The following is a 54475-nucleotide window of genomic DNA, read 5'->3' on the forward strand; positions in this document are numbered from 1 at the left end:
GCAGCTGCATCATGCATGTTGCGGTGGCGGCGGTGCCAAACCCGGCGGCGCAGAGTGCGTAGCACGTGCCGGCGCCCAGACCGTACAGCACGCCACCCAGCGACGGACCGGCGATGGATGCCACCTGAAAGATCGAAGACGACAGTGCTGCGGCTTTTGGAAACAGTGTCGCCGGAACGAGAGAAGGCAGAAACGTCTGCTGTGCCGGCATTTCAAAGGCCCGGCAGGCCCCGAACAGCATGACCATGGCGTATATGCCCCACGGACCGAGAACATGTTCGAAAGAGGCGATGGCCATCACGACGGCCGAACATGTTTCGATCATCTGGCAGGTCATAACGACACGGCGACGGTTGAACTGGTCGGCCACGTGCCCGGCCGGAAAAATCAGTGCGACCATTGGCAGGAACTGCATCAGGCCGACGAAACCGAGTGCGGCAGCGCTGTGTGTCAGCGCATACATCTGCCAGCCGACCGCGACGGCCTGCACCTGCGACGAAAAGGCCGCCACGTTGCGTCCGATAAGGAACGCCAGCAGTCCTGGCTGACGAAGGAGCGCTGTTTCGGTGATGGTTTGCTGGCACATATTCGCGTCTCTAGCAGTCCGGAAGACGCCTGACACGGGGGAGATGAACTGCGACTCCGGTAATGATGCGCGTTGCAAATGAACGTCCGGGAGGGCAATACGACCCTTTATCGGCGCGGAACCGCCATAAGGCGGTGCAATTTCGGTTCAGAGACCAGCAGAAAGGCTACGGCACAGAATGGCGACCAATTACGCAACGGTGACATGGGATCAGCTTCACCGCGATGCCCGCCTGCTCGCCGAGAACCTCATGCCGCGCGCACCTTTCAGAGGAATCGTCGCTGTTACCCGTGGCGGGCTGATTCCCGCCGCCATTATCGCCCGTGAACTGGATTGCCGTCTGATCGAGAGCATTTCGGTCGTCACATATCAGAATGAGGAAGAGCGGGGCGAGCCGACGATCATCAAGGACCCGGAGGCGGCCGGAGATGGCGAGGGTTTTCTGGTTATCGATGATCTGGTGGATTCCGGAATCACCGCGCAGGTTGTTCGCAGGCGTCTTCCGAAAGCGGTTTTTGCGTGTCTGTATGCCAAGCCCAGCGGCAAGCCGCTGACAGATCTGTTTGTCGTTGAGGTGCCGCAGGACACCTGGGTGCTGTTTCCGTGGGACACGGCGCCGCTCTTCGTGCCGCCTCTGGCGCGCAAACCTGTTCCGACCGAGTAAAAGATCATGACGGATACGGCTCATTCCGGTCATGTTTTACCGGCTACCGAAGGTGCCGATCCGGCATTCGACGCTTTTGACACATGGCCTGTCGGCACGCAGCTGACGGCTCTGTGGCAGTCGCAGCTTGCGGCGGCGGCGGTTGTTTCAGCCGCATTGCCGGCACTGTCGGCGGCTGTTGAAGCCGCCCTGCCCCGGCTCCGCAGAGGTGGCCGGCTTGCCTATGCCGGCGCGGGCAGCTCGGGACGGCTGGCTGCGCAGGACGGCGCCGAGCTTGAGCCGACCTACAACTGGGCGCCGGAGCGTCTCCTGCTGTTTATTGCCGGCGGGCCGGAGGCGCTGCTCACCGCTGTCGAAAATGCCGAGGATGACGGGGAAGCGGCTCGTGTCGCTGTCCGGGATGCTGCTATCGGGCCGGACGATGTTCTTGTGGGTGTCGCGGCCAGCGGGCGGACGCCGTACACCGTGGCGGCCATCGAAGCCGCCAGAGCGGCCGGCGCTCTGACTGTCGGTGTTGCGAATGTATCTGGAACACCGCTGCTGGCGCAGTCCGAATATCCCGTCTTTGTCGGGACCGGTGCCGAGCCGATTGCGGGATCGACCCGGATGAAGGCCGGAACCGCGCAGAAAATTGTTCTGAATCTGCTGTCTACGACTCTGATGACCGGTCTGGGACGCGTTTATCGCGCGCAGATGGTCGATATGCGCAGCCGCAACGAGAAGCTGCGGCGTCGCGCCGTGCGCATGGTGATGGGGCTTGCGGGATGTGACGAGCCGGTGGCCCGAATCGCTCTTGAACAGACAGGAGGACATGTGAAGCCTGCTGTTCTGATTGCCTGCGGAACGGATGCGACGAAGGCGGAGGCTGCGCTTTCCGCAACGGGAGGCAATCTCCGGGCTGCGATCAACGAATTGGGACTTGCCAGAAACGGGTGAGGTACTTAAACAGCGCCCTGTGTCGGGGCGTAGCTCAGCCTGGTAGAGCGCCTGCTTTGGGAGCAGGATGTCGGAAGTTCGAATCCTCTCGCCCCGACCATTTTTGATACGATGACGTGACTGCACCGGAGATGGCGAGCATGACGGCACGGATCTACAGGCAGCCCAAGGCGGCCGGCCAGTCGGGTTTTCACGGCACTCATACCTGGATCCTGGATTACGGACAGTCCGCGCAGCGGCACCCTGATCCGCTGATGGGATGGACGGGCAGCAGCCGGGACACGCAGTCTCAGCTTCGCCTGCGCTTCGACAGCAGTGACGCTGCTGTGGCCTATGCGAAAAAACACGCTATTCCCTATGAGCTTGAACAGCCTCCTGCTGCACACATTCGGGCGCCGAAGGTTTATGCGGATAATTTCGCTGCGAACCGTATTCAGAACTGGACGCACTGAGAGCCGGACGGGTTGAATGGCCCCTGCCGGGATAAGGACTCTTGTTTTTCCGGGCGGAACCATTGATAAAACCGTTGCCGGGTTTACCCTCCCTGTCTGCGCGCCCTTAGCTCAGTTGGATAGAGCAACAGCCTTCTAAGCTGTGGGTCGCTGGTTCGAATCCAGCAGGGCGCGCCATTTTCTGCCGCTAATCTGCAAACAGTTTGCATGCCGGTTTGCAGTGACTGTGGGTCGTTTCTCGTTCTGTTCACATCAGACGTCCGCGAGAGGCAGCAATGGAAACTATCTTCGAGACTTCACGGGTCTGATGGCGTTCCCATGCTTCCATTCCGGAGACTGCAACCTCGGTTCGTCGCGGCAGATACGTGTCGATAATGCGCTGACAGTAATCGATGCTGTGTCCACTGATCGCTGCAATCTGAGGAGTCGTGGCCCCGGCTTCCGCCAGCCTGACAATACCAGTCCGGCGCAGATCGCGGCGCTGGCGATGCATCCCTTTCAGCTCGTCCAGAACCTCCCCCTTTGTCATGCCGGATCGAAACAGTGTGCGCGCATGAGAAAGCGCCAGCCTGTGCATCACGGCATCCCATGCCCGGCTAAAGTTTCTCAGGCTCCAGATTTTTCCGCGCGGGCTCGGAACGAGAAGATCTGCGGTCCGTCGGCCGATGCGTCCCGCGATCAGATATTCCTCGGCGGATCGCGCCGTGTCGATCTCCGCCAGTCTCGCCCGGATGTAAGGCGCCAGTCGCTGATGTACCGGAACGTCTATCAGCGCGCCGGTTTTGTCCTGTCGAAGGGCAATAAACATGCGTCCATCACGCTCGGATATGGCGCCCGCTTCCATCTGCAGCATGTCGCTGGGTCTCTGAATCGTATAGAGCAGAAGCAGGTAAGCGAGCTGCAGCGTCGGACGGGCACGCGCAACAAACTGATCCTCCATATCGAAGGTCCAGATCTCCGTTCTTTTGCGGGTGGGGTAACGACCAAAGTTTTCCGCAACGTTCTCGCTAACCAGACCTTTCTCCTTGGCTCTCGCCAGAAGAATCTGAAGGAGGGACAGAACCTGGTTGGCTTTTCTGGGGGTGGCGGCCAGTCTCTGACGGATCTGTTTCACTTCGTCCCGGGTGACAGCCTGTGGCGGGATGTCGCCCCAGTCTTCACGCATGCGGTCAAGGTATCCTCGATAGAGCCTGCGTGTCCTGAGTGCGAGGGTGCCAAATGCCTCTGCATCTCTGAGATAGTCGACAATCAGCCAGCCAATCGATCCGGGCACGATGCCCGCTTCGCAATCGGCGGCGTCTCCTCTCACGTATCGTTCGGCGCCTTCCCGGTCGTGACCGAGAAATCGACCTGTCGAGCGTTCGTAAAAGTATCTGAGCGTGGTTCCATCCGGTCGTTTCTTAGTAACGACGTTCAGACCGGTTCTGCGGGAGGGTGGCATTCATTCTCTCCGAAAGAGTTGGCATGACCAGCACTTCCGCAGGAACGGGGGAACCGGTGGCCGCCGGTTCCCCCACACCTATGCCGGAGTGCTGATCGGCGTAACGGTCGAGCAGAAGCCTGTCCCACGTCAACTTTCCCCCCTTCCCACCCCGTAATCGCGGCATCGGCCACCATCCCTGCCCTACTTCCTGTGAGAACACAGACGCGCTGACGCCGAGATAGCGAGCGGCCTCCTGGCGGCTCAGATACCGGGGCCAGAAAGGAGCGGATAAAGCTTCTTCTGTCATGACGGCCTATCTGGTTCTGGCGCAGCGGGGATTTCCATGAAGTGTGTGGGGTCGGCAGAACACCCGGAATAGTTCCACCAGCCTCCCGACACTCTGGTTCCGACAAATGGCTCCCCGTCATCCTCGACCAGCAGGGCATTGTGCATATCGTCGGGGGCTTCGCAGACGGGCCGCCACGGTGAGGGTGCGGCTGCGAGTGCTGCTTTGAGCGTATTGGTTATTGCGACATCTGCCAGATCCTCAAGTGAGGTTCGAGAATAGGCCCGAAGGCCAGCCTCGATCATCTCCGGTGTCGGTTCGCGCATTTTCACCATATCCACCATTCATCATCATTATTGTCTGAGACCGGGAATCTCGCTGCAAACCATCCTGCGATGCGGAGACATGCGATCACGGTCAAAGTGAGCCAGAATAGGTTGTTCATGCTGCGATGCCTTCCCGTGTCTCGATCGGCTCCGCGTCCTCGGCCCATCCTTCCAGAAGGCTCTCACCGTTTTCCTGCTGCAGCTCGCATTCCGGGAAAAAGATGCGCCACTCACGATCTTCCTCAGCGACAGCCTGAAAGAGACCGCTCCCGACTGGACTGACAGTGAGTCTCCAGTTCGGCAGACCGCCGGTACTATCGCCGGAGATCTCCGACTTTCCATCGATCCGCGCCTTTGAGCAGCGATCAAACCTGATTGGCCAGCCATAAAGCATGTCCATCAGAACGGCGGCGTATGATCCGGAATCCGTTGGCTTCAGAGAGAGATGATATCGCGGCATCTTCAATCCTCCACGATATAATCGTCAGATATTCTCACTGAGAAGATGGCCGCCGATGGCAACTCCGTCTGCATCTTCCGGTATCGCGCTGACCCAGCAGGGAGGGCATTTCAGCTCGACGCCGTTCTCGAGCCGGACCACATGCTCGACCGGGTGACCGTGCCACGTGTAGACACGTATTTCGTGCGCAATGACCGGATAGGAAAACAACTTACTGGCCTTTGCCGGGTCATAAACGCAGACCTCACGGTCTCTCTTTTCAACAAGAGTGAGGCCCGGCGTGAATTTGCTTCGTGTGTCGCTCATGATTTAAGAATCCTGATGCCGGTGGCATAGTGATTTACGAAGGTTTTCTGCCTGGTCGTGAAAGCCGGCAGCAATCGCTGCCCAGGCATCTGCAGGCGCAATAAACCCCTCGCTTCGATAGTGTGCGGCGGCTTCGTCAAAAGCGTCCGCCATACTGAGAAACTGCGAAATAAGCCCGAGAAGGTGCTCGTCCCGGTTCGGATAAAGCGGGACAGTTTCGGGGCGGACTGCAACGGCGGTTTTGCTCATACCGCCCCTCCCCGATCTCCCCGCTGAACGCATGGGAAGCCCTGACTTGTCATGGCATTCTCATCGAGCCTTATTCGCGATATTTCCTGTTTATTGACAAAAGAATTCCAGGAGATAGCGGTCAGAGCTGAAAGCTCCACCTGCTTAATCCGGACACGAGAAAGAGCGGCGTCACGTATATGGATATAAAGCCTGTGGGCCGGATTTGAGTCTGAGGGGCACGCGGCTCCTGCGCTGATGTCTGCGAATTTCTGAATGTCGCAGAGAGACGCATGTCGCGCTGCAACAGCAAGAATTCCGACGATCGCAGCAGATCGCCTCGGGTTAAAGCGCGTTGACTCGCAGATCCTTATGACCTCAGAGATATGCGGTTCTCCGCGGAGCAGCTCAAGAAGGATATCGGGATCCGGCTTAAAGCCATTATTGGCCATGATCCGCCGGTCATACATCAGCACCACACGGGCCACCGCTGCAGACTTGTTTGCATTCGTAATTCCGGCGATCGACAGGATCTGACCCCGGGTCCGCTCTGCTCCCGTCCCGGTCACCTGAAAGGCAGCCCGCGGGACGCCAAAGCGAACATCAAGCTCCGCTGCTATGTTGGTTCGCAGAATGGCCGTCAGCCTATGCTGTCCGTCATTCAGCATTCCTTCACGACTGACGATCACAGGTTCGCCAGTATTCTGCCATCGGCCCGATTTCAGGATTTCCGAAAATCTGGCGACAGCTTTTTCGTTCAGCGGCCGGTTTTCCTGATTTCTTTGAAGAAGCCAGGACGCGATCGTCTGGGTCACCGTGCCGGTAATCGTTCCGGAATGATGACTGATCAGGTGAGACAGTTCTGGGAGGTTCTTCGCAATCGGCATCGAATTCATGCCAGCCCCCTGCCCTGCTCCAGATATGGAACAGCTTCAGCACAGAGCCAGAGAGTGGCACAGACAAGCGTAATCATTGCGATCAGGACTGCAGAGCGCATTGCTGCCCCCTCGACTTTGACTGAGCCATGGAGAAGATCTCTGCCCGCTCGGCTTCTATGGCCTGATCAGCAGCGACGTAGGCCTTATTCAGCTCCAGCTGAGCTGCCGCTCCGTAGCGACCGTTGACCAGAATGTCAGCGATGACGCGCTGCAGGCGGGCGAGAGACTGGGCGCGGCGCAATGACGATTTTAAGACGCACGTCGTCTCTGCAATGACGCCAGAAGACAGAGGAGCTGATGCCTGGGGTCCGGTGTGCAGGTCGTCGGTCATCACGCGCATGGCGTGGTCCTCCGCTGCCGGAAAAGACTAGTATCAACCGCAGGAGGCTCAATAAATGTCCAGCAGTCACCATCAAGGTGACTAAGCCAGAGTGTGCCGTCACGACATAATGACACCAGACTTCCTCGTCCATTTTCCACAGGGACTGAACAAATCTGGATGACCTTACGGCCCATGAAGTTACTTTCGGAACCTGAAACAACTTCCCGTGGTTCCCTCACTCCATTACTTATTGCATCGGCATTTTTCAGAATATTGATCAAAATAAAAGAGATGGCTTCCTTCGTGCGATCCGTGACCTCCGGACTGGCCGCCAACACTTCACTGAATTCTCCGCATAGGTCGGAGATCTTCTGGGCTCTGGATCTGATCTCCCAGCCGCTAATCGTTTTCTCTGCCTGTGCGCTCATCCCATCTCCTCTGCCAGCGTGTGGCCAGGTGTTGATGGGACAAAATGTCGCTTAAAGCGACTGACGATGTCAATATAAAAGTCGCTTAAGGCGACATATAGCGATAAATTTTTCGCACTCTTTATGTCGCCCGAGCGCCGCATCTTGCTTTGATCACGCTTTCAAGATGAGAACGTCATGACCAAACAATCCCGCCACGGAACTAAGATTCGGCATGTGAGAGCATTGGCCAAGTGAAGGCCATTAGCCGGCGATCGGGATCTCTGGAACTCGACAGACCCGTCTGAGACAGTCACTCCAATTATGGTGACGCTGTTTGCCGTAGGTTGGTCGGCATGCAAACGGGAGATATCCCCGTGCTCCTGCTGAAGGCACTAATTGTTCGGAAGTCGGATGCCGAGTGAGCGTCCAGATGCTGTTAAAAGAGAGCCCCGCCTGAGCGGGGGTCTTAGTTGGGCGATTATCCGGTTAATATGAACTGAGCAATCCGGATGCTTATTCAAAAGTAGGGGGTTTTTTGGATGGAATTATGACAAAACTGTCTGAAGTTGGGTTAGGTGGATTGCTTCCAATATAGCGGCCAGTAATACCTTCAAATGGTTCGCTGGGATTCAAAATAAAAGATGTAATTCCAGATGATCGCATTAACTCGGTTATTTGAATATTCTTTTGGGTATCGGGTGTATGAATTATAACTCCTTGATCAGGATTTGGCTGCATTCCAAACATGAAGTTAGCATCGGCGCCGCCGGCCCTAAAGGCGCGCAAAAACCCGTCTCCGTAGTACTGGCACTCGGGGTCCGAGCCACCGCATACGATCCAAATGCGCCCGATGAACGATGACGACATTGATTTTATAGCCTCGAATTGCTCCTTCGTGAGGCTCCTCCAAGATACACTTGCTTTAATCTGTTCTGTTCTTAAATTGGCTTTTGCTGCCTCATTTTTGGAATTTTCAGCGCTGGCATTAGCTTGAGCAATCCGAGCATCCGAGTCGGCCGAAAGTATCGTGCCAGCCTGCCACATAGCTAGCACGCAAATTGCCGTTACAGCAGCCGACAAGAAAGTAGCTATCTGACCTATGGCATAGATTTTACTAGCCGTGGCAACAGACCACGATAGGATAGAAGGCAATGTTGGGGGTCCTTCTGATATCTGGAATTATTATATTCGGCATTCTAAGTGTGATTGCCATTTTTATTGCCATTAATGGACACAAACAGAGAATGCGTTACGTTTCCAGAAACAACAGGTAATTATTAAGTTCTAGTCGCGGTTCAGGTGCAACCAGAATCTGCACATAAGAGACATTACAACTCCCACGTGAGCCTAACGGTATGACCTTCTGTCCCGATATCGATGCAATCAAAATCCCCGCATAACCTCCATCCGGAGATTAAAGAAGAACGTTTGTTCTCATTTGTGGTATAGAATCTCCATATTGAGGTGGAGAGCGAGATGGGGGAGTTAATCAATTTCAGGAGTGCTGGGGATAGACTGCTCAAGAAGAGCGAGCCAGGCATCTCGCTTCGCGAGATCAAGGGAACGCCAGAGCCCGACGATTGCTTTCTCCTCGCGCGAATATGGCGGCTCACCATGCATTTCGATGCGTGCGAGAGGGAACGCCTCCGGAGAAGCCCCATTCTGAAGATAGTCCAAGGTAACACCATAGAATGACGCTAGATCAGCCAACGTCTTATGCGTCCCCTGTTTTTTTCCAATCTCAAGCTCATTAATAAATGACCGCGACTTATCAATCGCTGCCCCGACCTCAACCAGCGTGAGTTTACGGCCGCGTCGAAGCTTTCGCAGGCGCTGACCAAGAGTCTCTGTCATCGAACCAGCCTGGCAGAAAGATGATTTTAATGTGTCGCTTATGGCGATTTTTCTCGCTTGACTAATTGCGTCGCTTTAAGCGACATTAGCGACATGAACACGCGAGCAATAATCGACAGAGCTGGAGGTCCGACACGTGTTTCGCGCGTCCTCGGGCTTCGATCTCACACGACGGTGCTCAAGTGGGAGAAAATCCCAGACAAGCACATCATTAAGTTGGAGGCTGCAACGGGCATCCCTCGCGAAGAACTGCGTCCCGACCTGTTTGCGCGCCCCAACTCCCAGACAGTGCCGCAGCCATGATCGATGACTAAATGTTCATGGATATCGTTCGCCGAGGGATGGCGACTCTGGAGGATTGTCGGGACCCCCCGGCCATGACCGCCATCCGCAAAGCCATTGGTCTCATCTTGTGGAAGTTCCTTGATGCGGCGCGCTCGCCCAGATGCGACGACCTGTCTCCCGAACAGCGGGCAGCTACCGTCCGTTCCGAAATGAAAGAATGGGAGCATCGGGAATTCGCCCGGCGTGAAGCAGAGCGTGCCGCCAGCCGTGAGCGTACTGCGCGGGAACGTGCAGAAAACAGGGTCGTCGCCGTCTGGAATGCGGAGCGTGCCGGCCCGCTCTGCGAGGTTCTCGGAGACTCTCCATATATAATCACAACCGCGAACGCCGAGCAGGTGATCTTCGAAGGACGCGTCCGTCTGAATGGGGCCGTCACGCAAGAGAAGCGGATCATCGTCAGGCCGGGCGACCACATAGCCGTTCATGCTTTTCCTATCGCCGATGACGCGCAACTGCCGTGTCCAGATCATCATGAAGCGGTCCGAGAAGATGCTCATAGTCGACCTTCGCCAGAAGCGGGGTCATCTGTCGGTCAGTCTGAGTGGCTACCTCGCTCATGAACATTTCTGCCTGCATTCGCGCATCATGTGATCCGTCAGCGATCAGGGTTGCGACCATCTTTGACAGCAGTCTGATACGAAACTCGAGCACCTCGATGCGTGTTTCGAGCAGTTCACGATCTGTGGCTGTCACAGAATCCTCCATGGTTTGGTGTGGTAACCCCATGGTGGGCCGAAGCGGCCGGAGCAGCAATGCTCCGGCTGCCGGGCGGCGCCTCTCACGCAGCGCCCAGATATCGTCCAGTTCGTCGTTCTCAGACTTCCTCCTGCCAGTTGTTCCCGTCCACGCCGGTAACAATGACAGAGAGGGCATCCAGGATGTTGGGTATTTCGTCCAGGAACGTGGGTATTTTACCCAGGAGCGTGGGTGTTTCACCCAGAGCGGACGGCAGCATGTCCGGTAGCACCGCCAGCGATCAGTTCAGAGAGATGATCCGGGAAGAGGTCTCGGCGCGTCGCGCATCCGGCCTCAAACGGGCTTTTTCTGAGGTCGCGCGGTTCTTCGGACTGACAGAGCGGCGGGTCCGTGCCGCATGGCACGGCGAGCTGCGCCATGTCAGCGCGGATGAATTCAGTCAGGTTCGCGACCGTAGGCTGGCATCGCTGCGGGCGAGACAGGCGCAGATCGCGGCGGACATCGCGCAACTGGGCGAGGATCTGGGGCGGCGTGCCGGATGAAAGAAAGCTGCATTTTCTTCATCGCAAGCGCTGCCGCCGGCGTCCTGATTATAACCGTCGTGCGCTGCCGCGTGGTGATTGCTCAGGCATGGATGTCCCGCGAAGTCATTGTGATCCGGCGTCGGATTGCACGGCTGGAGCGGATTGAGCGCCGCGTCGACCGATGGCTGCACACATCAGACAATTCACCGGAAGGATAATCTGACGATGACAAAATCGCAGCGCATTGCCGCGACTGTTCAGTTTCTGTCCCGCTCAGGGGTGACCGTTTCAGGAATAGCGGGGCGCCTCGGGATCTCTGAACGCCGGGTCTATCAGCTACGATCGATGGCGCCGTCAGAGCAACGAACAGCTCCGCCCAGACAACGCGTGCGTGCCCTTCCTGTCGGCGCCGGCCTGGAGGTACGTTTTGGTTGAATCCCAGACGGAGCGCCAGTTTGGCGAGAAAGTGCGCAGGAAGCCTTACAGCATCCGGCGCCGGGAACTCGATGTTGGCGCGCTGATCGCCAGTTCGCGGATCAGGCCGGACATGACCGGGCAGGTCAGAACCTCAGGCGGTATGACGCTTATTTCGACGAGCGCCATGAAAGCGCCGGTGGGTTTCTGGTATGTCGGGTGATCTCATTCTGCCCACGGTCTTTTTCAGAAGGCTGAACACGGCCATTCGTGAAGCCGGTGGTGCAACAGGCTTCGCCAGAAAGCATGGACTGGATGTCAGGCGCGTTTATGACACGCAGGACGCGACTGTTGTCGACGAAGGTGTCGCGGCGGCGCTGGGCCTCAGGGAAGTGCTCCGTTATCCTGTCACCGCGGATCCGACAGTGCTCGCTCCGCTTACGGCGGTTTACGAAAAACTGAATACTTTTATTCGCGAGTGCGGAAGCCAGCGCGCGGCGGCGCCGCATTTCGGGATTGGCGATAAGCATCTGAGCAATATCGTGAATGCCCGTCGCGGCGTGACCCCTGTATTGGCAAGGCTCGGATTTCGGGCGCCGGTCAGCCGGTTCGTTTCGCTGACTGACAAAAAAGCCGGATCACGCGTGTCATGAGCCGGACTGCGAAAGTTTCTTCCTATGAGCGTGTGAAGCATGAATTTTATCGTGAGCCTGCGTTTTCGGTTCGTGCGCTGTTGGCTGTCGAGAGGCCATTCACAAACGTAGTCATGGATCCTTGCTGTGGTCTCGGGAACATTCCTGACACGCTCCAGCGGGAGGGCATTCGCGCTTTTGGTTCAGACCTGATCAATCGTGGTGAATCCCCAAACAGGCGGATGCTGGGTGATTTCCGTCGACTTATACCGTTCTGGCGTCCGGAAACGATTATTACGAATCCTCCCTATTCATGCTGGGAAGAGATTGTCGCGTTGGGAATGGAAGCAGGTGCGGAAAGAGTCTGCCTGATCCTCCCGATCCGGTTTCTGGAGGGGATAGTGCGGTCTGGCTGGTATCAGCGATATCCGATAGCCCGGCTATGGGCCGCGTCTCAGCGCATTGATATGCCGCCTGGCGGCGTCATCATGAAAGGCAAAGGCGGGAACAAGCAGTATGCGTGGTTTGTCTGGGAAAAGGGGCACATCGGGCCGCATTATCAAGGCGGCTGGCTGCCGATTATGGATAAAGCGGCATGACCGTAAAGCTGTCTGCGTCCGAAGTTTCGGTCATGCTCGCCCAGTCCATGGAAACGCTGGCGCGCGAGCTGCTGCCGGGAGGGAAGAAATCGGGCGCCGAATGGGCCGCCGGAAGCCTCGCCGGTGAGCCAGGCACGCGTGTCTCGGTCCATCTGTACGGACCAAAGGCGGGTGTGTGGAAAAACTTCGCAGGTGATGAGAGCGGAGACGCTCTGGATCTCGTGGCCGCGTGTGTCACGGCTGGCGACACGAAGGCAGCATACAAATGGGCCTGCAACTGGCTCGGGCTGACGAATGAGAAAGTCGAGGAGCGCCGGGTCGAAATCAGACAAAAAGCGGAAGAAGCGAAGCAGCAATCCGATGAGCTTGCCCGGAAACGACGTGGCCGTGCGCGTGAACAGTGGCTCGCAGCTCAGGAGAATATTCTCGACACTCCCGTCGATTTTTATCTGCGCGGCCGTGGCATTGATCTGAGACGGCTTGATCATCCTCCCCATGCCCTGCGGTTTGGTGCGGAACATTACTGCGCGGAGACCGGCACATCATTGCCCGCCATGCTGGCTGCCATCACGAATCTGGACGGGCGCATTGTCGCGCTGCACCAGACGTGGCTCGGCCAGCATGGTGGACAATGGTCAAAGGCGAAGCTGGAGCTGCCCAAAAAGGTTCTTGGTCCGTTCGCGGGCTCCTGCATCCGTCTGCGGAGAGGCGAAACCGGCCAGCCTCTGAAGAAAGTTTCTCCGGCCGAGACCGTTGCCATCGGGGAAGGAATTGAGACGTGTCTGTCCGTTGCTCTGGCATGCCCTGAGCTGCGGATCCTCGCCGCGATCTCGCTCGGCAACCTCGGAACAGTTCGTCTGCCGGATTCAGCGCGCAAGGTGCTGATCCTGGCGGACCGTGATGAACATCCGGCGGCCAGGAATGGTCTGCGCAAGGCCATAGACACGCATCTGGCCGCTGGCCGCGAGGTGCGTCTGGCCATGCCGCCGAAAGGTAAGGATTTCAACGATGCCATCCAGTGACAGCCTGACATCGATCAGAAACTCGATCGATACGGCTGACCGTTGTTTCCAGGTCATCGATGGCGGCAAAGGCGATGGCGGCGGGCCGCCTGAAGCGCCACAGGAAGAACAGCCCTGCCCTGTCGCTGTCGTCGGTCATCTCGATGGCAGCTTTTATTTTCTCGATCGCGTGGGCCAGCTGAGAGTGCTGCGCGCCTCTCAGATGACGCGCCGGCCTGATCTGCTGTCGTTATTCGGCGGGTCGGTTCACTGGCTCAAAGAGAAATTCCCGAAGACAGCCAAGGTCAAAGAAAAGGACGCCGGCGGTGATGAGATTACGAAAGAAGTTGTCGTTGACTTCAATATCAACCGCAGCGCTGAATTTCTGCAGCGTGAATGCTTCCATGCTGGTCTGTATGGCGATCACATTAAGATCCGCCGCCCTGGTATATGGCCCGCTCCCGACGGAATGCCTGTCGTCCATTGCGGTGATCGTGTGCTTATCGGGTCTCGCCTGGAGCGGCCGGGGACACGGATCGGCGATCAGATCTGGGCAGCTGCGCCGGCTCAGCCGCGACCGGGTAAGCCCTGTGATCGTGAAATTCCGCGCCTTTTGCAGAAACAGATTGATGAGCTGTTTAATTTCCGCATTCCGGGCAGCAGCATCATCATCATGGGGATGCTCGCCTGTGCCTATTACGGTGCGGCGATCCCCTGGCGTCCCGCCGGGTTTCTCACAGGTCCTGCCGGCAGCGGGAAGTCATCGCTGCTCAAGATTCTGGCGAATGCCATCCCGCTTAAATTCTCGACGAATGACGCCTCAAAGGCCGGCATCGAGCAGACCGTGGATGGTCGCGCAATCCCAATGCTTATCGACGAGGCCTCGGATCGTATCGATCAGCGGATGGCAAGGGCACTCCTCGATCTCGTCCTGTCCGCGACCAGCGGTGAGGGCACGAACGGTGCTCGCGGTGGCGTCGACGGGGTAGCGCGTAAGATCTCGGTCTCCGGCAGCATCATCATGGCGTCGATCCGGCCGCCGGATATGGAGGCGCAGCATTTCGGTCGCTTCACCATTGTCGAGATGAAGGCTGCCTCAACCGGTTCGGATCATACGACTGAACATCGGGATCTCGCGGAATGGGCATCTGAACATGGTCCAGCGCTGTGGGGACGCACACTGGCCGGATGGGAGCGTTATCGTGAGGCCCGTATTGTCCTCCGCGCCGCCGTTGGCAGGTCCGGTTGTCAGCCGCGCGAAATGGACCAGATGGGCTCACTGCTGGCGGGCTGGTGGACGCTGACCAGTGATCATGTGCCAACAGAGCAGGAGGCGGACAATGCCGTTCTCGGTGTTGCCGGATATATTCGCAATGAGGAGGAAACTCAGGCTGTCAGTGGAACCCAGCAGATGGTGGATCACTGGTTGTCGCAGACGGTCCAGATGCAGCGGTCAACTGACCGGCGTTCGATGTCGGCTCTGATCAGCCGGATGCTGAAGCCGGACGGCGACGTCGATTTTGACGACGAGGATGATACTCAGCGCGCCGATCTGAACTATTCACGAAAGAACGTCGAGAGCGTTCTGGCAATGTATGGTATCAGGGTAGTCAGGCGGGATGAGCCTTTGCCACGAAGCGGCATGGCGCCTCCGCGCGGGAGTGAAGGTGACGGGTTATGGATCTGGCCACGAAATGCGATGCTTTCCGACCTGTTCAAAGACACGCCCTATGCCGGACAGAAATTCGTCTATGAGCTGATGAGAATGGAAAGTTTCCGTCAGGCTGGCAAAGATCGGAATGGAAGACCGCTCGTCATCAAGATGGACGGGCGCAGTCATAAGGGCTGCATCCGGATACGGTGTTGTGAAATCGGGCTGTCAGATGACGGCTAAAGGTTACCAGAAGCTGTAACGGCACCCATAGGGCACCTGCGTGGTTACCTAAACTTGCTGATATATTCTAAAGGGCACCCAAATGCCTTTGGGCACCTGTTTTCTCGCTCGTATATATGTTTTCGCCATCTTCGTGCTTCTTGCCGATTAGCACGAAAATATAGGTGCCCTTGGTGCCCTTAGTAACCTTTCTTACTAACTAACTGATATATATAGAGAATAAAGGGCACCATAATGGGCACCAAAGGGCACCTTTCAGCCGGCAGCACATCAGCGGCGGCAAACGTCTCTTCCCCGCTGCTGCCCGACGACTACGTCGACGTTTCAGGTCTGACCTTCAGGAAGCGGAAGGCAACTGAGTTCAGCCCGGATCGTCCGGCTGTCGACCAGGTTGAGGAATGGCTCGAAGAGGCTGGCATGACGCTGGCGACGCTGCGGATGAAGGACCTTCGGCCGGCTGGCGTTCGGATCAACTGGCCCGACATCGTAAACGACCCCGATGATCTCGGCTGGCTTCGTGACAGCGATGAGTTTCTGCCGCCTCCGACTGCGGACGCGATCGCACGAATGGATATCGCGCTCGGCTGGGTCAGCCTGCTGAACGACAGACGTCAGCGCGACGTGGTGAACAGACGTCTGATCGTGAACCCGCTGTCGGGAAAACATCGCTGGGAATGGCGGAAGCTCGGGCGTCTGCTCGGAGTGCATCACCAGACGGCGCAGGCGTGGCACAGACGGGCCTGCGAGGTCATCGCGAAAAAAATCGGCCCGATGTAATTTTCCCCTATCCAGACTATCCAGATTGCAGTATCTGCAATGTCATGATGAGGCGGCGTGCATCCATGAGGGTGTCGCCGCTTTTTCATTGGACGATCGGGACCGTCTCCCTGACGGGTTCAGACTTTGCGGGAGGCGACAATGTGACGCGTCACGCCCCCTCCCCTGCCTCGTGAGCTATGCGTTCAGCGCATCGCCTCCGGGCAATCAATGCATCTTTGTGGGTCCTTCCTGGAGGGGTCGCCATCCGGGGGTAGTTCGCGCCCCGGTAAGACGAACTTTTTGAGCAAATAAAACAAGGGTTTCTGTTGTTGTTGTTGTCGTCCGACACTGCTGCGACTGCCCGCGGTCCTGACATCGCGCCGATGCTCAACAAGCGTGAGCTCGCCCGGCGCCTGAAGGTGTCGCTTCCCACGCTGACCGCCTGGATGGAGCGCTGGCCGGAATTCCCGGTCGCACAGCGCGGCACCAACGGATCCAGCTACCGGTTCGATGTCGAGGCGGTCTTCGCGTTCCTCTCCGAGCGACGGGATGAGGAAGCCCAGCAAAAGGCTGGCCGCGATGAGCAGCTGATGGCGCTTCAGCTCAGCTTCGCGGATCTGTTTCCGGCGCCGGCACCCCTGGCTGACAGCGGTCGCAGGATGTCGCCCAAGGAAGAGATCGATCTCTGGAAGCTTCGCGACCTGAAGCGGAAAGAAGCCGAGCGATCGGGACTGCTGGTGGTTGCGGAGCAGGTCGAGCAGATGTTCGGCGCGGCGTTCGCCCGGCTCAGCCGGGACAGCATGAGTTTCATCCGGCGTCTCGGCCAGCAGGAACGCTGGTCCGATGCCCAGCTGAGAGCTGTGGAGACGCGGTTCGCAGACATGCAGCGCCAGTCAGTGCGGGATGCGCTGGCCCTCCTCGATACGGACGCGGACGCCGATGAGCGACAGCTTAACCTCACATGACGATCTTATGCCTGGCGACGTCCAGTTCGCGGATCCTCGTCAGATCGTCCGGAACGCACTTCAGGCCTATCTGCCCGCCGAGAAAATGGACGTGGCCGAGTGGGCTGAGCGCTATCGGTTCCTGGACAACCGGGGCGGGGGTTATGTCGGCCGATGGTCGCATGAAGAGGCTCCCTATCTGACCGGGCCGATGGAGGCTCTCACCAGCCGGACGCACCTGACGACCGCCGTAGTCGGGCCTGCGCGGTCCGGCAAGACAGCGTGCGGGCAGAACTGGCTCGGGCAGGCGGTCGAGATCGACCCGGCGGACATGCTGGTTTACGCCCAAACCGAAGGCGCGCTCGAAAGCTACGTGAAGCGCGAAATCGAGCCGATGATCGACAGTCATCCGGCAATGAAAGAGCGGCTGGGCACGCTGCCAAAAGACAGGTCCATGAAGTTCAAACGCTTCAGGGGGATGTGGGTCGAGTTCCTGTCTGCCACCTATTCGAACATGATTTCAAAGTCGGCGCCGCGGATCATCGCGACCGAGCTCGACGCCTTCCCGAAGGATCTGGGTGACGCCTACAAGCTCTTCTCCATGCGGCGGGACAGCTTTGGCATGGAAAGCATGGTCTACGTGGAGAGCCACCCTGACCGCGCGCAGGGAGCGGACCCGTCGCTCTGGACCGATGGCATCATGAAAATCTACGCGGACAGCGACCGCCGGACATGGTGGTGGCCCTGCCCGCACTGCAATGGCTTCTCCAGCCCGACGCCTGGGACAGCGCGCCAGATGACGCTGCACTGGCCTGATAATGCGCCGCTGGATGAGATCAGGGACGCGGCCGCGCTGCTCTGCCCATGCTGCGGCTCTCTGATTGAGGACCGCTGGCGCCGGACCATGAACCTGGACGGCATCTGGGTCGGCGCCGGCCAGGAGATCACTGTGGAGGGAGATGTCTCCGGAGAGATGCTTCGGAGTGATATCGCCGGCTTCTGGATTACGGGCCTCATGTCTCCCTTTGTCACGGGTGGTCTTGGGACGCTCGCCCGTGAGTTCGCGAAGGCTGAGCGGGATTGCGGTGTCACCGGGGACGACAAGGATCTCCGGGAAGTCACCATCAAACGACTTGGTTTTCCGTATCAGTCTCCTCGGCGCGCCGGCTCGCTCGATGCGACGACTCTCGCCGATCGCGCTGAACCGGGGTTGAAGCTCGGTTACGTGCCCGAAGGTGTTCGTTTCCTGACAGTTGGCGTCGACGTCCAGGCGAACCGCTTTGAGTTTCTGACGCGGGGATGGGGCAAAGAAGGCGAAAGCTGGATCATCGAACATCGCCGCGTGGCCGCTGATCCAGCTACCAGCCCCGCAGACTGGGATGCCCTGCTGACGGAGCTGACTGAAACGCTCTATCCGCTCGCTGACGGCAGTCGCCGGGGGATGCGGGTTCTGGCGATCGGCTATGACTCAGGCGGCTCTGAAGGCGTTACCCTTCAGGCCTATGGGGCATGGAGGCGCTCCAGGCGGGCCATGCGGGCGCGGATGATCGGACAGATCGAAGGCAGGGAAGCCTGGACGATCCTGCCGCTCAAGGGAGCGTCCAGTTTCAACGCCCCGAAGCTGGCAGTTTCGTATCCGAATACCCAGCGCAAGGATCGGAATGCGGCAGCGCGGGGAGAAATCCCTCTTGGTGCCTTCAACCCAAACAGCTTCAAGGATGATGCTGAGACCGAGCTGCAGCGCGCAGCACCGGGGCCGTGGTTTGTTCACTTCCCTTACGCGCTCAGGGCGCAGGAGCCCCCTCACCCGTTCTTCGAGCAGATCGTCTCCGAAAGACGCAACGCAGGCGGCCGATGGGAGAAACTCACGGCCTCGTCCCGAAATGAGGTGCTCGATCTGCTCGTCATGACGGACGTCATGGCAACGCTGCACGGTCTTCGCCGGATCAACTGGGACAGTCCCCCGGCATGGGCGGCTGACTGGGATCAGAACGTGCTGGTGAAACCCATCCAGACCGACACAGACGTGCCCCGGACAGCTGAAACGAAAGACAGCCCGTCCATCGTGAAGCCGGTGAAGTCACAGGGCATGAGCATGGCGGAGATGGCGAGAAAATACGGCTCAAACTGAAGGAATTCGCGTGGCTCTGGATCTTAAAGTCAGCTTCGATGCCAGGAGGCTGATGCGGGATCTGAGCGCCCTGTCAGAGAAAGAGATCCCGAAAGCGGCAGCTTCAGCGCTCAACCGGCTGGCCACAGGTGCCCGGCTGCAGGTCACTGACCGCATGCGGGAGATATTCGAGGATCCGACGCCTTTCACGCTGCGGGGCTTCTTCACGCGGCCGGCACGATCGAACAACCTGGAGGCATGGGTCGCAACGCGCGATTATGCACCGAAGGGAACGCCGGCCATCAAATATCTGGGTCCCCAGATCCGCGGTGGCCAGCGCGACATGAAACGCTTCGAGAGGGCGCTCAGACCGGTCTCGGGTGGTCAGTATGTCGTGCCGGGAGCCGATGCGCCGCTGGACCAGTATGGCAACATAAGCCGTGGCGTCCTGATCCAGATCCTCAGTCGTCTCGGTCTGATGGCGGATCCATCCGCCAATATGGGCGACAGGACGGCCCGGCGCCTTGCCCGGCAGGGCAAGGTCGCGAAAGGCCGGAAAAGTGAATACTTCGTCGGTCGCGAACGTGGAAACGGACGCCCGACCGGGGTCTACAGGCTGCTCGCACCCGGCAAGGTGGCTCAGATCCTGAAGTTTGTGCCGCGGGCGCCCTCCTACCGTGCTGTGCTGCCCGTCGAGACCATTGTCGAGCAGACCATCGCGCGGCGGCAGGACCGCATCGTGCAGGAAGAAATCATCAAGGCATTCCGAAGGAGAGGACTACGATGACAATCCCGTTCTTTCCGGTGGAGAGGCTATACAACCCCGACACCAGCATTCTCGCGGGAATGACACCCGATCAGCTTCGGGCGGCGCTGGCGAGCGCTCAGTCTGCCCTGATCCAGCTCCAGACGGGCGGAAAACCGGTAAGCGTGTCCTATGCGCAGGGAGACGGCAGCCGCTCGGTCACTTACACGCAGGCAAGTATCGCCGGGCTGACGGCTCTGATCATGCAGCTGCAGAGACAGCTCGGTATTGGTCGGCGCCGTGCTCTCCGGCCCATTTTCTGATGGCAGGACTCCTTACCCGTATTGCCGGCGCTCTCCGGGGAGAGAACGCCCGGCACCGGGCTGACCGTATCGCACCGGCTCCTCCGGATCCGCGTCGGGCTCATGCCCTTAATGCGCCGTTCCAGGTGCCATTTGATGCGGCCGACAACTGGGGTCAGCATCTCGCCGCCTGGCAGCCGTTCCTTTATTCGGCCGATACGGAGATCAACCCGTATCGCGATCAGATCGTCAGCCGGGTCCGTGACCTGGTCCGTAATGACGGCTGGGCATCAGGAGCGATCACCCGGACGCTCGATAACGCGGTCGGCGTCAATCTGCGTCCCGTCGCAAAGCCTGATTACCGGGCACTGGCGGAACTGAGCGGCAACAAAGCATTCGACGCGCACTGGGCTCGTGAATTCGGCGCCGCGCTCGATGCACGGTGGCGGCTCTGGGCGAACTGTCCGGATAACTGGAACGACGCCGAACGCATGCTGAGCTTCGGCCAGCAGATGCACCTGGCATTCAGGCATCTTCTGATCGACGGGGACGCCCTGGCCATTCTGCCATGGGATGAAGCATCGGTCGGCTACGGCCGGGCACGTTATGCGACGACTGTTCAGATCATCGATCCGGACAGGCTGAGCAACCCGAACATGATGATGGATCTGCGGTTCGTCCGCGGTGGCGTCGAGATCAATGACCGGGGCGTCCCTCAGGCTTACTTCATCCGAAAAGCGCATCAGGCTGACTGGTATAACGCGGCACAGAGCGTCGAGTGGGAGCGCATCCCGCGCGAAACCAGCTGGGGACGCCGGCAGGTGGTGCATATGTTCGAGCATCACCGAGCGGCCCAGCACCGGGGTGGCGCAGGCATGCTCACTCCGGTTGTCCAGCGCCTGAAAATGCTGATCAAATATGACGGAAGCGAGCTCGATGCCGCGATCATCAACTCGGTTTTTGCAGCCTACATCGAAAGCCCGTTCGATCATCAGATGACGGCGGAAGCTCTTGATCCCGGCATGCCGAACCAGAACATGTTCGGGGCACGATGGGGACAGCAGCTCGAATGGAACCATGGCAGGAACCTGAGCATTCAGGGATCCCGGATCCCGATGCTCTTTCCCGGAGAAAAGGTCAGCACGGTCAGTGCGGCACGCCCGACCAGTAACTTCCATGATTTTGAAAAGGCGGTTCTGAACAACGTGGCGACGGGCGCCGGTATGGCCTCTTTCCAGCTCAGCAATGACTGGTCCGATGTCAACTACTCGTCGGCTCGTGGAGCACTCCTCGAATCATGGAAAACACTGACACGGCGCCGGGAGGATTTTCAGATCGGCTTCGTTTCTCCGATCCGGACAGCGCTCATTGAGGAAATGATGGAGGTCGATGACCTTCCCCTGCCCCGCGATGCACCGGATTTCGTGGAGGCTAAATACGCCTACGCCCGTTGCCGGTGGCTGGCGCCCGGTCGCGGCTGGATTGATCCGGTCGCGGAAAAACAGGGAGCCATCCTTGGCATGGATGCCGGGCTGTCCACGCTGGAAGCCGAATGCGCAATCAATGAAGGCGCTGACTGGGAAGAACATCTCGACCAGCGGTCCATTGAAGTCGGGGCGTTTAAAGAGCGCGGACTGCCGCTTCCGGAATGGAGTGGCGGCGAACCTGCATCAAAAACAAAAGACAAACCGGAGGAAGAATGAGGAGGGTTCAGGCAGATGCGGTTCTGAACCGGCCTCTGGCGCTTTCGGCCGCACGTACGGCAGTCCTGCAGCACACCCTGAAAACGGCAGGAGTCACCGCTCTTTTCGATGATTCCGACGGTTTCTGGACCGGTGCGCCGCTCTGGAAAGAGGACGGGATTGCCGTCATCGGAATCAAAGGTCTTCTGCTGGCCGGTCAGGGCGGCTGGGGTTATCCGTACGTCACGTTCTACGGAGATGTGCAGGCTCGTCTGGAAGAGGCGCTGAACGACGCGTCGATGAAAGCCATTGTGCTCTACATCGACAGTCCGGGCGGCATGGTTTCCGGACTTTATGACCTTGCTGACCGGATTTTCGATGCGCGAAACATCAAACCGATAACGGCGGTTCTCGCGGACGAGGCCTATTCGGCGGCCTATGCGATTGCCAGTTCAGCCGAAAAGATCACTGTTCCGCGCACTGGCGGTACCGGATCCATCGGCGTGCTGATGCTGCATACGGATTTCAGTCGGATGCTGGATCAGGCGGGAATCAATGTGACCGTGTTCCGATACGGCGAGCATAAGGCCGAACTCCTGGAGGTCGAACCGCTGACCGACGGCGCCCGCGATCGGGCGCAGGAAACGATTGATCGTCTCGGCGAGATGTTTGTGGATCTGGTGGCCCGCAATCGCGGTCTCGATCCTCAGAAAATCCGCGACATGAAAGCGGAGACTTTCCTCGGTGACGACGGCGTGAAGCTCGGTCTGGCCGATGCCGTCATGAGCCCGGATGCGGCGCTTATCGCGTTGCGTGACGCCCTTAACTGACAATTTCTGAAACGGAGAATGAGTATGAGCGCTTCGCGTGACGCGACAGCGAGCCCTTTCGCGCATCTCAACCGCCCCCGGGCCGAAGAGCCGGAAAAGGATGAGAACCCGGATGAAGGCGCCACGACGGCGGAAGATCCGGACGATGACAAGCCGGAAGACGACAAAACCGGCAAGAAGGGCAAAAAAGCCAAAAAGGCCGATGACAGCGCTCCGGACGACGACGGCGATGACGACACCGATGCCGAAGACGAAAAAGACGAGGACAAGGCTTCGGCGCGCGCGCGTGAGCGCGGGCGCTGCGCTGCCATCTTCCGGTCAGCGGCAGCGGCGCGCAATCCGGCGGCTGCGGCTGAAATCGCGTTTGGCACCACGCTGACCCGGTCAGCGGCTGTCCGTCTGCTCAGCACGATGCCGGGAGCAGCCCCGGTGCAGGCTTCTGCTGAAAAAAGGGCGCCTGCACTTCGGGATCGCATGGCTGCGGAAGGCCGGCAGGCCGTCCCGGCCAATGGCGGCTCATCTGAGACAACTCCGGGAGCGCGACTGGCGGCTTCGGCCAATGCACGGCGAGGAGGAAAATAATGTCGGGCAGTAATTCCTACGGTTTCTATCCGTCAGCGCAGCAGACCACGTTTGTCCCTGACCAGCTGATCGCCGGCAATCTCAAGCTCGTCACACAGGATGTGACGATCGGAGCCGGCCAGACCCTCCTTCGGGGTTCGGTCGTTGGAAAGGTGACGGCAACCGGTGCCTATATTCTCTGTGTCGCGACCGCCACTGATGGCAGCCAGGTTCCTGCCGGGGTGATGGTTGACGCGGTTACGACAGCGGCCGGCACGACCGGCGCCGGGTCGATCTATCGCCAGGGTGAGTTCAACTCAAACTACCTCACCTTCGACGCGAGCTGGACCGCTGCCACGCTCACTGCTGCAGCTCCCGCGCCGATCTACGTAAAGACGGCTCTCTCCAACACCATCGTCTGAGGCTCTCATGTCAGGAACAACCACGCCCATGCAGGGCGAAATCGGAACGCTGGCGGCGGCACTCAGCGTTTATACAACAGCGGAGCTGGTCTATTTCGTCCGCAACCTGAAGCTGGCACAGACCTTCCTGCTGGATAACTTTTTCCCGAACATGGTTGAGTCGGATGCTCCGGAAGTCGCGATCGACGTCGATGTCGGTAAGCGGCGCATGGCACCGTTCTGCTCTCCCCTTGTAGAAGGGAAGCCGGTGGAAAGCCGGCGCTGGCAGACCAATCTGTTCAAGCCGGCCTATATCAAGGATTTTCGCAACCCTGATCTCCTGAAGCCTGTTCGCCGCAATATTGGCGAGCGCCTCATGGGTGAAATGTCGCCGCAGCAGCGCCTCGATGCCAATCTGGCCTGGGAAATGGCGGATCAGGTCGATATGATCAATCGCCGCCTCGAGTGGATGGCGGCGCAGGCTCTCGTGAACGGATCCGTTACCATCACGGGTGAGGGTTTTCCTGAGCCAATTCTTGTCGATTTCCAGCGCGATCCCGCGCTGACAATCGCCCTGTCCGGCACGGCACAGTGGGGACAGACCGGAATCTATCCATCGGACTACCTGACGTCGTGGGCTTCAACGATGCTGCAAAAGTCCGGCGCAGCCCCGACAGACATCATCTTCACGAACAGCACATGGAATGCGTTCAAGAACGACATCAAGGTGCTGAACGCGGTCTGGATGGAGCGTTCCGGGGACAGTCAGGTCAATATGGGTGGCGCCATGCGACAGGGCGCGATCAACATGGGCCGATGGGGACAGTACCGTCTGTGGCTCTACAATGACTGGTATGTCGATCCGGGCACGGATGTCGAAGAGCCGATGATTCCGGACGGAACCGTCATCATGACGTCGCCTGATCTTGAAGGCACGCGGGCTTTCGGTCTGATTTTCGATCCGGAGTTCAGCTACCAGTCTCTGGCTTATGCGCCGAAACTCTGGTTCTCGAAAAACCCTGCAGCCATCAATCTCATGATGCAGTCAGCACCGATCGTTATCCCGTCGCGGGTCAACGCGTCATTTGCGGCGACGGCGTGTGCGCCTGCCGCAGCCATCCCTGCTCCGGCACTCTGAGGTGATCATGGCAAATTCTGAAGAGAAAACCGTTCGCGTCGTCACGAAACGTCTCATTTACGATAAGGTTGACCCGGGGTTTCCGACTGCGCCGCGCCCTGTCGGCTCGCATCTAACTGTTCCGGAGAGCGTTGCTGCGTTCTGGGAAAGTCGGGGAATTGCGCGCCGCGCCGGTGACGCGGAAGTCGCTCCTGCCGTGGTGGCGGCCGGAGTGGATGGTGCGAAAACAGCCCCTCCACCACCTGCTCCGCCAATGACACCGCCTCCCAAAACTGCGGGTAGTCCTGCCGTTCCGTCATGACCGGCGCAGCCGGGCCGTTTGACTGGAGCGGTCTGGTGCTTGGCCCTTGTCAGAATGTCTTCGGTGAAAATGTCACATGGTATCACCGTCGCGCACCTGCCGGCGTAACCGTGCGCGGCATCTTTGACGAAGGCTTTCAGGCCTATGACGCGATCGGCGGCGAAGACGGAATGGAACCTGTGCATCTGTCGAGCAGCCACCCGATCCTTGGAATCAGAATAGCCGATTTTCCGTCTCTTCCCGTTCAGGGCGATCGGTTTCTAATCCGGGGCATACCGTATCGTGTTCAGGAGGTTAGGCCCGACAGTCACGGCGCCGCTTCACTCATTCTCAATAAAGCGGACCGTGAAAATGGCTCTGTATCGTGCGCGTCTTCGTGAACTGGCAGCCGAAGCCCTCCTGAACAGCACGATTGCGGAAGACAGGGTTTTCACGGCGCGCAGCTGGCCGATTACGCCGGCAGATACACCCGCGATTTATCTGCAGATCCCTGACGATGAAATGACCAGCACCGGCCGGAACGCCGGGGATTTCGTCAGGGTGAGCGATCTGGCGATCCGCGGCGCCGTCTGTGGCGGAACGCCCGGAAAGTGTCAGCTTCTTCTGGAAGCCATGGCGGAGCAGATAGAACTGTCGCTGATGTATTCGGTAGAATTCCAGAGCGCTCTGTCTCAGATTTCATATCTCAGGACGAACTTTGTCGTTTCCAGTGAAGCAGCGGAGCATATTGGTGAACTGCGGATGCTTGCTGGGCTGGAATATTTCGAGAGTTATCCGCCGATCGGTGCGCCACTCAGAGAAATCACCGGAAAAATAACTACTGAGGCCAGTCAGCACTTTGCCGGTCTGTCCGTGAAATTCCCAGAAAACTGAGGTCCATCATGTTTGTGAAACCGGCAGATGGCCGCGCTGTGCGCTGGCCTGGCTCCATGCGCCTGCTCAGCAGTAACGGCGAGAACGTCCCGGATAATACCTTCTGGCGCCGCCGCCTGAAATTCGGGGATGTCGTGAAAGCCGAAGCACCAGCGACGGCCCAGCCTGTCGCAGATCATCCAACGGAACACGCGGTTGAGGAAGGTAGCGCGGCATGAGTGGTTCGATCACCGTTCCGGGCTATTCGGATACAAACCGGGTCCCGGGTTTTTACTTCTCGCTGGATAACTCAAAGGCCAACACAGCGACGGTCGCCCGTCGCGTCCTGATTATGGGACAGATGCTGACGGGGGGCGGCGTCGGGACAGCCGGTGTCGCAACAATCTCGGCGGGCTACTCGGACGCCGTCGCGAAATACGGGGCCGGATCTCAGTGTGCTCTGATGGTCCAGGCCTATCGCGCGATCGATACAACGGGTGAGCTTTGGGTTCTGCCTCTCGCGGATGATGCGGCTGCGGTCGCGGCAACAGGGGGCTTCACTATCTCCGGGGCCGCTACAGCCGCCGGCACCCTGTCGCTCTATATCGGCGATGCGCTCGTCTCCGTCGGTGTGTCGTCAGGCGACACCGCAGCCATAGTCGTTGCGTCAGCAGTAACCGCCATCAACAGTGTCTCCGGACTGCCGGTTACGGCGACGGCCGGGACAGCCAGTAACGTCGTCCTGACCGCCCGCAACAAGGGGATGGCCGGGAATGATATGCTGCTCGGTATTTCCCTTCTTGGAACATCCGGAGGCCAGTCGATCCCGGCAGGCCTTACGGTTATCGCGAACGCATTTTCAGGCGGCACGACCAATCCGACCACGATCGCCGAGGTTCTGGATAATCAGGGCGAGCGAATTTATGACCTAGTTCTGCATCCGTATTCCGACACAGGTTCGCTTACGGCTCTGAAAGAATGGCTGTCGACTTCGACTGGTCGATGGGCGCCCATGGTGCAGCTCTACGGCCATGCGATCACGGCTTATCGTGGCGCGTTCGGACAGGCGACGGCTTTCGGGGCAGCGCTCAATGATGAGCATGCCACGATCATGCCGATCTCCGACAGTCCGTCCTCACCCCTGATCTGGGCTGCGCAGATCGGCGCGCAGACGGCAATCAGCATGCGGACCAATCCTGCCCTGCCTGTGACCGGTCTCGCCCTGACAGTCATGCCGCCGACCGATGCCGGCCGGTTTATTCTCACCGAGCGGAACAGCCTCCTCTGGGACGGTCTGTCGACCTTCACGGTCGATGACAGCGGGACGGTCAATATCGAGCGTCTGGTGACGACGTATCAGACGAACGCCGAAGGTCTGCCGGACAACAGCTATCTCGATATCGAGACGATGCTGACCGCTCAGGTCTGTATGCAGGATATGAGGACGTGGCTCGGCTCTCAGTTCGCCGGCTTTATCCTCGTTGCGGACGGCACGAAAATCAGTGCCGGCATCAAGGCGACAACCGCTGCTCTCATCGGTAAATCCTGCGCATCACGCTATCGATATCAGTGCCAGCAGCTCTGGTGCCAGAACGCCGATGTTTTCTCGTCCGGACTTGTCGCCGTGAACAGTGGCAACGGCGTGGTCAAACTTCTCATGCCTTACGATTTCGCTAATCAGCTTCGCGTCATCGCCGGCGACGTTCAGTTCACAAAATCCTAAGGGGATAAGATGTCCGGATCAGTCTACCGCGGTCCCCTTGGCGGAACCGCGACGGCAACCATCAATGGCGTCGCCTGGAATGTTGTCGGTGAATGTCAGTACGGAGCAGCGGGCACTCAGAACGAAACCGCAAAGGGTCAGAGCGCCGTCGAAGGTTTTCTGACCATGCCTGTTCAGGGCTATATTCAGATGACCCTGCGCGATCGTCGCGACATTGATCCAATGTCGTTCCAGGGGGCGAGCGATCTGACCATCATTGTCGAACAGGCAAACGGAAAGATCATTACTGCGGATGATGCCTGGCAGGTCGAGCAAATAGTCGTAAATACTCAGGAAGGTACATTCGAGCTGAAGGTCGAAAGTGACAGCGTCGTGGCGGATGTCGTGTCATGAACGAGCCGACTGATGCCGAGATTTTGCGGGTTACTGGCTTCCAGGAAGATGACGGAAGTGATGAACGCCGAAAGGACACGGCAAAGATAATTCTGAAAAATCCTGTCAATGGATATGAAGAAATCACACTGAAGGAGCCGACGGTCTATCAGACGCTTGAGGCGGCACGGGTTGTTGGCGCCCGTCCTACACTTGAAACTGTTTACAGTTCTCAGATCGAACTCGTTGCGAAAGTCTCTGGCTGCAGCACAGACTGCATCCTGAAGCTGCCTTCCCGCCAGCTGGATCATGCGGTCGCGTGGGTCACCCGGTTCGAAGAGGAAAGCCGGCGCGATCCGATGCGGCCGGTCGATGAAATTGCTCTGGATCTGTCACCTGAATACGAAATGACATTTCATCCGTCTCTAAAGGGCGGTGGCCGTGATTTCTCCCGGATGACGCTGCGTGAACCCCGGGTGGAAGAAAGGCTTCGGTACAAACAGGGAGAAGCGGCGGGTTCACCTGAAGCGGTGCTCCGGGCGGAAATCCGGCTCGTGGTTGACGTCAGCGAATGGCATCAGGCGGCCGTCCTGAGGATGCCGATCAGCAAATTCGCCCGCGCCGCGGACTACCTGACCGGTTTTTTTCTCGCTGGCCAGGCAACTGGGAATCTCTCCCCGCTGACCTGAGCCAGTTCTACACCGGCTGGACCAGGTCAGAGCTTCTCGGCCTGACGGGATCAGAACTCATCCGGGCGGTCGAGGACGCCAATCGCATCACCGCCGAACAGAAACGTCAGGCCGAGCGTGCGCGGTCAGCGCGACGTTAAGCAGAAACCAGGACATCAATGGCGAACAGTGGCGTAAAAGTTACGATCAGCGCGGTCGATCGCGCGTCGTCGGCGCTGGAGCGGATCAACGCCCGGATCGCAGCCATTCAGGCTCCTGTCCGCCGGCTCCAGTCCGCTTTCGCACGCTTCGCCAATGTGACCGGACTGCGATATCTGCGGACCGGCATCGATTCTGTCAGCAGAAGTGCCGTTGGCACGTTCCGTTCACTGGGGCAGATCGTTCCGGTGCTTGGCTCGATCACCGGCGCCGCCAGTATCGCCGGCGTCTACCGTCTTGCGAGTGCCTGGGCAGAAATGGGCACGCAGCTGCGCACGACGGCCCGGTCCATGGGCATGGCGCCTCAGCGCCTGATGGCCATGCAGAACGCCGCCCGGCTGTCCGGCGGATCCGCCGATGCCATGGCAGGCGCCCTGCAGGGACTGGCCAGCACGCGCTGGGAAGCGATGCATGGCTTCGCGCCGGAGGCAGTGGTCCAGTTTCAGGCGCTCGGCGTGAGCCTCAGAGAGCTGCAGCAGCTCTCACCGGATGCATTGTTCGATCGCATTGCAAAGCGTCTGCGAGCCATCCGGGACCCGGCAGCGCGGACGATCGCCGCGACAAAGATCTTCGGTGGCGCTGCTCAGGGTCTGTTGCCGATCTTTCAGCAGACAGAACAGGCCTTTCAGGCGAATATCCGCGAGGCAGAGCGTCTCGGCCTGATGAATCAGAAAGGAGCTGATGCAGCCGCAAGGCTTCAGCAGGCACAGACAGGCCTGACTGAAGCCGTCGAGGGCTTCGGTTATTCCGTTGCGCAGTCTCTTGAACCGGTGATTACGCCGGTCATCGACCAGATGCGCGACTGGATCGCGGCGAACCGTGACTGGATTGCTCAGGATATTTCACGCTACGTCGGCCAGTTCATAACCTGGCTGCGAACAGGCGGATGGGACACGATCAGGACCGACATCCGAGGTGTTTATGACGAAATTCTGCGAATCGTTGACGGGCTTGGCGGATGGCAGTCAGCTGGCCGTGATGCCCTGATCGCTATCGGCGCAGTCTATGCTGCGCCTGTGCTTACCGGCGTGGCCTCTCTCGCCGGCGGTGTCCTCAGTGTCAGCGCCGCACTGATCCGGATGCGAACCAACGCCGAAGCCGCAACAGCGGCGGTCACCGCAATGAACACGGCCAGTTCAGGCGGCATTCTCGGGATGCTAGGTCGTACAGCCATCGCGGGAGCAGCTGGTTACGCTGCCCACTCAGCTCTGAATGCTCTCGATCCGGGCGATCGTCTTGGAAGCTGGATCGACAGCCATTCAAACACGGCCTCGTTTGTCGATGATCTGTTCTCACGCATTGGCCTGGGCCGGTCCTATGCGGAACAGGCCCGCGTTCAGGCCGGCGTGCCCTATCGCCCGGGAATGCTGCTGCGCGATACGGGCGCCAGTCAGGGTCAGTATGGGATTTATTCCCGGGCTGTCGCCGACATCGAGGGCGCACGGTATAACCAGATGGGCGGTGCCGGCGGTCGTTATGCTGGCCGATATCAGATGAGTCCGGATGCCATCTCAGAGGCGGCCCGTTATCTTGGTGAAACAGCCCCCTCACAGCAGCAGTTTCTGGCAAATCCGGCCATGCAGGAGCGATATTTCGAAGCCTATTCGGATCTCGCTTCCCGCTACATGTCTGTGCACAGCGCCCGATATCGCTCAGCATCGCCCGGCCAGAGGCTGGCTGCCCTTGGCTACGCTCACAATGAAGGAATGGGGGCAGCAGTTAACTGGCTGGAGCGTGGTCAGGTCCGTAGTGACGGCTTCGGCACACCCGGCACCCGATACTCGGACGCCGTTCTCTCCGGCCTGAATGCATCCGGGCCGGATCTCAGCGTCCCGTCCCGTGCATCAAGCGGTGATTCACTTGAGGATACCATCAACAATCTGCGTCTGAAGGTCGAAATCGACCATAAAAACGCGCCGCCTGGCACACGGGTAAGCGTCAGAAGCGCGTCACCGCAACTTGCGGTGCATACCACACAGCAGGTGCGGGCGATGGATCCGCAGAATAGCGCAACCGGAAACTGAGCAGACATGAGCGGCACTCTACTGACGACGGCAGCTGAATATCTTCAGTGTTCGTTCAGGGGGGTTCCGTTTGCCGTGATGGGAAGCGGCGGTTCGAACGGACGTAAACAGGCCGTGCATGATTATCCCGGCCGGGATGGCGTCTGGGTCGAGGATCTCGGACGCGCCGGCCGCAGCTATCGCATTCGCGGCTTCGCGGTGGGTGCTCTGGCTTATACTCAGCGCGACCTTCTGGCTCAGGCAGCGGAGCAGCCTGGTCCGGGTCTGCTGATGCACCCGAGCATCGGACTGATCCAGGCGAACTGTATGCGGTTCGAATGGCAGGAACCGGACGGACGAGGAAATATCGTTGAGCTGGAATTCGAATTTATCGAATATACCAGTCTTCTTTCCACACTGGTTGTCACCGCGCTGCACGCTTCAGTGGCAGCCGCTGCAGTCGCACTGAGTGCGGCATCCGGATCATCTTATCAGTCAAGGACCGCCAGCGCTTTTTCCGGCGGATCGTCGGCTATTGCTGCAGCGCAGACCGTTACTCAGACATGGGCGACCGCTGCAACCGCGGCGATCACATCGCCCCGGGCACAGGCATCGGCCGTTTCCGTGCTGAATGGAAATTATGGTCGTTATGCGCAGATCTCCGGTGCTGAAACAGACAGCTCGGCGACAATCGACGTCGTTCTGGCTGCTCTGACGGAAAGCCGCGCGACGATTGCCGATGCGGTAACGTCGCTCGCCACCATCGATACGGCGTCCGCACTTGCCGGTGCCGTGCAGTCGCTGACCGAAACACTCAGATCTCTGATTGCCGATCCGGACGATCAGATCGCGCTGCTGTGGCCCCTCGCCTCCTGTTCACCGTCCGTTGTGACCTCAACCGCACCGATCGGTGCTGCAATCGCGACAGCCCAGACCGAGACGGCAGCTCTGTGTCGTCGCGCGGCAATCGCCTCGATCGCTCAGGCTTCGTCAGACTGGACCGCGACGTCATCTGCGGATGCCGAAGCGATGGCAGCAAGAATCGTGGCTCTTATCGAGGCGGAAGAGGAGATCGCCGGAGACGCGATCGATGATGACAGCTACCAGGCGCTGCATGAGCTGAAAGGCGAAATTGCTCAGGACCTGTCGAGCCGGGCGACAAAGCTTCCGGACATCATCACGATCACCCGCAACAGCAATCTGCCGGCGCTGACTCTTGCCCAGCAGCTCTACGCTGACGCGACCCGGGCCGATGACCTGATCACCCGGGCCGATCCTGTTCACCCGGCATTTATGCCAAACGAATTCGAGGCGCTCTCCGCATGAGCGGAATACTGGCGCAGATCAGTGCGCTTCTCGGTTACGCCAATCCAACGGAGCCACAGGTCTTTGCAGTAATTGGCAGCCAGCTTGTGACGGGCTGGACCGGGGCGACCATCCGCGTTGGCGTCGAAATCATGCCGTGGACAGCTGATCTCAGCGTCACGCTGTGGCAGCCAGAAGACGGGACAACTCTGACGATTAATGAAGGAGACAGCGCCCAGGTTTATGTCGGAACACAGCTGCTCATTACCGGATACGTCGTGATGGCCGTTGAGACGTTCAGCGCAAACAGCCATGACGTGCGGATACAGATCGCAAGCAAAAGCATGGACCTTGTGGACTGTGCAGCGGAATTCTCGACCTATCAGATGAACAGTACGAACGCGCTGGCAATCGCTCAGCGCGTCGCACAGTTCGCCGGTATTCAGATCATTCCGGTCGACGGTGCCGGGAACACGGATATTCAGCAGTTCTCCGTGATCCTGACAGAAACCGCCTACGAGGTCATCGAGCGGCTGGCCCGGCTGGCCGGCGTTCTGTTCTACGACCGGCCCGACGGAAACGTCACCATGTCTGTCGTCGGATCGAAGCGCGCCAACGGCGGATTTCTGTTTGGTCATAACATCGAAAGAATGACATCCGTACGTTCGATGGCTGGCCGATATTCCAAGATTACCGCCATCATCCAGAATACGGCGATGCTGTTCGCTGAGCCGGGAGATTCAAATTACGTCAGCCAGATGGACGCGATCTCAGGCAAGGCGACAGCTACGGATCCGGGCATTACGCGCACACGCAATCTGCTGATTCCGATTGAGCTGGGCGACGCGAATTATCAGGTCGCTCAGCAACGGGTGCAGTGGGAAGTCAACAGGCGCTGGGGCCGGAGCCGTCCGGTAACGCTCACCTGTGACAGCTGGTTTGATGACGACTCCGTTCTCTGGGCACCGAATACGATCGCATCCGTCACAGGGAAAAATGGCGCCTCGGTGGATCAGGTCATCGGTGAGATCACCTTCCACAAAGGCTCCGATGGAACGCGGGCGGATATCGTGCTGATGCCGCCGGATGCATATCAGCCGGAGCCCATTCTGCTGCCGGCACAGTCCAGCGAGGCTGTTCAGGCGATCAACAGCTGAGGTCATATGGTCACTCCCCTGTCCCGTCTTGCCCGCCGTGTCTCCATGGCGCTCGGACTGGGGCGGCAGACGTCCGACACGGACGAAACACAGTCCACGCCCACGCTGCAGGTGGTTCTACCCGGCGGTGAAATGCGCTCGGACGTGCCGCTGCTGCAGCTCTACGGCTTCGCCAGCCGGCCGGTTCCGGGGAGCGATATCGCTGTCACGTTTCTCGCCGGTGACCGGTCCAGGGGCGTCGCCATAGCCTGTGGCGATCAGCGCGGGCGGCCTTCCGATCTGGAGCCCGGTGACGTCGCGGTTTTTCATCCGCGGACCGGAAGCCGGGTCTGGCTGAAGGCAGACGGATCGATTGTCCTGAGTCCTGCGGAAAACAAGCTGACGATTAACGCCGACATCACGGTCAACGGGTCGATCAGCTCGTCCGGTGACGTCACTGCAAACGGAATTTCGCTCGAACAGCACGAGCATACAGGTGTTGAGAGCGGATCCGGAACCTCGGGACCGCCGAAATCCTGAGGCATCATGGATATTGCAATCACGTGGAACGTCGCGCAGGCGCGCGGTGACTGGACGATCATCAACGGCGATCTGGCACTCGATAACCCCTTGCGCTCAGCCATCATGGTCAGCCTGTTCAGCGACCGGGTCGCGCCGGAGGAGCCGTCGGCGACCGATCTTGCCGTCGGCATTCAGCCCCCGGGCAATGCCGCGACAAGCGCCATGAGCGATCGGAGAGGATGGTGGGGAGACGCCTGGGCGGATCTGCCGATCGGGTCGCGTCTGTGGCAGCTGCGGAGGGCCATCAAGTCGGGAGAGACGGCGATTCTTCTGGAACTGAAACAGGTCGTTCTGGAGGCGCTTAAATGGCTCATCGATGACGGCATCGCCCAGGCGGTCGATGTCACGACCGCCTGGAGCGTCATAAGTCCTGCCGCTGTCGAGTTCGCGGTTACCGTGACTGAGCCCGGTGCATCGCAGCCTCAGACATTTCTTTTTTCGTGGGCCTGGGAGGGCTTGTAGTGCCGTATTCACGTCCGACGCTCACCGATCTGCGTCAGCAGGCCCTGCAGGACGTCCAGAGCGGTGGTATTCCGGGTGTGGTCCAGCTTCTGCGCTTCTCAGTGCTTTACGTTCTGTCGGTGGTGCTGGCCGGACTGGCACACCTCCACTACGGCTATCTCGACTGGATCGCACAGCAGTCTGTTCCCTGGACCGCGACGGATGAATATCTGGAAGCCTGGGGCGCGCTGAAAGGAATTTACCGCAAGCCCGCGACCGTCGCGTCCGGACAGATCAGCTTCGTCGTGACGACGGGCGCGGATATTCCGTCCGGGACTGCTCTTGTGGTGGACGGTGTGGATGTCATCACCACAGCGGACAGCGTGGTGTCAGGCACGACGGCAATCCTTGCCTGCGCGGCGGCCAGTGCCGGCGCAGCCGGGAATATCGCCCTGGGTGCGGTTGCGACCTTGTCCAGCCCGGTAGCGGGTGTGCAGACAACCGGCACCGTCTCGGTGGCCTTCACCGGCGGGGCAGATGAGGAGATCGACAGTGATCTCCGAACCCGGATCATGGCCGCTTACGCCAAGGGTGGTGAAAGCGGATCAGAGGCTGATTTCGTCGAATGGGCTGAAGCCGTCCCCGGCGTGACCCGCGCATGGGCCAATCCCCTCGGCTTTGGCGCCGGGTCGGTGGTTGTCCACGTCATGTTCGACACAGCGCGCTCCGCTGAGGGAGGCTTCCCTCAGGGCACAGACGGAGCAAGAGCCGGCGATGACCGGTATGCTGCCGCTACAGGCGACCAGCTGCTTGTAGCGAATGCGCTTTATGAAAATCAGCCGGTTGAATCGCTGGTTATCGTTTGCTCGCCTGTCGCGCAGCCGGTCAGTTTCGTGATCGCGGATCTCGGCGACGACAACACATCCGATAACCGGGCTGAGATCGAAGCCGCGCTGACCGATATGTTCCGGCGACTGTCAGCCCCGGGCGGGACGATCCATCCGAATTACTGGAACGAGGCGATCGCAGCGATCGGTCTGTCGCAGTTCAACGTGACCACGCCGGCAGCGCCGGTGACCGCAGCAAACGTCGGTTCAATGCCTGTTCTCGGCACTGTGGAGTTCTCGGCGTGACATTGCCGTCGTTCTCCGTCGCGGATTTTAAGAAGGCGCTTCTCTCCCTGCTCCCGCGGGGCCGGATCTGGTCGCGTGAGCCGGACGGTCTTCCCGCGCAGCTGATGGAAGTCTGGGCGCCAACTTATGTGCGCCAGAGCGCCAGGGCAGCGAATCTCATCGTCGATGCGTTCCCTGCCACGACCACAGAACTGCTGACGGAATGGCAGGAGACGCTCGGTCTTCCTGACCCATGCGCGGGCGATAATCCGACACTGGCTCAGCAAAGGTCGCAGATCGTATCCCGCCTGACTGATACAGGAGGCTGTTCGGAGCCATACTTCATCAGTCTGGCCGCAGCCCTTGGCTACACGATCACCATCACCCAGTTCACGCGGTCGCGGTTCGGTCGCACTTTCGGGACCACGTTCGGCGGCGATGCCTGGTCCTATGCCTGGCAGGTCAACATGCCCGAATTCACGATCTCCCATCTGACGTTCGGCGATCAGTTCGGAAAAGCCTTCGCATCCTGGGGCGATACTGTCCTCCAGTGTGAATTTGAGCGCCTGAAGCCAGCTCATACCGTTCTGATTTTTAACTACGAAAGCTGAGACATGGATCTTCTGATCGCATCAAACTCGGTGCCGCTGGCCAGCGCTGACACGGTTCCGACATCAGGAACGCCTCAGTGGGCAACCGACGGAAATCCGGCAACGGGAGTGCCGGCTACTGGCTGGCCCTCGTATCACTACAATATGGTGATGGGGGAACTTTATAATCTCGTTGTCGCGGCCGGTCTGGCGCCGTCAGGCTCCGATAAGACGCAGGTTTTGCAAGCGGTTCAGGCTTTGTGCCTGGCAAGCACAAAGGCCCCTGGTACGCTGGTCCAGTCCGGACAGGCCGGAAATTTCACGGTTCCCGAAGGGATTTATCGAATTACGTTCATGCTCGCGGCGGGTGGCGGCGGCGGCGGCGCTGGCGGCGGGAATACGTCGTCTGCCGTTTCAGCAGGTGGCGGCGGCGGTGGTGGTGGATGGCTAAAAGCCATAATCTCTGTCCAGCCGGGCAATAACGTATCGTGGGTTACTGGCGCGGGCGGCGCGGGCGGAATCAATAACGGTTCGTCAGGGGGTGCCGGCGGAGACACAATTCTCTACGTCAGCGGCAAGGAGGTCGTTCGCGCTACGGGCGGGACGGGCGGCATCAATGCGACTGAAGGATCGGTGGGTGCCGGTGGAAGTGGCGGAGCGGCGACCATAACTACTGCGACTGGCTACTGCACTGAACGTGGCGCAGGTGGTGGCGCCGGCGTTTACGCCGGAAGCTCTCAGGCATGGGGCGGAATTGGTGGTCCTTGCTATGGCAAATCGGCTGTTCAGGTGACGGGGACGAGTCAGGTCGGACAGGCCGGCACCACAGGCGGAGGCGGTTCTGGCGGCACGGGCGTGAGCGGCGGCGGTGCCGGCGGCGCAGGCGAGGTGATCTATGAGTTCTGATGTGGTCTATGCTGTGTATCTGACGGAGGCTGCTGACGGTCATCCCGTCGGATATGTCGTAAACAATGTTATGTGGACCGGCTCCGGGACGATGACGATTCCTTCCGGGCAGGCGTGCGTTTCCGATCCATCACGGCAATACCCTATCGGCTCGGTTTACGAAGCCCCGTCATCGTAACTGCTGCCGCACAATCCGACCCGATCCGACCCGGCCACCGCGCCGGGTTTTTTTATTGCCTGGACCAGACATGCCCGCAGCCATTCCCGTTCCGGATCTCGCCGGCCCGTTCGTTACCGTACGCGAATTCGACAAGATGGAAACCAAGGTCGATGGCCTGTCCCGCGACCTCACGCGTCTGGAAACCTCCGTTTCACATACGGCCGTTGAGCAAACGAAAAAGCTCGACATGCTCATTGAAAAAGACAGACAGCGGGAAGAGCGGGAAATCCGTCGCGATCAGAACATCAAAAGCGCTGTCCGGCTATGGAGCCTGCTCACGGGCGGCGGCGGCCTGATGATTTACGGCGGCCTGCAATGGTGGTTTCACGGAGCGCCACACCCATGAGCGGTCTTGATCTGTCGCAATTCAAAAATCTTATTGTGAGGCCAGTCGTTGTCGCGCTCGGTCTTCCCGGTGATATCGAAGCGCGTACGGAGCTGCACACTGGTATTGCTCTGGTCGAAAGTGGCCTGAGCCATCTTCAGCAGATCGGGAACGGACCGGCTCTTGGCGTCTGCCAGATGGAGTCGGCAACTCACGATGATACCTGGGTAAATTTCCTTTATTACAGACCCGACCTGGCCTCGTCTGTCCGCACATTCATTCCTCTTCGCTTTGCTCAGAACTCGGTTCCTGCTTCCTCCTCTCTGATCGAGAGCCTTTCATATTCGGTCGCGATGGCGGCAGTCCGGTTTTACCGCACGCCCGTTGCTCTCCCCGCCCGTGGTCTTGCCGGAGCTCAATGCGCTGCCTGGAAGGCCGGATACAATACACAAGCCGGTGCCGGCGCTGTGGATTACATGCACATCGCTGCTTTCCAGAAGGCCATAGACGCATGACCATTCTCAACCTTCCGGCCGGCTTCAATCCATCTCCAAACAGGGTATTCCGGGTTCCGCCTGCCGCTCGCAGGGAGGAGCCTCCTGAAGAGTATCTTTATGGAGTAGCGCCACCAAAACACGAGGAGAAACACAGGCCGCGCCATCACAGGTTCGATGAGAAATCGTCAGAGGACGTTCTTGATTACACATTCGATTTTACCGAATGGCTGCAAGGAACGTCAGATACGATTACCGGGATCACCCCTAAGGTCATGAATCCTCTGGGCGGCGATTTTGATCTTACAGCCGTCATTCAGGGCGTCTTCAACAGCACGAAGGCAGTGATTGTGCTGGCGTCAGGTCCACCCGGAAGCGAGGTAAAGCTCAACGTCACCATCGGAACCGCTCAGGGGCGACGTAAGACCGTGCGCGTCATTGTGCCGGTTAACAGCGACACTGAGCCGACGGCGCCTCCTGATCTCTCAGACGGCGTCCTCACGATCGGTGGCGTTCCGATCACCATTGGCGGCAACACGCTCTCTCCCTGAAAGATCTGACAATTGAGGAAACAACCCATGAGGCGCATTGCAGCCATCATGCTGGCTTCGGCTGCCCTGATCTCAGGAACGGCTCTTGCTCAGAGCACCAGCTCGTATGAGGTATCCGGACTTCCGTCGGCCGGAGCGTTCCAGGCTGGCGATGCGGTGCCGATGTCGCGAAAGGTGGCAGGCGTATCGACTCCCTACCAGTTTGATCCGTCTGTTGCCTTCGCGAACGCGACGGACCCCAAGGCATGGCATCTGACATCGGATCTGGCAGCGGCCCTGGTGACCCCAACGGGTGGAACTCAGGTCCTGCTCGGCGCGGAGCTGACAGCCATTCTTCAGCAGGTCGCAACCGCTCAGGCCGCTGCCAATGCGGCTCAGACAGCGGCTATGGCAGCACTGACCACCACGACCGGTGATGCCCGCTACGTGAAGGCCGGGGGTGACGTATCGACCAACACGGTCACGTCAGGCGGGGTGACGACAACACTGGCAGCTCTGGCTGCTGAGGTCGCGGCCGGTAGCAGTGGCGGAACGGTTACCGGCATTACGCAGGCGGAAGCTGATGCTCGTTACTGGCAACTGACGTCGAATCTCTCCGGCGCAACCGTCACATATGCCGGCGGCTCCACAACTCTCGGTGCGGCTCTGTCCGCTGCAGCAGCTTCCGGATCCGGAGGATCTGGTGGGACCGCCACGGTTCCGGTGACCACAACTGCCAGTCCCGGTGCTTCTTACGCGATTGCGTTCCCGGCGTCCGGGAGTGTCGCTTACGACATCACCCCGTCTGAGGCGATGGCGCTCACACTGAGCGGCGGAACAGTTGGTCAGGAACAGCGGGTGACAGTAGTCATCCGGCAGGGCGCGACGGGTTATCCGGTGACTCTCCCGCCCAACGTGATCTGGGCCAGCACCACGCCTGTCATCAGCACGACGGCCTATCAGGCAACAATCCTCACATTTTACACCGATGATGGCGGCGTAACGATCTTTGGGAAGGCTGGATTCTGACCATGACAAAAGTAACCGGTCTCACTCCATTCGATAACGGTACTCCGACTGCTGGAGGCTCCGCGACTAGCCTCAAGCCCGGCGATTTCTTCCAGCCGACCGGTGTCATGTCCGATGCCGCCTTCACGACTCCGATGCAGGCTGCAACTGTTGAGTCGTCCGGTGTCGTTGTGCGCCGCCCCGGCCATAGCGTCCTCGTCGATCCGACGAAAAAGCTGCAGAAATGGATTGCAGTCGGCGCGTCGCTGACCGGCGGCTCGTGCTACAATCTTCAGGTCAGGATGAGTGCAGCGCAGCGGAAGGCGTACCTGACTGACCTGATTGTCAATAAAGGCTGGAAGCTGTTTCGCGTCGCCTACACCGGGAACGACTTTGACTATCAGGCCTACTGGACGCCATGGGATTCCGGGACGTTCGATCCCACGAATTTCATGGAATACATTGTCCCGACCCTTCTGGACATTCTGGCAATTGACCCCACGGTTCAGTTTCTCTGGTCTCCGTGGACACCACCGGCTGCACTGAAAACGACCGGGTCGCTCGTTGGCGGTTATTTCTCGTCTTCAACAGCCAATCAGACAACATACGCCGGTTATATCAGTGCTTTTGTCACCTGGGCTGACAGCCTCGGCATCCCGGTAAACTATCTGACGATCCAGAACGAACCGCAGGTCGACAGCGCCTCGTATCCGTGCTGCTGGATGTCGAGTGCAGATCAGATTGCAATCGGAAAAATCCTGAAAGCAAACTGGGCTACTCAGACTTTCCAGACTGGTGTGACGCCTAAATTGATCGCAGCTGATACGTCGTATTTCGTCGCGATTCACCTCTCCGTTAACAGCGTCTTTTCCGACTATATCGGCGACTGCCTCGCCGCGGGCTGGGATGGATACGGCGTCCACAATTACTCAGGCTATCCGGCGCAGATGGATGCGACTCTGGCCGCGCTTACGACGCCACCCGGCGTTGTCCTTGGCACTGAATGGATGATGGCTGAGCCGTCCGGCTCTGTGACGCTGGACAGCCAGGTGAGGAGCCTCGCGGGGCAGTATTTCAAGGATATGATGAACCGGGGCCTGAACGGCCTCATGATGTGGAATCTGATCCTCGATACCGCAGACAATGGCCCGGCCAACGGTCAGATCACCAATGACCCGACATGGGCTGGCTGGTGGGGCGCGTGTACGCACGTCGACGCTACGACAGGTAACGTGACCTATGCGCCTGATTACTATATTCTGAATCACATCAACCGGACGTTCGGTCCGGGCGGGACAAGGCTGCAGTGCAGCCCGGCGTTCACCACTGGCAGCGGTGCCGCTGATCTCGTGGTCGAGGCGGGCCTTTATGCTGACGGGGCCACGCGTGGCGTTTTCCTCTGGAATCCGACCACTACGGCCATGACGGTGACGGTGATCGACGGTGAGACGGCGACCGGATATCCCGTGTCCCTTCCGGCGAACAGTTTCGGGTCGTTCACATGGAGCGCAGGCGACGTTGTTCTAACTGGTACTACTTTCACCGCTCCAGGCGCTGTCACCAGCCTTACCGGGACGTCTGCAAATGGCGTGAACACTATCAAGTGGGCAGCTCCGACTGCGGTCGGAGACACCGAGATTGGCGGCTATATCGTCCTGCGCGGCGGTGTTCCGATCCGGCAGGTTTCTGCATCAACGCTGACATTCTCAGAAACTTACGGCACGGCCACCTACTCCATTGTGCCATATAATGCGGGCGGAATTTCGACGGCGACAGCTCCGACGGTAAATGTCACCGGCACGACTGCCGGCGCGACATCCTACACGCTGACAGGTTCGACCTCCCTGTTGCAGGGGCAGTCGAGTCCGTATGTCATTACGCCTAATGGTGTCGTTTCAACTGCCGTCACGGTGACGCTGGCGAGCACGCTGGCCGGGTCATTTGACGAAGCGACTGTCACGCTGCCGGCCGGATCGTCGGCAGCGGTAACGGTCAACTTTACGCCGAGTGCATCTGGGACCGGCTCCATCTCTGCATCGAGCGGAGGAGCGCTCACAGATCCTGCAGCAATCAGCGTGACAGCGGCCGCAGCGACCACGACATATTCTGTCACCGGACCTTCCGCTCTGACTGTCGGAACCGCCGCGACGTTCACTGTGACCCAGGGTTCAGGGACACTGGTCAGCGATACCATTATCACCCCGGCCCTTACGGGCATTACCGGGACGATCTCGCCGACGACGGTCTCCTTCAGCGGAGGGACGGGGCAGACTGCGACCTTCACGGTTACACCAACGGCGACCGGCACAGGCACGATGTCGTTTACAAACAGCCGCAGCCTGACAGATCCTTCAGCGCTTGCGCTCACGGTTTCGGCGGAAGCGGTTCCGTTCTCGAATTACACGCTCGGCCTTTCTCCCGCTTCGGTCTCCGCAGGCGGCAGGTCGACAGTAACTGCAACGCCGGGGTCCGGTGCAGCGAATACGGCTGCAATCGTCGTGACTTTGTCCGATGGCGGCGCAGGAGGATCGTTTAGTCCGGCAACGGTGACATTCGCGGCCGGTAGCACAGCAGCCGTGACCAGCACTTACACTGCGCCAACGACGGCGCAGACAGTGTCGATCAGCGGAACGAATAACGGATCGCTGTCGAACCCGGCATCGGCATCTCTGACGGTCACGGACGCAGTCGCTAACACGGTGCTTGCCGTCACCGGGACCTCCGGCGCGACTCTGTGTGGAACCGCGGCGTCAAATAACTTCCCGAGCACTACGGGGATTGTTGGTGCGTCCGCTGTGATCGGTATTTCAGCACCGTCGCAGGTTACGGCCAATGTGTTCATTGCCGGTATCGGTTGGGCGTCTGACGCGAATCATGAGAACTCGCCGGCGGCTGACACTCTGTGTTCGCTGTGGCTCGGTGCAGGCGGGACAACAGGCATTCCTCTCGGAATGTTCTGGACAGCCGCTAACGGAGCGAGCAACTATATCTGGCCAAAGACTGTGGCGCCGATCACCAACGGAAAACTGGCAGTCGCATTGTTTGTGAATACAAACACGACAGCAGGGACCGATGGTTTCGGCAATGCGATCGCAGCCAGTACGATCAATCATTACAACAGCACGGACGGCGGCTCGACCTGGACTCTTGTCGAGACAGGAACGCCGGGCAACAGCAACACGGGCATTAACCCGACACCCAAAGGACAGGGCGTGCTTGCCTACAACTTTGGTACGGGCTCGATGAACCTTTACAAAGCGACGGTTTACGACGGATCGACCAAACTCATTGACGTGGATATGTCCACCGCGACCGTCGGAGCTTCGACGTTTACGGACAAGACGAACAACGTCTGGACGGTCGGCTCGCCTAACGTCGCTATTGCGGCTGCGTCATAAGGGGGGATTATTTTCTCTGCCGTAAATACATGTCGCGCCCGGCGACCCATTCTCTACGCTCGACGGGATCTGGCGGTGCCAGATTGGTGGAGAGACCATTCATGGCATTTTCATATCTCTTTGGAGGAGTTTATTCCTGTCCCCACGCTGCTTGAATTTCCTTAGCCAGCTCTGGATTACATTTCCGGGCAAAGAAGCAGGAGTTGTCCAGAATCTTCGGAAGATCGGCTCTGTGCAGTTTCCTTAGATCAATGGGTTCAAGAAGCTTTTGCTTCAGTGTGCGGTGCTCGGGAACACGCTTTGTAATATAGTGAGTTCCCTGTTCGGCGGCGTCCGGGGTAGTCACAGTGAACGTCTCGCCACACTGGCGCAAATAGCGAACAAACAGCGTATTGAAATAGATTTCGTCAGGCGCCAGTCCCCAGAGTAACGTCCTATCAAGTTCCCGGTGAGGTTCGATAAACCACTCCGCAACAGACCTGGACGCCGCGAAAAATTGCGACCCCTTCCATAGGTCATCCAAGGAAACACGACGCTCCAGAGGGATTTCTGGAGCAATTTTTTTGTAGAGATTCCATAAGCGAGCGTGAAAAATGCTCTTTTTCGGATTTAGAAACTCGATGTCACACGGCTGGAATTTCGACACACTGTAACGACCGAAACCTTCAGATGAGAGATTTTTCGGATCAATCTGGCCCCAGATCGAAAACAGATTTCCATTCCCTGCCAGCAATGCATCGTTGACCGCGGATGGAGATCTGGTCGGGAAGCATGCACCGCTAATAAGGACAAAACGCTCATTGCTCTTATCTTCAAGCGCCGCTTTGATCACGTTTTTCATCGCACGAACAACCGAAAAACCACCCCAGTTTACGTGGACTCTGTTTTCAGTGATCCGAACACGCGAAATATCATCAAACCGGAAAGCCCGGTCCACTTTTGTTTTCGCATCAAGGTGAATGTATACGCGGGAACGCGGATCCGAGAGTAAAGCATTGACGAGAAGATCGAGCTGCTCGTTCTGAGAATGAGCGAGGATCATGTAGGCGACTGTTGGGTTTTCGTTTTTAGGTGCGCTGGTCGGGCTATGATTTCCTCTCGGTTCTGTCGTCAGTCGCCTGCTGCGACGGATATCCTTTATTCTGTCCTTTACGGAGGCAGGCAGCATCATCCGGAATGCGATTCTGGCGAAAAGAACAGGCCAGCGTGAAATTGGCACAAGCGAGAGAGCGTCTTTCCATCGGCTATCAAGCATAATTCTGATGCCAGCAGACAGGATACCTTCCCTGAATTTTGTGTATCCATGCCTCCTGAGGAGGCCGCTGTCAGAACGAACCGCATAACGGATAAACTGGATATCTGTTATGTCGGGCTCGTAAGGGCGGTAGTAGCAGAGTTCAACGAGCTTTGCTGATACGGCCGATCTGAGCCAGGTGAGTTCTGTGTCTGTAAGGACTTTTCTTGCTGCCTCGACCATCTCACCAAGTGAAACGGCTGCGTTGATCCGGGTCATTAATTCTGAGGAAAAAATGATGTCCTCTGCCTTTTTGGACCGACGTTGCTCGGATATGGCAGCTAACTGAGACCAGACGGCAAGCTGCCGCCCTTTGACGATGGACTGGCTGGATATGCTTCCTGAATGGACGCGGTAATCACCCAAAGGCTCCGGGAAAATATACATGCTTCCGACATCATTAAGACGCCATAGCAAATCGGAATCTTCTGCGACCGCCAGATTTCGATAGCCTCCCACAATATCAAGTGCACTGCGACGAACCATGAGCATGGGCTGCAATAAATAAGGTTCGTTGGCTGGTATTGACCAGCAGTCAGCGGCATCGAGGTCTTTACGTGATGAAATCGTGCCGCGAGGAATGCCATTTTCATCTATATGTCGACCGACAGAGCTCACGGCCACGCAATCCGGATTTGCCTCCAGGTAAGCCAATTCTTTTTCAAAACGAGCCGGATAGGATATATCGTCTCCATCGTGCCGCGCGATGTAAGGGGCATCGCAAAATTTCAGACCGGCATTCAGCGCCGCAACAATTCCGGCATTTTCCTGTCTGTGATAGACAATGCGCGTATCCGAAGCCCGCATATCTTCTACAAGCGGCCTTGTAGTATCGGTCGACCCGTCATCAATAATGACGATACGAATGTCGGAAACAGTTTGCCTCTGTATACTCTCAACGGCACTTTTAAGATATTTTGCAGAATTATACGTCGGAAGAAGAACATCTATACGTGCCACGTATTTCCGCCTTTGAAGTTTAGCGAAACGTTACTTCGCTTAACCCGGCAACACAAGCCGCCCCAGTGGGCGGCTTTTCCTTTGATCTGACCACACAATCAAACCCCACCCGGCGATCACCCGGGTGGGGCTGATGAGTGCTGCCGAAAGAAACCGCGGAATTGCTCCCGCGGGGACGACTATAAGCACGTCATCGTGACGAACCCGTTAGCGCGTCCCGCATCCCAGAAAAATAAAACCTCAATTTTGAGCATTTATCTCTAAATAAAAAGGAATCTCATGGACCCGATAAGTAACCCCATCGCCTATGCGCTCGCGCAACTGATCGGCCAGTTGCCGGGTGTCTGGGCGACGTGGCTCATGGCGACATGGGCTTTTCTGTGCGCGACCAGCAATCTGATTCTCGTCCGCTGGAGACCCCCTGACGCCGGCACGAAAATGGCCGTGCTATATCAGATCGTCCGGCTGCTCGCCCTGTCCCGTGGCTTCAATGCTGCAGCATACGGGCCGGGATATAAGCCACTCCTTATTCCGAAAGACATGCCTCGCGATCAGGCCGCCGCAGCACTGGACCTGCATCCGGACCAGACGAAGCCCCGCAAATGATTGCCGGGGTTTTTCGCTTTTCCTCTGATTCATCAAGTACACGGTATAGAATATTTATTATATCAGCTGCATTTTCTCGATCACCAGCAAGAAAAAACTGGTCTGCAATGCCGATTAACTGACGAACTATCATTCTGGTGGGTCCTATTACTCTTCAGCGGCCCACTGACGCTGTGCCGTCTTCCGGCATGCTTCATTGCAAACCGGTAATATTGATGCCGAAAGTAATGCAAATTGATCTGCGTCAATATTCATTGTTTTTTCCGCGAAAATCGCTTCCTCATGCCCGATAGATACGGGCCGGGACAAACACCCTCATCAGCCGCTCCACGCCGGGGCGGCTTTTTTTATGCCCGGAGCACACCATGACATCACTCTCCCGTCGCAACTTTCTCCGCAACGCTGGCATCGGCGCTGCTGCTGTCGGACTCGCCGCGTGCGCCAAAACAACCGATACCAACGGTAACACCACCTACACGGTCCAGACTGCAAAGATCCTGTCCATCGTGACCAGCATCGAGAGCGGTCTGTCGCAGCTTGCCACGTCTGCGACCGTCGTTTCGGTCATCGGGACCGCCAATGAGACCAAGCTCACCGCCGCTTTGCAGAAAGTCGCAGTCGTCACAGGCGAAGTCGCAGCGACAACCGCCGAGACGGTCTCAGTGACGGTTGCCAAAAACTGGCTCAACACCCTCGAAAGTGCCGTATCCGCCGGTCTGGTTATCCTGAATGGCTTCTCGCCACTGCTGCCAGCAACAGTAAACAATGTCGTCGCTGCAGTTGGCGCCCTCCTGCCGGCGATCGAGGCGGTGATCGGCGCTGTCTCTCTGCGCGGCACTCCCTCAATGAGCCAGGCGCAGGCTCAGGCAATTATCGCACAGGGCCTGTGATGCCCGTGGCCCTCACCCTCGCGGCGGTTTTCGTCGCGGGGAACCTCTTCACGTTCTGTCTCTGTAAGGCTGCTGACCGATAATGCGCCCCGAACAACTTCACGTCGTCACCGCCCGCTCTAACCCGCTGCGGTGGCAGGTGCCCGACCGGATTTATCACGAGTGGGCCGAACATATTCTCCAGTCCGGCGCGAAACTCACAGTGGTCGAATGCCAGTACGGGGGCAGACCGTTCACCTGCCATGTTCCCGGCGTCAACCATATCGGCGTCCGGGCAAACACGCTGGTCTGGGAGAAGGAGCGGTGCCTGAACATCGCCATCGCCGGGCTGCCACAGGACTGGCAGTACGTTGCCTGGATCGACAGCGACATCTTCTTCCGCCAGCCGCACTGGGCGCGTGAGACAGTTGAGGCGCTCCAGCTCTTCGATGTGATTCAGCCCTGGTCCGACTGCTACGATCTCGGGCCGAACGGCGAACATATGCAGCTTCACCGATCCTTCTGCAGAATGTGGATGGACGGCGAGACGATTAAGCAGGGACCGAACGCGCACCGGTCGCCATACCGCTTCGCGCATCCGGGCTACGCATGGGCGGCAACGCGCCGGGCCTTGACCGCGACGGGCGGACTACTCGACACCGCGGCGCTTGGATCTGCTGACCATCACATGGCGCTGGCTCTGATCGGTCGCGTCTCGGAAAGCTACCCCGGCAATATCAGCCACGATTACAAAAAGCACTGCCTCCGCTGGCAGAAGCGGGCGATGGCATCGGTGAACGGCAATATCGGTGCGCTGCATGGATCGATCGAGCATAAATTTCACGGTTCCAAGCTGGACCGCGCTTATGAAAGTCGGTGGGATATTCTGACGCGGAATGATTTCCAGCCGGACGAGGATCTGATCCGGAACACGTGGAGCGCGTGGGAACTGGCCGGCAACAAGCCGAAGCTGCGCCGCGAGATCGAGCGTTATTTCCGTCAGCGGAATGAGGATGCGAACGTGTGGTGATCCTGCTTGTACGCCCCTTCTGTTCGTACTAGGTGTCGGAAATGTCGCGATCTGTCACATTCTCTGGCTCTCCCACGAAGACTGAACGTCTGGTCTCGCCGGAGGCATTCATTGACCCACGCCTGTCCGGCAAGGGTGGTCCACCAAAGCCTTCTCCTGAAAAACTTAGATTGGCTTTGGATTTATGTCGCGAATGGGTGAAATCAGGATCACCCAAAGCTACCCGATGGACAGGGAGCAGCCCGCGAAGTCTTCGTGGCATCGCCGCGAGGACCGGCGTTTCACGCGCCCACGTTCATCGGATCGCCGAATTGGTGCGGAAAGAACGTTACGCCGACCAACGCTCGCCCCTGAGAAAGAAATTTGGTGAGGAACCTCTCGCGCCAGGACTGGGCCTTCTGATGATGGACCCTCGATGGCGCGAGTGGGTGATGAAACTGCGGAAGCGATGACCGACGACGAACTGAACCATCTCGCCGACAAGATCGCGCTCGCCGTCGCTGATGAACTCGACAAGCGCGACAAGCCAAAGAAGCAGGCGGAGATTGCGCGGCAACAGCAGCAGGGGCGGCTTGAGTCGCCATACACCGCACAAGATGAGGCCGTTGCCAAAGCTGCATACAAGCGGTTGTTCTCATGACCCTCGACCCGCTCTCTGTCCTCGTCGGCTCCATCGGCGGCGCTCTGTCGGTCATCGGGCTGACGGCGCTGATCCTGCGTGACAGGGCCCGGCGTGATCCGTTTGGGAAGGACGGGTCGGATGAGGGGTAAGTCTCTCAACGAGGGATAGCCCCCATGTGTGCGGATACATGCCTGGACAATTGGATCCACGCCCTGTGTCACTTAGCTCGACGAATTCATACGGTCGATGGCACGTCGAGCACGTCAGTTTCTCAGCAAGGGCACGAATCGCCATCTTTGCGACCGAAGGCCGATTCCTGATCACGTAGCGCAACCCTGCGCCAGAAGCGTGCCCGCACACACAACGGGCATGAATGTGCAGATCCAGAGCGGCGCCAATCTCGACAGGCGCCCCCATGAGCATGTCATCCAGAGCCGGATGCGTCGTGTGGTTGCTTCGTCCTTCCATAATGAGAACGGAACATGAACATATCGATTCGTGTCAATCTTCTTGCCCTGCTGGTTCTATCCGCCTGCACATCCCTCCCGCACGAAGCCCGCAGCCTGATCGGCATGACACGCCCGGGTCTCGTGGCCTGCGCGGGTATCCCAGACCGGGAAGAATACCGCGACAGTCAGGACGTGCTGGTGTGGAAGCAGGACACCCAGACTCAGGGCGCCATCGATCTGAAGACGCCGCTTTCATTCGAGCTTGATCTCGGTGGGCATGGCACTTGCCACGCGGTTGCGACACTGAAGGACGGGCGAGTCGTGACGATCGCGTTTACTGGTCCGAGCGCGACGATCGAAGGTCCGGATGGAGCTTGTCGACCGCTTCTCAGGGGGTGTCTTCGCCCATTCCAATAGTGCGAGCCGCCAAGATAAGGAGGCTCGCACTATGCAAACTAAAAGTGTTGAAATTACAGGGTAAACCTAGCTCCTTCTAAGCTGTGGGTCGCTGGTTCGAATCCAGCAGGGCGCGCCAAAAATCCCTTATAAATCAGTTACTTGTCGTATTAACCTACAGTTCGGATTAACGAATAATCCACATTTGATGGCTGGCACAGGCTTAGCAGAGTAATTCCACGTTTCTAATGGAATCAGGGACTTAGCCGTGACCAACAAATTGCCGCAGGCAACAGCTTTTCCAGATCAGCACAGTCCAGGCACTCTGGACCTGGCGAAAGTACAAGCTTCATACGCGCTTCCCTGACTGACAACATTCCCTGATTTGAAACCGGAATATGTTCTGAAGGCCCAGGAGAGTTCGCCGACGTTTCCGGCGTTATCCCGGACCTTCAATCCGCAGTGTTGTGACGTGCTGCCGGTCATCGACCAGAACGATTCCGGAAAGGGCGAGCTCGCCGGGGCTATCGGTGAACTGGAGGGTCAGCAGTCCATCGGACATGCGATCGGTTTTTGCCAGTGAAATCTGCAGCGTGCCAGGGGCGTGCCTGACCGATGTGACGGTGACCGGTCCGCTGAGGCGCACTGGCTGTGCGAGCAGCAGTCCCAGTGGCGTGTGCGACAGACCCATGCGGGTGACGGCGCCGTTTTGCGGATTGGTCAGGACGAGATGTCCGTCGCCGGCGACGAGGGTCATGCCGTGGGGGATGGTGTAATCCAGACGGAAGTTTCCGGGGACATAGCTCATCACGCCGGAACCGGTTCCGCCGTCGGGAAAGGTCTGGGAAAAGAGCAGTTTCAGCGATGGCTGTTCGTTGAGCCAGGCTTCCACACGGGCGACGTCGCGCTGGTCGTCTCCTGACAGAAGCTGGCTTCCTGATCCGGCGCAGGCTGTCAGGGCGAGGCCGGCGAGCAGCGCGGAACGGCGTGTGAGCGGAGACGTCATCGGGCGGCCGTCTCGGCGGGCGTGCGGAGCGACAGGGCCAGAGCGTGCAGCCCGGCTGCGAATTCCGGCTTCAGGAGATCGTGAATCATCCTGGAGCGGGCGACACGGGAGACCCCGTCGAAGGAGTCGCTTACAATGGTCAGCCGGAAATGTGTTTCCGCCATTCCCTCCTGGGGGCCGCGCGGCCGGCCGATATGCCCGGCGTGCCGGTCGCTCTCATCCATGATCTCCAGCGCCGCCGGCGACAGCTTCTCCTCCAGCAATGTCCTGATGCGCTGCGCGCGGGGTCCTGTTGCTCTGGCGATCATGACATCCGGTCCTCTGAGATTTTTCGGTGGCTTCCACACAGAAATGCCTCTTGCGCAGCGACCCTGGGGGCACACATAACAGGTCACATGAGGAGACGAAACACACGCCACCGGGCCTTCGATCCCGATCCGGACGCGCCGCAGCAATACTGTGACGCCCCCGGCTGCCATGAGGAAGCCGGCTACCGCGCTCCCCGCTCACGCACGACGCTGAATAAATATTTCTGGTTCTGCCTGGAACATGTGCGGGAATATAATTCGCGCTGGGATTATTACAAAGGCATGAGCGCGGCGCAGATCGAGGCGCAGTTGCGTGCAGACGTGTCGTGGGACAGACCTTCCTGGAAGGTGGGTCATGTCGGCGGAGCCGCCTTCAGTGAAGAAGATATGCTTGATCCGCTGGATCTGCTGAATGCCTCCCGGGCTGAGCGGGCGCGGCGCCATCGCAGAGCCCGCGAACCGAAGACGCCGGAGCCTCTGCGTGAGCCGCTCAGCACGATGGGACTGAACTGGCCGGTTTCATTCGATGAAGTGAAGGCGCGCTATAAGAGTCTCGCCCGGCAACATCATCCGGACATCAATGATGGCGACCGGAACGCAGAAGAGCGACTCAAGGTCATTAATGTTGCCTATTCCGCCCTTCGCGCCCATTTCGCTTCTAACAGCGACGGCGGTCTCGAAAAATCCGCCTGATCGTGGCAGGGTCTGCCGCACCATAACGAACGGACATATCATGAACGCAGCGAGCGACGAACTGATCCCCACCTCCGCCATTTCGGTCCCGGATCTCAGAGTTTCCGCCCGCGACGTCTTCGGCATCGACACCGATCTGGAAGTTCCGGCTTTTTCGATCCGGACTGAACACGTGCCCGAGATCGATACGTCCTATGTCTTCGATCATGATACGACGCTGGCGATCCTGGCCGGGTTTGCTTTCAATCGCCGTGTGATGGTTCAGGGGTTTCATGGCACCGGCAAATCGTCTCATGTCGAACAGATCGCGGCCCGGCTGAACTGGCCATGTGTCCGGATCAATCTCGACAGCCATGTGTCGCGTATCGATCTGATCGGCAAGGACGCCATCGTTCTCAAGGACGGCCAGCAGATTACGGAATTCCGCGAGGGTCTGCTGCCCTGGTGCCTCCAGCATCCCTGCGCGCTCGTCTTTGACGAATACGATGCCGGCCGTCCGGATGTCATGTTCGTGATCCAGCGCGTTCTGGAAGTGGACGGGAATCTGACTCTGCTCGATCAGAACCGGGTTATCCGGCCAAACCCGTTTTTCCGCCTGTTCGCAACGGCGAACACGGTGGGGCTCGGTGACACGACAGGGCTGTATCATGGCACGCAGCAGATCAATCAGGGACAGATGGATCGCTGGAACATTGTCACGTCACTGAACTATCTGCCGCACCAGCAGGAAGTTGCGATCGTCATGTCCAAGCTCGGGATCGCGGCGGACGACAAAAAGACAAGGCAGATCATCGACAACATGGTTGCTCTGGCCGGGCTCACCCGGTCCGGTTTCATGGCTGGGGACATTTCGACGGTGATGTCGCCGCGAACCGTGATTGCTTGGGCCGAGAATGATCGTATTTTCCATGATATCGCTTTTGCCTTTCGCGTCACCTTTCTGAACAAGTGCGATGAGGCCGAGAGGGCCATGGTGGCAGAATATTATCAGCGCTGTTTCAATGTTGATCCGCTGGCGAAGCCGAAGCGTCCCGGCTGAGTCTGTTTGCCGCGCTGAGGAAATTATGGGCGGAGCGCGTCCCCTGATCACGGAACACGGGGCGCTCTGACGATACAGGAGATATCCGGACATGGCTGAGCGTCCGCGCGTTCCGAATACCCCGCCTTCGTCGGATGCGGCGGCCGACAGGGCTGAAGCATTTCGGCGCGCAACGGCTGGCGTTCTGCGGGCTATTGGTGGCCGGGCTGACACCGAGGTCACTTTCCATGCCGGCAATATGCCGTCCGGAGCGCTTGACCAGGACGGACCGGTTCGCCTCCCTTCCCTGTCCCGTCATGCGACTGAAGACGAAGCGAACCGGGTGCGGGGTGCTGCGGATGCGGAGGCATTGCGGCTGAGGCATCATGACTCCGATCTTCATCGCATCCGTCAGCCGGAGGAAGGCTCCGCCCGCGCTGTCTATGATGCGCTGGAACAGGCTCGGATCGAGGCTGTTGGCTCGCGATATATGCAGGGCGTTGCCGCCAATCTGGACCGCCGGCTGGAGCAGGAATGCGCGGATGCCGGTGTTGCTCATATGAGCAGCAAAGAGCAGTTGCCGACCGCCCTGGCATTTGGTCTGCTCGCCCGCGAACGGCTGAGCGGGCGGCCTGCCCCGGACTCTGTACGTGCCCTGCTGGATGCGTGGAGTAAGGAGCTTCCTGCTGAAGCACAGACGGCTCTTTCCAGACTGGCAGCGACCCAGAACGATCAGGAGCTGTATTCCCGTGAGGCCCGCCATCTGATGGAGGCCTGTTCACTTGTCGACAGGGAGTCCGAGCTTCCTGAAACCGACGATGACGGGGAGATGGACACGTCCGCGGAGCAGGATGCAGGTGAGGAGCCGCCTCCGGAGACCGAGGACCGGCCACCTTCCGACGACACGGAAGAGCAGGATGGCGGACCTGAACCCCAGCTCATGGAGCAGGCGGGAGAAGCCGGAGAGCCTGATGAAACGGCTGATGCGGAAGGTGGCGAAGGCGAAGGTTCCGGTGATCCGTCCGGTCCGAATGACGGGCGCCATGCGACGCCGGGCGATACCGCACGGGGCTATCATGCGTATACGACGCAGTTCGATGAAGAAACGACAGCGGAAAATCTCTGTGACGAAGACGAGCTTGCGCGCCTGCGACAGCAGCTCGATCTTCAGCTTGCCAGTCTGACGGGCGTTATTTCCAGGCTGGCGAACCGTCTGCAGCGCAAGCTGATGGCGCAGCAGACCCGGGCCTGGGAGTTTGATCTTGAGGAAGGCATTCTCGATGCCGGCCGTCTCTCCCGTATTGTTGTCAATCCGATGCTTTCGCTGTCTTACAAGCGGGAGCGGGAGACTGAATTTCGCGACACTGTCGTCACGCTTCTGATCGATAATTCCGGCTCAATGCGCGGCCGCCCGATATCAGTCGCTGCCATGTGCGGAGATATTCTGGCCCGCACGCTGGAGCGCTGCGGTGTGAAAGTGGAAATCCTCGGCTTTACGACCCGGGCCTGGAAAGGCGGGCAAAGCCGCGAAAAATGGACGGCCAGTGGTAAGCCGCCGAATCCCGGCCGTCTCAATGATCTGCGCCACATCATCTATAAAGCGGCCGACACGCCGCTCCGTCGTGCCCGTCGTAATCTGGGACTGATGCTGCGCGAAGGGCTGCTCAAGGAAAATATTGACGGTGAGGCGCTGCTCTGGGCTTCGCGACGGCTTCGCGCCCGTCCGGAACAACGTCGCATCCTGATGGTGATCTCGGATGGTGCGCCTGTCGATGACAGTACGCTGTCGGTCAATCCCGGTTCCTATCTCGAGGATCATCTGCGCGAGGTCATCGCCAGCATTGAGACGCGGGGAGAAATCGAGCTCATTGCTATTGGTATCGGTCATGATGTCACGCGCTATTACCGTCGCGCGGTCACCATCACCGATGCGGAGGAACTTGGCGGGACGATGATGAAGAAGCTGTCCGAGCTGTTTGATGAGGACCGGCGTCCGGGAGGCAGGCCTCGCGCGGCCTGAGAGATTGCTGCGATAACCGGCAGAATTTAAAAATCACAGCCGGTTAGTCTCCTTCTCCTTTTCATATATGGGAGAAGAAGGAGAATACCGTCAGCAACCACGCACCTCGATGTGGGAGTCGAGACGAAGTCATGCCGTGATACGGGTTTTCTGCTGCGTATTGCTCATATCGTTCTCGTCTGAAGACGTTCCGCGCGCTTCGAACAATGTCAGAATCTGTGCTTCATAAGAAGCGTTGCCTTTCTCCACCG

Annotated in this window: 70 protein-coding genes and 2 tRNA genes (2 of these 72 only partly in view); 53 read left to right on the plus strand and 19 right to left on the minus strand. The window is 58.8% G+C overall.

Features of this window, described 5'->3' with window-relative positions; translation table 11 throughout:
• On the minus strand, window positions 1-586 hold the 5' end (the start) of the coding sequence (locus GOB93_RS03085; RefSeq protein WP_173582067.1) for an MFS transporter. The gene continues 650 nt to the left of window position 1, outside the view; only the first 586 of its 1236 coding nucleotides appear in the window; the start codon lies at window positions 584-586; its stop codon lies off the left edge, out of view.
• A 178-nt stretch (window positions 587-764) separates the two neighbouring features.
• Here GOB93_RS03085 and gpt point away from each other — a divergent pair, with 178 nt between their 5' ends.
• The 5 genes from gpt to GOB93_RS03110 all read left to right on the plus strand — a co-directional run bounded on the left by gpt (window position 765) and on the right by GOB93_RS03110 (window position 2815).
• Window positions 765-1250 (plus strand): xanthine phosphoribosyltransferase, encoded by a 486-nt coding sequence (gene gpt / locus GOB93_RS03090; protein WP_173582068.1) that lies wholly within the window; start codon window positions 765-767, stop codon window positions 1248-1250.
• Between the two features lie 6 nt (window positions 1251-1256).
• Entirely contained in the window at window positions 1257-2186 is a 930-nt protein-coding gene (locus tag GOB93_RS03095) for an N-acetylmuramic acid 6-phosphate etherase (protein ID WP_173582069.1), read from the plus strand.
• Between the two features lie 23 nt (window positions 2187-2209).
• Window positions 2210-2286 (plus strand) — tRNA-Pro (locus GOB93_RS03100).
• A 40-nt stretch (window positions 2287-2326) separates the two neighbouring features.
• Complete coding sequence (locus GOB93_RS03105; RefSeq protein ID WP_173582070.1) at window positions 2327-2638, plus strand: ETC complex I subunit; 312 nt, start codon at window positions 2327-2329, stop codon at window positions 2636-2638.
• A gap of 100 nt (window positions 2639-2738) precedes the next feature.
• Window positions 2739-2815: transfer RNA gene (locus GOB93_RS03110), tRNA-Arg, on the plus strand.
• A gap of 70 nt (window positions 2816-2885) precedes the next feature.
• On the opposite strand, the gene GOB93_RS03115 is transcribed toward GOB93_RS03110, so the two are convergent.
• The 14 genes from GOB93_RS03115 to GOB93_RS03180 form a co-directional block, all read right to left on the minus strand.
• Window positions 2886-4079 (minus strand): tyrosine-type recombinase/integrase, encoded by a 1194-nt coding sequence (locus GOB93_RS03115; RefSeq protein ID WP_173582071.1) that lies wholly within the window; start codon window positions 4077-4079, stop codon window positions 2886-2888.
• Window positions 4039-4368 (minus strand): DNA-binding protein, encoded by a 330-nt coding sequence (locus GOB93_RS03120; RefSeq protein ID WP_173582072.1) that lies wholly within the window; start codon window positions 4366-4368, stop codon window positions 4039-4041. The genes GOB93_RS03115 and GOB93_RS03120 overlap by 41 nt, the downstream gene beginning before the upstream one ends.
• Window positions 4365-4673 (minus strand): hypothetical protein, encoded by a 309-nt coding sequence (locus GOB93_RS03125; protein ID WP_173582073.1) that lies wholly within the window; start codon window positions 4671-4673, stop codon window positions 4365-4367. Before GOB93_RS03125 ends, GOB93_RS03120 begins: the two co-directional genes overlap by 4 nt.
• 115 nt (window positions 4674-4788) lie before the next feature.
• Window positions 4789-5133 (minus strand): hypothetical protein, encoded by a 345-nt coding sequence (locus tag GOB93_RS03130; RefSeq protein WP_173582074.1) that lies wholly within the window; start codon window positions 5131-5133, stop codon window positions 4789-4791.
• Window positions 5134-5157: 24 nt separating this feature from the next.
• Window positions 5158-5439 carry a hypothetical protein gene (locus GOB93_RS03135; protein ID WP_173582075.1) on the minus strand — a complete coding sequence of 94 codons (282 nt, stop codon included), beginning with the start codon at window positions 5437-5439 and terminating at the stop codon, window positions 5158-5160.
• A 3-nt stretch (window positions 5440-5442) separates the two neighbouring features.
• Window positions 5443-5688 carry a hypothetical protein gene (locus GOB93_RS03140; protein WP_173582076.1) on the minus strand — a complete coding sequence of 82 codons (246 nt, stop codon included), beginning with the start codon at window positions 5686-5688 and terminating at the stop codon, window positions 5443-5445.
• A complete protein-coding gene (locus GOB93_RS03145) occupies window positions 5685-6563 on the minus strand; it encodes a hypothetical protein (RefSeq protein WP_173582077.1) in 879 nt (292 codons plus the stop codon). The genes GOB93_RS03140 and GOB93_RS03145 overlap by 4 nt, the downstream gene beginning before the upstream one ends.
• An 82-nt stretch (window positions 6564-6645) precedes the next feature.
• Window positions 6646-6945 (minus strand): hypothetical protein, encoded by a 300-nt coding sequence (locus GOB93_RS03150; protein ID WP_173582078.1) that lies wholly within the window; start codon window positions 6943-6945, stop codon window positions 6646-6648.
• On the minus strand, window positions 6936-7355 hold the full coding sequence (locus GOB93_RS03155) for an ATP-binding protein (protein ID WP_173582079.1): 420 nt from the start codon (window positions 7353-7355) through the stop codon (window positions 6936-6938). The genes GOB93_RS03150 and GOB93_RS03155 overlap by 10 nt, the downstream gene beginning before the upstream one ends.
• Before the next feature lie 495 nt (window positions 7356-7850).
• Window positions 7851-8417: a hypothetical protein gene (locus GOB93_RS03160; RefSeq protein ID WP_173582080.1), complete on the minus strand. Its 567-nt coding sequence runs from the start codon at window positions 8415-8417 to the stop codon at window positions 7851-7853.
• Between the two features lie 405 nt (window positions 8418-8822).
• Window positions 8823-9191 (minus strand): helix-turn-helix domain-containing protein, encoded by a 369-nt coding sequence (locus GOB93_RS21925; RefSeq protein WP_173582081.1) that lies wholly within the window; start codon window positions 9189-9191, stop codon window positions 8823-8825.
• 164 nt (window positions 9192-9355) lie between these two features.
• Window positions 9356-10033, minus strand: a complete 678-nt coding sequence (locus GOB93_RS21370; RefSeq protein ID WP_242010504.1) for a hypothetical protein — start codon at window positions 10031-10033, stop codon at window positions 9356-9358.
• Entirely contained in the window at window positions 9969-10229 is a 261-nt protein-coding gene (locus GOB93_RS03175; RefSeq protein ID WP_173582083.1) for a hypothetical protein, read from the minus strand. Before GOB93_RS03175 ends, GOB93_RS21370 begins: the two co-directional genes overlap by 65 nt.
• 121 nt (window positions 10230-10350) lie before the next feature.
• Entirely contained in the window at window positions 10351-10491 is a 141-nt protein-coding gene (locus GOB93_RS03180; protein ID WP_173582084.1) for a hypothetical protein, read from the minus strand.
• On the opposite strand from GOB93_RS03180, the gene GOB93_RS03185 reads away from it, so the two are divergent.
• The 39 genes from GOB93_RS03185 to GOB93_RS03370 all read left to right on the plus strand — a co-directional run bounded on the left by GOB93_RS03185 (window position 10490) and on the right by GOB93_RS03370 (window position 42953).
• On the plus strand, window positions 10490-10774 hold the full coding sequence (locus tag GOB93_RS03185; RefSeq protein WP_173582085.1) for a hypothetical protein: 285 nt from the start codon (window positions 10490-10492) through the stop codon (window positions 10772-10774). The genes GOB93_RS03180 and GOB93_RS03185 overlap by 2 nt on opposite strands.
• Window positions 10771-10974, plus strand: a complete 204-nt coding sequence (locus GOB93_RS03190) for a hypothetical protein (RefSeq protein ID WP_173582086.1) — start codon at window positions 10771-10773, stop codon at window positions 10972-10974. The genes GOB93_RS03185 and GOB93_RS03190 overlap by 4 nt, the downstream gene beginning before the upstream one ends.
• Before the next feature lie 7 nt (window positions 10975-10981).
• On the plus strand, window positions 10982-11191 hold the full coding sequence (locus tag GOB93_RS22185; protein ID WP_408742338.1) for a helix-turn-helix domain-containing protein: 210 nt from the start codon (window positions 10982-10984) through the stop codon (window positions 11189-11191).
• The gene (locus GOB93_RS03195) at window positions 11184-11393 is read left to right on the plus strand and encodes a hypothetical protein (RefSeq protein ID WP_173582087.1); all 210 of its coding nucleotides are present in this window, start codon (window positions 11184-11186) and stop codon (window positions 11391-11393) included. Before GOB93_RS22185 ends, GOB93_RS03195 begins: the two co-directional genes overlap by 8 nt.
• Window positions 11383-11823 (plus strand): hypothetical protein, encoded by a 441-nt coding sequence (locus GOB93_RS03200; protein WP_173582088.1) that lies wholly within the window; start codon window positions 11383-11385, stop codon window positions 11821-11823. Before GOB93_RS03195 ends, GOB93_RS03200 begins: the two co-directional genes overlap by 11 nt.
• On the plus strand, window positions 11820-12401 hold the full coding sequence (locus GOB93_RS03205; protein WP_173582089.1) for a TRM11 family methyltransferase: 582 nt from the start codon (window positions 11820-11822) through the stop codon (window positions 12399-12401). Before GOB93_RS03200 ends, GOB93_RS03205 begins: the two co-directional genes overlap by 4 nt.
• Window positions 12398-13423, plus strand: a complete 1026-nt coding sequence (locus GOB93_RS03210; RefSeq protein WP_173582090.1) for a DUF7146 domain-containing protein — start codon at window positions 12398-12400, stop codon at window positions 13421-13423. The genes GOB93_RS03205 and GOB93_RS03210 overlap by 4 nt, the downstream gene beginning before the upstream one ends.
• On the plus strand, window positions 13410-15296 hold the full coding sequence (locus GOB93_RS03215) for an FtsE family protein (protein ID WP_173582091.1): 1887 nt from the start codon (window positions 13410-13412) through the stop codon (window positions 15294-15296). Before GOB93_RS03210 ends, GOB93_RS03215 begins: the two co-directional genes overlap by 14 nt.
• Window positions 15297-15530: 234 nt before the next feature.
• Entirely contained in the window at window positions 15531-16073 is a 543-nt protein-coding gene (locus GOB93_RS03220; RefSeq protein WP_173582092.1) for a DUF6362 family protein, read from the plus strand.
• A 365-nt stretch (window positions 16074-16438) separates the two neighbouring features.
• On the plus strand, window positions 16439-17020 hold the full coding sequence (locus GOB93_RS03225; protein ID WP_173582093.1) for a DNA packaging protein: 582 nt from the start codon (window positions 16439-16441) through the stop codon (window positions 17018-17020).
• A complete protein-coding gene (locus GOB93_RS03230) occupies window positions 16995-19130 on the plus strand; it encodes a terminase gpA endonuclease subunit (protein WP_173582094.1) in 2136 nt (711 codons plus the stop codon). Before GOB93_RS03225 ends, GOB93_RS03230 begins: the two co-directional genes overlap by 26 nt.
• 10 nt (window positions 19131-19140) lie before the next feature.
• Window positions 19141-19896: a hypothetical protein gene (locus GOB93_RS03235; protein WP_173582095.1), complete on the plus strand. Its 756-nt coding sequence runs from the start codon at window positions 19141-19143 to the stop codon at window positions 19894-19896.
• Entirely contained in the window at window positions 19893-20177 is a 285-nt protein-coding gene (gene gpW, locus GOB93_RS03240; RefSeq protein WP_173582096.1) for a gpW family head-tail joining protein, read from the plus strand. The genes GOB93_RS03235 and gpW overlap by 4 nt, the downstream gene beginning before the upstream one ends.
• Entirely contained in the window at window positions 20177-21859 is a 1683-nt protein-coding gene (locus tag GOB93_RS03245; RefSeq protein ID WP_173582097.1) for a phage portal protein, read from the plus strand. The genes gpW and GOB93_RS03245 overlap by 1 nt, the downstream gene beginning before the upstream one ends.
• Window positions 21856-22668, plus strand: coding sequence for a S49 family peptidase (locus GOB93_RS03250; RefSeq protein WP_173582098.1), 813 nt, complete (start codon window positions 21856-21858; stop codon window positions 22666-22668). Before GOB93_RS03245 ends, GOB93_RS03250 begins: the two co-directional genes overlap by 4 nt.
• Before the next feature lie 24 nt (window positions 22669-22692).
• Window positions 22693-23250: a hypothetical protein gene (locus tag GOB93_RS03255; protein ID WP_173582099.1), complete on the plus strand. Its 558-nt coding sequence runs from the start codon at window positions 22693-22695 to the stop codon at window positions 23248-23250.
• Window positions 23250-23651: a head decoration protein gene (locus GOB93_RS03260; RefSeq protein WP_173582100.1), complete on the plus strand. Its 402-nt coding sequence runs from the start codon at window positions 23250-23252 to the stop codon at window positions 23649-23651. The genes GOB93_RS03255 and GOB93_RS03260 overlap by 1 nt, the downstream gene beginning before the upstream one ends.
• Window positions 23652-23658: 7 nt before the next feature.
• Entirely contained in the window at window positions 23659-24768 is a 1110-nt protein-coding gene (locus GOB93_RS03265) for a major capsid protein (protein ID WP_242010505.1), read from the plus strand.
• A gap of 7 nt (window positions 24769-24775) precedes the next feature.
• Complete coding sequence (locus GOB93_RS03270) at window positions 24776-25069, plus strand: hypothetical protein (protein ID WP_173582101.1); 294 nt, start codon at window positions 24776-24778, stop codon at window positions 25067-25069.
• A complete protein-coding gene (locus tag GOB93_RS03275) occupies window positions 25066-25449 on the plus strand; it encodes a head-tail joining protein (protein ID WP_173582102.1) in 384 nt (127 codons plus the stop codon). Before GOB93_RS03270 ends, GOB93_RS03275 begins: the two co-directional genes overlap by 4 nt.
• The gene (locus GOB93_RS03280; protein ID WP_173582103.1) at window positions 25421-25942 is read left to right on the plus strand and encodes a hypothetical protein; all 522 of its coding nucleotides are present in this window, start codon (window positions 25421-25423) and stop codon (window positions 25940-25942) included. The genes GOB93_RS03275 and GOB93_RS03280 overlap by 29 nt, the downstream gene beginning before the upstream one ends.
• Window positions 25943-25950: 8 nt before the next feature.
• A complete protein-coding gene (locus tag GOB93_RS03285; RefSeq protein WP_173582104.1) occupies window positions 25951-26160 on the plus strand; it encodes a DUF2635 domain-containing protein in 210 nt (69 codons plus the stop codon).
• Window positions 26157-27644, plus strand: coding sequence for a phage tail sheath subtilisin-like domain-containing protein (locus GOB93_RS03290; protein WP_173582105.1), 1488 nt, complete (start codon window positions 26157-26159; stop codon window positions 27642-27644). The genes GOB93_RS03285 and GOB93_RS03290 overlap by 4 nt, the downstream gene beginning before the upstream one ends.
• 9 nt (window positions 27645-27653) lie before the next feature.
• Window positions 27654-28037, plus strand: coding sequence for a phage tail tube protein (locus GOB93_RS03295; RefSeq protein WP_173582106.1), 384 nt, complete (start codon window positions 27654-27656; stop codon window positions 28035-28037).
• The gene (locus GOB93_RS03300; protein WP_173582107.1) at window positions 28034-28705 is read left to right on the plus strand and encodes a phage tail assembly protein; all 672 of its coding nucleotides are present in this window, start codon (window positions 28034-28036) and stop codon (window positions 28703-28705) included. The genes GOB93_RS03295 and GOB93_RS03300 overlap by 4 nt, the downstream gene beginning before the upstream one ends.
• A 158-nt stretch (window positions 28706-28863) precedes the next feature.
• On the plus strand, window positions 28864-30927 hold the full coding sequence (locus GOB93_RS03305) for a phage tail tape measure protein (RefSeq protein WP_173582108.1): 2064 nt from the start codon (window positions 28864-28866) through the stop codon (window positions 30925-30927).
• A gap of 6 nt (window positions 30928-30933) precedes the next feature.
• Window positions 30934-32232, plus strand: a complete 1299-nt coding sequence (locus tag GOB93_RS03310; protein ID WP_173582109.1) for a DNA circularization protein — start codon at window positions 30934-30936, stop codon at window positions 32230-32232.
• Window positions 32229-33368, plus strand: a complete 1140-nt coding sequence (locus GOB93_RS03315; protein ID WP_173582110.1) for a phage baseplate assembly protein — start codon at window positions 32229-32231, stop codon at window positions 33366-33368. Before GOB93_RS03310 ends, GOB93_RS03315 begins: the two co-directional genes overlap by 4 nt.
• A gap of 6 nt (window positions 33369-33374) precedes the next feature.
• Window positions 33375-33887, plus strand: a complete 513-nt coding sequence (locus GOB93_RS03320; protein WP_173582111.1) for a phage baseplate assembly protein domain-containing protein — start codon at window positions 33375-33377, stop codon at window positions 33885-33887.
• A gap of 6 nt (window positions 33888-33893) precedes the next feature.
• The gene (locus GOB93_RS03325) at window positions 33894-34391 is read left to right on the plus strand and encodes a phage GP46 family protein (RefSeq protein WP_173582112.1); all 498 of its coding nucleotides are present in this window, start codon (window positions 33894-33896) and stop codon (window positions 34389-34391) included.
• Window positions 34391-35503, plus strand: coding sequence for a baseplate J/gp47 family protein (locus GOB93_RS03330; protein WP_173582113.1), 1113 nt, complete (start codon window positions 34391-34393; stop codon window positions 35501-35503). The genes GOB93_RS03325 and GOB93_RS03330 overlap by 1 nt, the downstream gene beginning before the upstream one ends.
• Entirely contained in the window at window positions 35500-36093 is a 594-nt protein-coding gene (locus GOB93_RS03335; protein ID WP_173582114.1) for a putative phage tail protein, read from the plus strand. The genes GOB93_RS03330 and GOB93_RS03335 overlap by 4 nt, the downstream gene beginning before the upstream one ends.
• 3 nt (window positions 36094-36096) lie before the next feature.
• Entirely contained in the window at window positions 36097-36978 is an 882-nt protein-coding gene (locus GOB93_RS03340; protein ID WP_173582115.1) for a glycine-rich domain-containing protein, read from the plus strand.
• Window positions 36968-37156: a hypothetical protein gene (locus tag GOB93_RS03345; RefSeq protein WP_173582116.1), complete on the plus strand. Its 189-nt coding sequence runs from the start codon at window positions 36968-36970 to the stop codon at window positions 37154-37156. Before GOB93_RS03340 ends, GOB93_RS03345 begins: the two co-directional genes overlap by 11 nt.
• Window positions 37157-37226: 70 nt before the next feature.
• Window positions 37227-37544, plus strand: coding sequence for a hypothetical protein (locus tag GOB93_RS03350; RefSeq protein WP_173582117.1), 318 nt, complete (start codon window positions 37227-37229; stop codon window positions 37542-37544).
• Window positions 37541-38038 (plus strand): hypothetical protein, encoded by a 498-nt coding sequence (locus GOB93_RS03355; protein ID WP_173582118.1) that lies wholly within the window; start codon window positions 37541-37543, stop codon window positions 38036-38038. The genes GOB93_RS03350 and GOB93_RS03355 overlap by 4 nt, the downstream gene beginning before the upstream one ends.
• Window positions 38035-38568 (plus strand): phage fiber-tail adaptor protein, encoded by a 534-nt coding sequence (locus tag GOB93_RS03360; protein WP_173582119.1) that lies wholly within the window; start codon window positions 38035-38037, stop codon window positions 38566-38568. Before GOB93_RS03355 ends, GOB93_RS03360 begins: the two co-directional genes overlap by 4 nt.
• 27 nt (window positions 38569-38595) lie before the next feature.
• The gene (locus GOB93_RS03365; protein WP_173582120.1) at window positions 38596-39576 is read left to right on the plus strand and encodes a hypothetical protein; all 981 of its coding nucleotides are present in this window, start codon (window positions 38596-38598) and stop codon (window positions 39574-39576) included.
• A gap of 2 nt (window positions 39577-39578) precedes the next feature.
• Window positions 39579-42953: a hypothetical protein gene (locus GOB93_RS03370; protein ID WP_173582121.1), complete on the plus strand. Its 3375-nt coding sequence runs from the start codon at window positions 39579-39581 to the stop codon at window positions 42951-42953.
• 130 nt (window positions 42954-43083) lie between these two features.
• Here the strand turns inward: GOB93_RS03370 and GOB93_RS22105 are convergent, their stop codons facing one another.
• Window positions 43084-45207, minus strand: a complete 2124-nt coding sequence (locus GOB93_RS22105; protein ID WP_173582122.1) for a glycosyltransferase — start codon at window positions 45205-45207, stop codon at window positions 43084-43086.
• A gap of 279 nt (window positions 45208-45486) precedes the next feature.
• Between GOB93_RS22105 and GOB93_RS03380 the strand changes: the two genes are divergently transcribed.
• The 6 genes from GOB93_RS03380 to GOB93_RS03400 all read left to right on the plus strand — a co-directional run bounded on the left by GOB93_RS03380 (window position 45487) and on the right by GOB93_RS03400 (window position 49200).
• Window positions 45487-45813: a hypothetical protein gene (locus GOB93_RS03380; protein WP_173582123.1), complete on the plus strand. Its 327-nt coding sequence runs from the start codon at window positions 45487-45489 to the stop codon at window positions 45811-45813.
• A gap of 365 nt (window positions 45814-46178) precedes the next feature.
• A complete protein-coding gene (locus tag GOB93_RS03385) occupies window positions 46179-46703 on the plus strand; it encodes a twin-arginine translocation signal domain-containing protein (RefSeq protein WP_173582124.1) in 525 nt (174 codons plus the stop codon).
• An 82-nt stretch (window positions 46704-46785) separates the two neighbouring features.
• Window positions 46786-47712 carry a hypothetical protein gene (locus GOB93_RS03390; RefSeq protein ID WP_173582125.1) on the plus strand — a complete coding sequence of 309 codons (927 nt, stop codon included), beginning with the start codon at window positions 46786-46788 and terminating at the stop codon, window positions 47710-47712.
• A gap of 448 nt (window positions 47713-48160) precedes the next feature.
• Window positions 48161-48352 carry a hypothetical protein gene (locus tag GOB93_RS03395; RefSeq protein WP_173582126.1) on the plus strand — a complete coding sequence of 64 codons (192 nt, stop codon included), beginning with the start codon at window positions 48161-48163 and terminating at the stop codon, window positions 48350-48352.
• Window positions 48349-48483 (plus strand): hypothetical protein, encoded by a 135-nt coding sequence (locus tag GOB93_RS21930; RefSeq protein WP_277877202.1) that lies wholly within the window; start codon window positions 48349-48351, stop codon window positions 48481-48483. Before GOB93_RS03395 ends, GOB93_RS21930 begins: the two co-directional genes overlap by 4 nt.
• Before the next feature lie 333 nt (window positions 48484-48816).
• Entirely contained in the window at window positions 48817-49200 is a 384-nt protein-coding gene (locus GOB93_RS03400) for a hypothetical protein (RefSeq protein WP_173582127.1), read from the plus strand.
• Between the two features lie 418 nt (window positions 49201-49618).
• On the opposite strand, the gene GOB93_RS03405 is transcribed toward GOB93_RS03400, so the two are convergent.
• Complete coding sequence (locus GOB93_RS03405; RefSeq protein ID WP_173582128.1) at window positions 49619-50185, minus strand: LolA family protein; 567 nt, start codon at window positions 50183-50185, stop codon at window positions 49619-49621.
• Complete coding sequence (locus GOB93_RS03410; protein ID WP_173582129.1) at window positions 50182-50493, minus strand: BolA family protein; 312 nt, start codon at window positions 50491-50493, stop codon at window positions 50182-50184. The genes GOB93_RS03405 and GOB93_RS03410 overlap by 4 nt, the downstream gene beginning before the upstream one ends.
• Before the next feature lie 87 nt (window positions 50494-50580).
• On the opposite strand from GOB93_RS03410, the gene GOB93_RS03415 reads away from it, so the two are divergent.
• The 3 genes from GOB93_RS03415 to cobT all read left to right on the plus strand — a co-directional run bounded on the left by GOB93_RS03415 (window position 50581) and on the right by cobT (window position 54224).
• Window positions 50581-51186 (plus strand): DnaJ domain-containing protein, encoded by a 606-nt coding sequence (locus GOB93_RS03415; RefSeq protein WP_173582130.1) that lies wholly within the window; start codon window positions 50581-50583, stop codon window positions 51184-51186.
• Window positions 51187-51226: 40 nt separating this feature from the next.
• On the plus strand, window positions 51227-52225 hold the full coding sequence (gene cobS / locus GOB93_RS03420; protein ID WP_173582131.1) for a cobaltochelatase subunit CobS: 999 nt from the start codon (window positions 51227-51229) through the stop codon (window positions 52223-52225).
• Between the two features lie 91 nt (window positions 52226-52316).
• Entirely contained in the window at window positions 52317-54224 is a 1908-nt protein-coding gene (gene cobT, locus GOB93_RS03425; protein WP_173582132.1) for a cobaltochelatase subunit CobT, read from the plus strand.
• A gap of 129 nt (window positions 54225-54353) precedes the next feature.
• On the opposite strand, the gene GOB93_RS03430 is transcribed toward cobT, so the two are convergent.
• Window positions 54354-54475 carry the final stretch of a hypothetical protein gene (locus GOB93_RS03430; protein ID WP_173582133.1) on the minus strand. The gene runs 448 nt beyond the window's last position, so the window shows 122 of its 570 coding nt (coding positions 449-570); its start codon lies off the right edge, out of view; the stop codon is at window positions 54354-54356.

This window comes from Acetobacter musti, from assembly GCF_011516835.1.
In the GTDB taxonomy this organism is placed as follows: domain Bacteria; phylum Pseudomonadota; class Alphaproteobacteria; order Acetobacterales; family Acetobacteraceae; genus Acetobacter; species Acetobacter musti.

Coding starts and splice junctions, on each gene's coding strand:
- gpt (WP_173582068.1), top strand. CDS start 765: ATGGCGACCAATTACGCAACGGTGACATGGGATCAGCTTCACCGCGAT.
- GOB93_RS03095 (WP_173582069.1), top strand. CDS start 1,257: ATGACGGATACGGCTCATTCCGGTCATGTTTTACCGGCTACCGAAGGT.
- GOB93_RS03105 (WP_173582070.1), top strand. CDS start 2,327: ATGACGGCACGGATCTACAGGCAGCCCAAGGCGGCCGGCCAGTCGGGT.
- GOB93_RS03115 (WP_173582071.1), bottom strand. CDS start 4,079: ATGCCACCCTCCCGCAGAACCGGTCTGAACGTCGTTACTAAGAAACGA.
- GOB93_RS03120 (WP_173582072.1), bottom strand. CDS start 4,368: ATGACAGAAGAAGCTTTATCCGCTCCTTTCTGGCCCCGGTATCTGAGC.
- GOB93_RS03125 (WP_173582073.1), bottom strand. CDS start 4,673: ATGCGCGAACCGACACCGGAGATGATCGAGGCTGGCCTTCGGGCCTAT.
- GOB93_RS03130 (WP_173582074.1), bottom strand. CDS start 5,133: ATGCCGCGATATCATCTCTCTCTGAAGCCAACGGATTCCGGATCATAC.
- GOB93_RS03135 (WP_173582075.1), bottom strand. CDS start 5,439: ATGAGCGACACACGAAGCAAATTCACGCCGGGCCTCACTCTTGTTGAA.
- GOB93_RS03140 (WP_173582076.1), bottom strand. CDS start 5,688: ATGAGCAAAACCGCCGTTGCAGTCCGCCCCGAAACTGTCCCGCTTTAT.
- GOB93_RS03145 (WP_173582077.1), bottom strand. CDS start 6,563: ATGAATTCGATGCCGATTGCGAAGAACCTCCCAGAACTGTCTCACCTG.
- GOB93_RS03150 (WP_173582078.1), bottom strand. CDS start 6,945: ATGCGCGTGATGACCGACGACCTGCACACCGGACCCCAGGCATCAGCT.
- GOB93_RS03155 (WP_173582079.1), bottom strand. CDS start 7,355: ATGAGCGCACAGGCAGAGAAAACGATTAGCGGCTGGGAGATCAGATCC.
- GOB93_RS21925 (WP_173582081.1), bottom strand. CDS start 9,191: ATGACAGAGACTCTTGGTCAGCGCCTGCGAAAGCTTCGACGCGGCCGT.
- GOB93_RS21370 (WP_242010504.1), bottom strand. CDS start 10,033: ATGAGCATCTTCTCGGACCGCTTCATGATGATCTGGACACGGCAGTTG.
- GOB93_RS03185 (WP_173582085.1), top strand. CDS start 10,490: ATGTCCGGTAGCACCGCCAGCGATCAGTTCAGAGAGATGATCCGGGAA.
- GOB93_RS03180 (WP_173582084.1), bottom strand. CDS start 10,491: ATGCTGCCGTCCGCTCTGGGTGAAACACCCACGCTCCTGGGTAAAATA.
- GOB93_RS03190 (WP_173582086.1), top strand. CDS start 10,771: ATGAAAGAAAGCTGCATTTTCTTCATCGCAAGCGCTGCCGCCGGCGTC.
- GOB93_RS22185 (WP_408742338.1), top strand. CDS start 10,982: ATGACAAAATCGCAGCGCATTGCCGCGACTGTTCAGTTTCTGTCCCGC.
- GOB93_RS03200 (WP_173582088.1), top strand. CDS start 11,383: ATGTCGGGTGATCTCATTCTGCCCACGGTCTTTTTCAGAAGGCTGAAC.
- GOB93_RS03205 (WP_173582089.1), top strand. CDS start 11,820: ATGAGCCGGACTGCGAAAGTTTCTTCCTATGAGCGTGTGAAGCATGAA.
- GOB93_RS03210 (WP_173582090.1), top strand. CDS start 12,398: ATGACCGTAAAGCTGTCTGCGTCCGAAGTTTCGGTCATGCTCGCCCAG.
- GOB93_RS03215 (WP_173582091.1), top strand. CDS start 13,410: ATGCCATCCAGTGACAGCCTGACATCGATCAGAAACTCGATCGATACG.
- GOB93_RS03220 (WP_173582092.1), top strand. CDS start 15,531: ATGGGCACCAAAGGGCACCTTTCAGCCGGCAGCACATCAGCGGCGGCA.
- GOB93_RS03225 (WP_173582093.1), top strand. CDS start 16,439: ATGCTCAACAAGCGTGAGCTCGCCCGGCGCCTGAAGGTGTCGCTTCCC.
- GOB93_RS03230 (WP_173582094.1), top strand. CDS start 16,995: ATGAGCGACAGCTTAACCTCACATGACGATCTTATGCCTGGCGACGTC.
- gpW (WP_173582096.1), top strand. CDS start 19,893: ATGACAATCCCGTTCTTTCCGGTGGAGAGGCTATACAACCCCGACACC.
- GOB93_RS03245 (WP_173582097.1), top strand. CDS start 20,177: ATGGCAGGACTCCTTACCCGTATTGCCGGCGCTCTCCGGGGAGAGAAC.
- GOB93_RS03250 (WP_173582098.1), top strand. CDS start 21,856: ATGAGGAGGGTTCAGGCAGATGCGGTTCTGAACCGGCCTCTGGCGCTT.
- GOB93_RS03255 (WP_173582099.1), top strand. CDS start 22,693: ATGAGCGCTTCGCGTGACGCGACAGCGAGCCCTTTCGCGCATCTCAAC.
- GOB93_RS03260 (WP_173582100.1), top strand. CDS start 23,250: ATGTCGGGCAGTAATTCCTACGGTTTCTATCCGTCAGCGCAGCAGACC.
- GOB93_RS03265 (WP_242010505.1), top strand. CDS start 23,659: ATGTCAGGAACAACCACGCCCATGCAGGGCGAAATCGGAACGCTGGCG.
- GOB93_RS03270 (WP_173582101.1), top strand. CDS start 24,776: ATGGCAAATTCTGAAGAGAAAACCGTTCGCGTCGTCACGAAACGTCTC.
- GOB93_RS03275 (WP_173582102.1), top strand. CDS start 25,066: ATGACCGGCGCAGCCGGGCCGTTTGACTGGAGCGGTCTGGTGCTTGGC.
- GOB93_RS03280 (WP_173582103.1), top strand. CDS start 25,421: ATGGCTCTGTATCGTGCGCGTCTTCGTGAACTGGCAGCCGAAGCCCTC.
- GOB93_RS03285 (WP_173582104.1), top strand. CDS start 25,951: ATGTTTGTGAAACCGGCAGATGGCCGCGCTGTGCGCTGGCCTGGCTCC.
- GOB93_RS03290 (WP_173582105.1), top strand. CDS start 26,157: ATGAGTGGTTCGATCACCGTTCCGGGCTATTCGGATACAAACCGGGTC.
- GOB93_RS03295 (WP_173582106.1), top strand. CDS start 27,654: ATGTCCGGATCAGTCTACCGCGGTCCCCTTGGCGGAACCGCGACGGCA.
- GOB93_RS03300 (WP_173582107.1), top strand. CDS start 28,034: ATGAACGAGCCGACTGATGCCGAGATTTTGCGGGTTACTGGCTTCCAG.
- GOB93_RS03305 (WP_173582108.1), top strand. CDS start 28,864: ATGGCGAACAGTGGCGTAAAAGTTACGATCAGCGCGGTCGATCGCGCG.
- GOB93_RS03310 (WP_173582109.1), top strand. CDS start 30,934: ATGAGCGGCACTCTACTGACGACGGCAGCTGAATATCTTCAGTGTTCG.
- GOB93_RS03315 (WP_173582110.1), top strand. CDS start 32,229: ATGAGCGGAATACTGGCGCAGATCAGTGCGCTTCTCGGTTACGCCAAT.
- GOB93_RS03320 (WP_173582111.1), top strand. CDS start 33,375: ATGGTCACTCCCCTGTCCCGTCTTGCCCGCCGTGTCTCCATGGCGCTC.
- GOB93_RS03325 (WP_173582112.1), top strand. CDS start 33,894: ATGGATATTGCAATCACGTGGAACGTCGCGCAGGCGCGCGGTGACTGG.
- GOB93_RS03340 (WP_173582115.1), top strand. CDS start 36,097: ATGGATCTTCTGATCGCATCAAACTCGGTGCCGCTGGCCAGCGCTGAC.
- GOB93_RS03345 (WP_173582116.1), top strand. CDS start 36,968: ATGAGTTCTGATGTGGTCTATGCTGTGTATCTGACGGAGGCTGCTGAC.
- GOB93_RS03350 (WP_173582117.1), top strand. CDS start 37,227: ATGCCCGCAGCCATTCCCGTTCCGGATCTCGCCGGCCCGTTCGTTACC.
- GOB93_RS03355 (WP_173582118.1), top strand. CDS start 37,541: ATGAGCGGTCTTGATCTGTCGCAATTCAAAAATCTTATTGTGAGGCCA.
- GOB93_RS03360 (WP_173582119.1), top strand. CDS start 38,035: ATGACCATTCTCAACCTTCCGGCCGGCTTCAATCCATCTCCAAACAGG.
- GOB93_RS03365 (WP_173582120.1), top strand. CDS start 38,596: ATGAGGCGCATTGCAGCCATCATGCTGGCTTCGGCTGCCCTGATCTCA.
- GOB93_RS03370 (WP_173582121.1), top strand. CDS start 39,579: ATGACAAAAGTAACCGGTCTCACTCCATTCGATAACGGTACTCCGACT.
- GOB93_RS03380 (WP_173582123.1), top strand. CDS start 45,487: ATGGACCCGATAAGTAACCCCATCGCCTATGCGCTCGCGCAACTGATC.
- GOB93_RS03385 (WP_173582124.1), top strand. CDS start 46,179: ATGACATCACTCTCCCGTCGCAACTTTCTCCGCAACGCTGGCATCGGC.
- GOB93_RS03390 (WP_173582125.1), top strand. CDS start 46,786: ATGCGCCCCGAACAACTTCACGTCGTCACCGCCCGCTCTAACCCGCTG.
- GOB93_RS03395 (WP_173582126.1), top strand. CDS start 48,161: ATGACCGACGACGAACTGAACCATCTCGCCGACAAGATCGCGCTCGCC.
- GOB93_RS21930 (WP_277877202.1), top strand. CDS start 48,349: ATGACCCTCGACCCGCTCTCTGTCCTCGTCGGCTCCATCGGCGGCGCT.
- GOB93_RS03400 (WP_173582127.1), top strand. CDS start 48,817: ATGAACATATCGATTCGTGTCAATCTTCTTGCCCTGCTGGTTCTATCC.
- GOB93_RS03405 (WP_173582128.1), bottom strand. CDS start 50,185: ATGACGTCTCCGCTCACACGCCGTTCCGCGCTGCTCGCCGGCCTCGCC.
- GOB93_RS03410 (WP_173582129.1), bottom strand. CDS start 50,493: ATGATCGCCAGAGCAACAGGACCCCGCGCGCAGCGCATCAGGACATTG.
- GOB93_RS03415 (WP_173582130.1), top strand. CDS start 50,581: ATGAGGAGACGAAACACACGCCACCGGGCCTTCGATCCCGATCCGGAC.
- cobS (WP_173582131.1), top strand. CDS start 51,227: ATGAACGCAGCGAGCGACGAACTGATCCCCACCTCCGCCATTTCGGTC.
- cobT (WP_173582132.1), top strand. CDS start 52,317: ATGGCTGAGCGTCCGCGCGTTCCGAATACCCCGCCTTCGTCGGATGCG.